At 48.7% G+C, this 57,671-nt stretch carries 50 protein-coding genes, 1 tRNA gene and 15 pseudogenes; 46 read left to right on the forward strand and 20 right to left on the reverse strand.

Annotated elements, in window-relative coordinates:
* The coding region (fliF, locus tag JZM30_RS21855) for a flagellar basal-body MS-ring/collar protein FliF (protein WP_252321311.1) at nucleotides 1–589 on the reverse strand (589 nt) is incomplete at its 3' end.
* 331 nt (nucleotides 590–920) lie between these two features.
* On the opposite strand from fliF, the gene fliE reads away from it, so the two are divergent.
* Nucleotides 921–1,235 (forward strand): flagellar hook-basal body complex protein FliE, encoded by a 315-nt coding sequence (fliE, locus tag JZM30_RS21860; RefSeq protein WP_252321312.1) that lies wholly within the window; start codon nucleotides 921–923, stop codon nucleotides 1,233–1,235.
* 104 nt (nucleotides 1,236–1,339) lie between these two features.
* Here the strand turns inward: fliE and fliT are convergent, their stop codons facing one another.
* The 3 genes and pseudogenes from fliT to fliD form a co-directional block, all read right to left on the reverse strand.
* Nucleotides 1,340–1,711, reverse strand: a complete 372-nt coding sequence (gene fliT / locus JZM30_RS21865; RefSeq protein WP_252321313.1) for a flagella biosynthesis regulatory protein FliT — start codon at nucleotides 1,709–1,711, stop codon at nucleotides 1,340–1,342.
* Nucleotides 1,712–2,125, reverse strand: a complete 414-nt coding sequence (fliS, locus tag JZM30_RS21870; RefSeq protein WP_252321314.1) for a flagellar export chaperone FliS — start codon at nucleotides 2,123–2,125, stop codon at nucleotides 1,712–1,714.
* 19 nt (nucleotides 2,126–2,144) lie between these two features.
* Nucleotides 2,145–3,565 (reverse strand): annotated as a pseudogene (fliD, locus tag JZM30_RS21875) (flagellar filament capping protein FliD).
* Nucleotides 3,566–3,830: 265 nt separating this feature from the next.
* Between fliD and JZM30_RS21880 the strand changes: the two are divergent.
* From JZM30_RS21880 to JZM30_RS24135, 26 genes and pseudogenes are all read left to right on the forward strand, one after another.
* A complete protein-coding gene (locus JZM30_RS21880; protein WP_252321315.1) occupies nucleotides 3,831–4,724 on the forward strand; it encodes a flagellin N-terminal helical domain-containing protein in 894 nt (297 codons plus the stop codon).
* Between the two features lie 175 nt (nucleotides 4,725–4,899).
* A complete protein-coding gene (locus JZM30_RS21885) occupies nucleotides 4,900–8,412 on the forward strand; it encodes an O-linked N-acetylglucosamine transferase family protein (RefSeq protein ID WP_252321316.1) in 3,513 nt (1,170 codons plus the stop codon).
* Between the two features lie 65 nt (nucleotides 8,413–8,477).
* Complete coding sequence (locus tag JZM30_RS21890; RefSeq protein WP_252321317.1) at nucleotides 8,478–9,479, forward strand: class I SAM-dependent methyltransferase; 1,002 nt, start codon at nucleotides 8,478–8,480, stop codon at nucleotides 9,477–9,479.
* 10 nt (nucleotides 9,480–9,489) lie between these two features.
* Nucleotides 9,490–10,596, forward strand: coding sequence for a tetratricopeptide repeat protein (locus tag JZM30_RS24130; RefSeq protein ID WP_252321318.1), 1,107 nt, complete (start codon nucleotides 9,490–9,492; stop codon nucleotides 10,594–10,596).
* Nucleotides 10,597–10,828: 232 nt separating this feature from the next.
* The gene (locus tag JZM30_RS21900) at nucleotides 10,829–11,329 is read left to right on the forward strand and encodes an O-linked N-acetylglucosamine transferase family protein (RefSeq protein ID WP_286673718.1); all 501 of its coding nucleotides are present in this window, start codon (nucleotides 10,829–10,831) and stop codon (nucleotides 11,327–11,329) included.
* Complete coding sequence (locus tag JZM30_RS21905; RefSeq protein ID WP_252321320.1) at nucleotides 11,326–11,676, forward strand: hypothetical protein; 351 nt, start codon at nucleotides 11,326–11,328, stop codon at nucleotides 11,674–11,676. The genes JZM30_RS21900 and JZM30_RS21905 overlap by 4 nt, the downstream gene beginning before the upstream one ends.
* Complete coding sequence (locus JZM30_RS21910) at nucleotides 11,670–11,957, forward strand: hypothetical protein (protein WP_252321321.1); 288 nt, start codon at nucleotides 11,670–11,672, stop codon at nucleotides 11,955–11,957. Before JZM30_RS21905 ends, JZM30_RS21910 begins: the two co-directional genes overlap by 7 nt.
* Nucleotides 11,958–12,180: 223 nt before the next feature.
* A complete protein-coding gene (locus JZM30_RS21915) occupies nucleotides 12,181–13,290 on the forward strand; it encodes a DegT/DnrJ/EryC1/StrS family aminotransferase (RefSeq protein WP_291831272.1) in 1,110 nt (369 codons plus the stop codon).
* Between the two features lie 44 nt (nucleotides 13,291–13,334).
* Nucleotides 13,335–13,871 carry an LbetaH domain-containing protein gene (locus tag JZM30_RS21920; protein WP_252321322.1) on the forward strand — a complete coding sequence of 179 codons (537 nt, stop codon included), beginning with the start codon at nucleotides 13,335–13,337 and terminating at the stop codon, nucleotides 13,869–13,871.
* Nucleotides 13,872–13,996: 125 nt separating this feature from the next.
* Entirely contained in the window at nucleotides 13,997–14,131 is a 135-nt protein-coding gene (locus JZM30_RS23725) for a hypothetical protein (protein ID WP_286673713.1), read from the forward strand.
* An 87-nt stretch (nucleotides 14,132–14,218) separates the two neighbouring features.
* Complete coding sequence (locus JZM30_RS21925; RefSeq protein WP_252321323.1) at nucleotides 14,219–14,959, forward strand: SDR family NAD(P)-dependent oxidoreductase; 741 nt, start codon at nucleotides 14,219–14,221, stop codon at nucleotides 14,957–14,959.
* A 61-nt stretch (nucleotides 14,960–15,020) separates the two neighbouring features.
* Nucleotides 15,021–15,587 (forward strand): beta-ketoacyl-[acyl-carrier-protein] synthase family protein, encoded by a 567-nt coding sequence (locus JZM30_RS21930; protein ID WP_252321324.1) that lies wholly within the window; start codon nucleotides 15,021–15,023, stop codon nucleotides 15,585–15,587.
* A gap of 37 nt (nucleotides 15,588–15,624) precedes the next feature.
* Nucleotides 15,625–15,969, forward strand: coding sequence for a 3-oxoacyl-[acyl-carrier-protein] synthase III C-terminal domain-containing protein (locus JZM30_RS21935; protein WP_252321411.1), 345 nt, complete (start codon nucleotides 15,625–15,627; stop codon nucleotides 15,967–15,969).
* Between the two features lie 148 nt (nucleotides 15,970–16,117).
* A complete protein-coding gene (locus JZM30_RS21940) occupies nucleotides 16,118–16,258 on the forward strand; it encodes a hypothetical protein (protein WP_252321325.1) in 141 nt (46 codons plus the stop codon).
* A 110-nt stretch (nucleotides 16,259–16,368) separates the two neighbouring features.
* Nucleotides 16,369–16,842, forward strand: coding sequence for a 3-hydroxyacyl-ACP dehydratase FabZ family protein (locus tag JZM30_RS21945; RefSeq protein ID WP_252321326.1), 474 nt, complete (start codon nucleotides 16,369–16,371; stop codon nucleotides 16,840–16,842).
* Between the two features lie 26 nt (nucleotides 16,843–16,868).
* A complete protein-coding gene (locus JZM30_RS21950; RefSeq protein WP_252321327.1) occupies nucleotides 16,869–17,396 on the forward strand; it encodes a thiamine pyrophosphate-binding protein in 528 nt (175 codons plus the stop codon).
* A gap of 69 nt (nucleotides 17,397–17,465) precedes the next feature.
* Complete coding sequence (locus tag JZM30_RS21955) at nucleotides 17,466–18,170, forward strand: hypothetical protein (RefSeq protein ID WP_286673720.1); 705 nt, start codon at nucleotides 17,466–17,468, stop codon at nucleotides 18,168–18,170.
* Nucleotides 18,104–18,646, forward strand: a complete 543-nt coding sequence (locus tag JZM30_RS21960; protein WP_252321329.1) for a thiamine pyrophosphate-dependent enzyme — start codon at nucleotides 18,104–18,106, stop codon at nucleotides 18,644–18,646. Before JZM30_RS21955 ends, JZM30_RS21960 begins: the two co-directional genes overlap by 67 nt.
* A 132-nt stretch (nucleotides 18,647–18,778) precedes the next feature.
* Nucleotides 18,779–19,462 (forward strand): annotated as a pseudogene (locus JZM30_RS21965) (N-acetylneuraminate synthase family protein); the annotation flags it as partial.
* Nucleotides 19,463–19,516: 54 nt separating this feature from the next.
* Entirely contained in the window at nucleotides 19,517–19,711 is a 195-nt protein-coding gene (locus JZM30_RS21970) for an SAF domain-containing protein (RefSeq protein ID WP_252321412.1), read from the forward strand.
* Between the two features lie 31 nt (nucleotides 19,712–19,742).
* The gene (locus tag JZM30_RS21975; RefSeq protein WP_252321330.1) at nucleotides 19,743–20,246 is read left to right on the forward strand and encodes an MBL fold metallo-hydrolase; all 504 of its coding nucleotides are present in this window, start codon (nucleotides 19,743–19,745) and stop codon (nucleotides 20,244–20,246) included.
* A gap of 482 nt (nucleotides 20,247–20,728) precedes the next feature.
* Nucleotides 20,729–21,799, forward strand: a complete 1,071-nt coding sequence (locus tag JZM30_RS21980; protein ID WP_252321331.1) for an AMP-binding protein — start codon at nucleotides 20,729–20,731, stop codon at nucleotides 21,797–21,799.
* Nucleotides 21,786–22,860 (forward strand): annotated as a pseudogene (locus tag JZM30_RS21990) (LuxE/PaaK family acyltransferase). The gene JZM30_RS21980 and the pseudogene JZM30_RS21990 overlap by 14 nt, the downstream one beginning before the upstream one ends.
* A 169-nt stretch (nucleotides 22,861–23,029) precedes the next feature.
* Entirely contained in the window at nucleotides 23,030–24,046 is a 1,017-nt protein-coding gene (locus JZM30_RS21995) for an acyl-CoA reductase (RefSeq protein WP_252321413.1), read from the forward strand.
* A gap of 435 nt (nucleotides 24,047–24,481) precedes the next feature.
* Nucleotides 24,482–25,204, forward strand: a pseudogene (locus tag JZM30_RS22000) (RNA polymerase sigma factor FliA).
* Nucleotides 25,205–25,342: 138 nt separating this feature from the next.
* Nucleotides 25,343–25,625: pseudogene (locus JZM30_RS24135) on the forward strand (flagella biosynthesis regulatory protein FliZ); the annotation flags it as partial.
* A 98-nt stretch (nucleotides 25,626–25,723) separates the two neighbouring features.
* Here the strand turns inward: JZM30_RS24135 and JZM30_RS22005 are convergent.
* The 4 genes from JZM30_RS22005 to JZM30_RS22020 all read right to left on the reverse strand — a co-directional run bounded on the left by JZM30_RS22005 (nucleotide 25,724) and on the right by JZM30_RS22020 (nucleotide 29,264).
* The gene (locus JZM30_RS22005; protein ID WP_252321333.1) at nucleotides 25,724–25,981 is read right to left on the reverse strand and encodes a hypothetical protein; all 258 of its coding nucleotides are present in this window, start codon (nucleotides 25,979–25,981) and stop codon (nucleotides 25,724–25,726) included.
* A 12-nt stretch (nucleotides 25,982–25,993) separates the two neighbouring features.
* Nucleotides 25,994–26,488 carry a hypothetical protein gene (locus JZM30_RS22010; protein ID WP_252321334.1) on the reverse strand — a complete coding sequence of 165 codons (495 nt, stop codon included), beginning with the start codon at nucleotides 26,486–26,488 and terminating at the stop codon, nucleotides 25,994–25,996.
* A gap of 655 nt (nucleotides 26,489–27,143) precedes the next feature.
* Nucleotides 27,144–27,335: a hypothetical protein gene (locus tag JZM30_RS22015; RefSeq protein WP_308167207.1), complete on the reverse strand. Its 192-nt coding sequence runs from the start codon at nucleotides 27,333–27,335 to the stop codon at nucleotides 27,144–27,146.
* A gap of 645 nt (nucleotides 27,336–27,980) precedes the next feature.
* Nucleotides 27,981–29,264 carry a phage/plasmid replication protein, II/X family gene (locus JZM30_RS22020; protein WP_252321335.1) on the reverse strand — a complete coding sequence of 428 codons (1,284 nt, stop codon included), beginning with the start codon at nucleotides 29,262–29,264 and terminating at the stop codon, nucleotides 27,981–27,983.
* 223 nt (nucleotides 29,265–29,487) lie between these two features.
* On the opposite strand from JZM30_RS22020, the gene JZM30_RS22025 reads away from it, so the two are divergent.
* Together JZM30_RS22025 and JZM30_RS22030 are read left to right on the forward strand one after the other, a co-directional pair.
* Nucleotides 29,488–29,661 (forward strand): hypothetical protein, encoded by a 174-nt coding sequence (locus JZM30_RS22025; protein ID WP_252321336.1) that lies wholly within the window; start codon nucleotides 29,488–29,490, stop codon nucleotides 29,659–29,661.
* Nucleotides 29,662–29,750: 89 nt separating this feature from the next.
* Nucleotides 29,751–30,113: a hypothetical protein gene (locus JZM30_RS22030; RefSeq protein WP_252321337.1), complete on the forward strand. Its 363-nt coding sequence runs from the start codon at nucleotides 29,751–29,753 to the stop codon at nucleotides 30,111–30,113.
* A gap of 698 nt (nucleotides 30,114–30,811) precedes the next feature.
* On the opposite strand, the gene JZM30_RS22035 is transcribed toward JZM30_RS22030, so the two are convergent.
* The 5 genes and pseudogenes from JZM30_RS22035 to JZM30_RS22055 form a co-directional block, all read right to left on the reverse strand.
* Nucleotides 30,812–31,822 carry an ankyrin repeat domain-containing protein gene (locus tag JZM30_RS22035; RefSeq protein ID WP_308167208.1) on the reverse strand — a complete coding sequence of 337 codons (1,011 nt, stop codon included), beginning with the start codon at nucleotides 31,820–31,822 and terminating at the stop codon, nucleotides 30,812–30,814.
* Between the two features lie 3 nt (nucleotides 31,823–31,825).
* Complete coding sequence (locus tag JZM30_RS22040) at nucleotides 31,826–32,281, reverse strand: hypothetical protein (RefSeq protein ID WP_252321338.1); 456 nt, start codon at nucleotides 32,279–32,281, stop codon at nucleotides 31,826–31,828.
* Nucleotides 32,265–32,915, reverse strand: coding sequence for a hypothetical protein (locus JZM30_RS22045; RefSeq protein WP_252321339.1), 651 nt, complete (start codon nucleotides 32,913–32,915; stop codon nucleotides 32,265–32,267). The genes JZM30_RS22040 and JZM30_RS22045 overlap by 17 nt, the downstream gene beginning before the upstream one ends.
* 39 nt (nucleotides 32,916–32,954) lie before the next feature.
* Nucleotides 32,955–34,019 carry a hypothetical protein gene (locus JZM30_RS22050; RefSeq protein ID WP_252321340.1) on the reverse strand — a complete coding sequence of 355 codons (1,065 nt, stop codon included), beginning with the start codon at nucleotides 34,017–34,019 and terminating at the stop codon, nucleotides 32,955–32,957.
* A gap of 72 nt (nucleotides 34,020–34,091) precedes the next feature.
* Nucleotides 34,092–35,107: pseudogene (locus tag JZM30_RS22055) on the reverse strand (LacI family DNA-binding transcriptional regulator).
* A gap of 226 nt (nucleotides 35,108–35,333) precedes the next feature.
* Here JZM30_RS22055 and ascF point away from each other — a divergent pair.
* From ascF to JZM30_RS22090, 7 genes and pseudogenes are all read left to right on the forward strand, one after another.
* Nucleotides 35,334–36,785, forward strand: a pseudogene (gene ascF, locus JZM30_RS22060) (PTS cellobiose/arbutin/salicin transporter subunit IIBC).
* Between the two features lie 29 nt (nucleotides 36,786–36,814).
* Nucleotides 36,815–38,244 (forward strand): annotated as a pseudogene (locus JZM30_RS22065) (6-phospho-beta-glucosidase).
* 245 nt (nucleotides 38,245–38,489) lie between these two features.
* Nucleotides 38,490–39,401: a VirK/YbjX family protein gene (locus tag JZM30_RS22070; RefSeq protein ID WP_252321341.1), complete on the forward strand. Its 912-nt coding sequence runs from the start codon at nucleotides 38,490–38,492 to the stop codon at nucleotides 39,399–39,401.
* 140 nt (nucleotides 39,402–39,541) lie between these two features.
* Entirely contained in the window at nucleotides 39,542–40,564 is a 1,023-nt protein-coding gene (locus JZM30_RS22075) for a cation diffusion facilitator family transporter (protein WP_438801538.1), read from the forward strand.
* On the forward strand, nucleotides 40,533–40,847 hold the full coding sequence (locus tag JZM30_RS22080; protein ID WP_308167206.1) for an ArsR/SmtB family transcription factor: 315 nt from the start codon (nucleotides 40,533–40,535) through the stop codon (nucleotides 40,845–40,847). The genes JZM30_RS22075 and JZM30_RS22080 overlap by 32 nt, the downstream gene beginning before the upstream one ends.
* Nucleotides 40,848–40,959: 112 nt before the next feature.
* Nucleotides 40,960–41,886 carry a D-2-hydroxyacid dehydrogenase gene (locus JZM30_RS22085; RefSeq protein WP_252321342.1) on the forward strand — a complete coding sequence of 309 codons (927 nt, stop codon included), beginning with the start codon at nucleotides 40,960–40,962 and terminating at the stop codon, nucleotides 41,884–41,886.
* A 171-nt stretch (nucleotides 41,887–42,057) separates the two neighbouring features.
* A tRNA-Gly gene (locus JZM30_RS22090) sits at nucleotides 42,058–42,133 on the forward strand.
* Nucleotides 42,134–42,251: 118 nt separating this feature from the next.
* Here the strand turns inward: JZM30_RS22090 and JZM30_RS22095 are convergent.
* From JZM30_RS22095 to JZM30_RS22105, 3 genes are all read right to left on the reverse strand, one after another.
* Nucleotides 42,252–42,641 carry a hypothetical protein gene (locus tag JZM30_RS22095; RefSeq protein WP_252321343.1) on the reverse strand — a complete coding sequence of 130 codons (390 nt, stop codon included), beginning with the start codon at nucleotides 42,639–42,641 and terminating at the stop codon, nucleotides 42,252–42,254.
* Nucleotides 42,642–42,663: 22 nt separating this feature from the next.
* Nucleotides 42,664–42,930: a hypothetical protein gene (locus JZM30_RS22100; protein ID WP_252321344.1), complete on the reverse strand. Its 267-nt coding sequence runs from the start codon at nucleotides 42,928–42,930 to the stop codon at nucleotides 42,664–42,666.
* A 187-nt stretch (nucleotides 42,931–43,117) separates the two neighbouring features.
* Nucleotides 43,118–43,432 carry a helix-turn-helix domain-containing protein gene (locus JZM30_RS22105; protein WP_252321345.1) on the reverse strand — a complete coding sequence of 105 codons (315 nt, stop codon included), beginning with the start codon at nucleotides 43,430–43,432 and terminating at the stop codon, nucleotides 43,118–43,120.
* A 64-nt stretch (nucleotides 43,433–43,496) separates the two neighbouring features.
* Here JZM30_RS22105 and JZM30_RS22110 point away from each other — a divergent pair.
* From JZM30_RS22110 to nhaA, 8 genes and pseudogenes are all read left to right on the forward strand, one after another.
* Nucleotides 43,497–43,687, forward strand: a pseudogene (locus JZM30_RS22110) (helix-turn-helix domain-containing protein).
* Nucleotides 43,688–43,800: 113 nt separating this feature from the next.
* Nucleotides 43,801–44,087 (forward strand): annotated as a pseudogene (locus JZM30_RS22115) (YciI family protein).
* 161 nt (nucleotides 44,088–44,248) lie between these two features.
* Nucleotides 44,249–44,338: a K(+)-transporting ATPase subunit F gene (gene kdpF / locus JZM30_RS22120; protein WP_196907966.1), complete on the forward strand. Its 90-nt coding sequence runs from the start codon at nucleotides 44,249–44,251 to the stop codon at nucleotides 44,336–44,338.
* Nucleotides 44,338–45,926 (forward strand): annotated as a pseudogene (kdpA, locus tag JZM30_RS22125) (potassium-transporting ATPase subunit KdpA). Before kdpF ends, kdpA begins: the two are co-directional and overlap by 1 nt.
* Nucleotides 45,927–45,941: 15 nt before the next feature.
* Nucleotides 45,942–47,986: pseudogene (gene kdpB, locus JZM30_RS22130) on the forward strand (potassium-transporting ATPase subunit KdpB).
* An 11-nt stretch (nucleotides 47,987–47,997) separates the two neighbouring features.
* Nucleotides 47,998–48,573 (forward strand): potassium-transporting ATPase subunit KdpC, encoded by a 576-nt coding sequence (gene kdpC / locus JZM30_RS22135; protein ID WP_252321346.1) that lies wholly within the window; start codon nucleotides 47,998–48,000, stop codon nucleotides 48,571–48,573.
* A 43-nt stretch (nucleotides 48,574–48,616) separates the two neighbouring features.
* Nucleotides 48,617–50,952: pseudogene (locus JZM30_RS22140) on the forward strand (DUF4118 domain-containing protein).
* 135 nt (nucleotides 50,953–51,087) lie between these two features.
* Entirely contained in the window at nucleotides 51,088–52,455 is a 1,368-nt protein-coding gene (nhaA, locus tag JZM30_RS22145) for a Na+/H+ antiporter NhaA (RefSeq protein WP_252321347.1), read from the forward strand.
* Here nhaA and JZM30_RS22150 read toward each other — a convergent pair.
* From JZM30_RS22150 to JZM30_RS22165, 4 genes and pseudogenes are all read right to left on the reverse strand, one after another.
* Nucleotides 52,452–53,443, reverse strand: a pseudogene (locus tag JZM30_RS22150) (UDP-glucose 6-dehydrogenase family protein). The gene nhaA and the pseudogene JZM30_RS22150 overlap by 4 nt on opposite strands.
* Nucleotides 53,444–53,676: 233 nt before the next feature.
* Nucleotides 53,677–54,192 carry a 1,2-dihydroxy-3-keto-5-methylthiopentene dioxygenase gene (locus JZM30_RS22155; protein ID WP_252321348.1) on the reverse strand — a complete coding sequence of 172 codons (516 nt, stop codon included), beginning with the start codon at nucleotides 54,190–54,192 and terminating at the stop codon, nucleotides 53,677–53,679.
* A 116-nt stretch (nucleotides 54,193–54,308) separates the two neighbouring features.
* Nucleotides 54,309–55,133, reverse strand: a complete 825-nt coding sequence (locus JZM30_RS22160; protein ID WP_252321349.1) for an MFS transporter — start codon at nucleotides 55,131–55,133, stop codon at nucleotides 54,309–54,311.
* Between the two features lie 15 nt (nucleotides 55,134–55,148).
* On the reverse strand, nucleotides 55,149–55,361 hold the full coding sequence (locus JZM30_RS22165; RefSeq protein WP_252321350.1) for an MFS transporter: 213 nt from the start codon (nucleotides 55,359–55,361) through the stop codon (nucleotides 55,149–55,151).
* 265 nt (nucleotides 55,362–55,626) lie between these two features.
* On the opposite strand from JZM30_RS22165, the gene JZM30_RS22170 reads away from it, so the two are divergent.
* Together JZM30_RS22170 and JZM30_RS22175 are read left to right on the forward strand one after the other, a co-directional pair.
* Nucleotides 55,627–56,097 carry a TetR/AcrR family transcriptional regulator gene (locus tag JZM30_RS22170; RefSeq protein ID WP_252321351.1) on the forward strand — a complete coding sequence of 157 codons (471 nt, stop codon included), beginning with the start codon at nucleotides 55,627–55,629 and terminating at the stop codon, nucleotides 56,095–56,097.
* A gap of 425 nt (nucleotides 56,098–56,522) precedes the next feature.
* Nucleotides 56,523–57,555: pseudogene (locus tag JZM30_RS22175) on the forward strand (isopenicillin N synthase family dioxygenase).
* The last annotated feature ends 116 nt before the right edge of the window (nucleotides 57,556–57,671 follow it).

The raw sequence follows: 57,671 nt of genomic DNA on the forward strand, positions 1-57,671 counted from the left end.
AGACGATGGAGTTGATTTGCCCTTCATCCAAGGCACGGCCAGGTTGCAAGTTCAACGTTACGGACGCAGAGGGTGCCCTCTGTTCGCGAACAAACAGTGAGGGCTTAGGTATCGCCAGATGCACTCGTGCTGTTTGCACGGGTCCGAGCGTTTCAATGGTCCGTGACAGTTCGCCTTCTAGCGCCCGCTGATAGTTGATCTGCTCGCTAAATTGGCTGATGCCAAACTTTTCCTGATCGAGCAATTCAAAACCAACCGCCCCGCCTTTGGGAAGTCCCAGTTGAGCCAGGCGTAAACGGGTTTCATACACGTTTTTTGAAGGGATCAGGATTGCACTGCCACCTTCAGCAAATCGGTAAGGGATATTTATTTTTGTCAGTTCGCTGACAATGGCTCCACCATCACGGTCATTGACGTTATTGTAGAGCACCCGGTAATCAGGGCCTTTTGCCCATAGTACCATAGCGACAACAATTGCAATTGCAGCGGCCGCCGCAACTAACAGGGGAATTTTAGGATTGGCGCGCAAGCGGTTGAGTATCTCGCCAAACCCTTTTCCACCGGACATAAAACCGGTTGCGGCGTTCATACTCGTCCTCTGCTTGGTTGTTGAGCGATAAAATTAACGTTGGTACGTAACAAAACAGCACTCCCTGATTGCGCAATCGTTAATACGTGCACCTACTTTTGTCAGCATAGTATTATTTTCCGTAACGGCAAAAACGATGCTCCGATAAGGTGGCATTTTCCCCGTCTTTTACGCCTTTTAGGATAAGACTGATATGGTAGTTTAGTGCACTGTGTTAATTGGGTGGTTTTTGTGCGATTAGGAAAAGTGGGGCAATAAGCCCCTTGTCGCAAAATCATTTGCGAAAGATGGTGCTGTTGTGGGGCATTCCTGTCGGAAAAGGTGAGAGACAATGTCAGTTCAAGGTATTGAGAGCGTAGTGCAGCAATTGCAGGCTACCGCGTTACAAGCGGGGAACAATCCTGGCGTTAAACCGACTATCGAACCTGGTTTTGCGAGTGAGCTAGAGTCTGCATTGGATAACATTAGTGGCACTCAACAAGCCGCACGTGAGCAAGCGCAAAAGTTCACCTTGGGTACACCTGGCGTTGAATTGAATGATGTGATGGTGGATTTACAGAAATCCTCAATCAATATGCAAATGGGTATCCAGGTACGTAACAAGCTGGTTGCTGCTTATCAGGAAATAATGAGTCTTTCCGTCTGAGCCGGTATCTGGCTAAATCGAGTTGGTAGGCTTCAGTGTAAAAAAACCATTCCGACGACGTCAGAATGGTTTTTTATTGCATGCGGCAAATTGCCCCGGCACCGTCACTCTTGAGGATTAATATTGCCAGGAATAACACCTTGGGGTGAGAATTCACCGTAGGCTGCATTGACACTATGCTGCTTAACTGACGTTTGCATTAATGAACTCAGCTCATCCATGCGTTTTTGCAGTAACTCTTTTATTTGCGCTTCACTTTCTACGATTTCTCGCAAAATTTTGCGAAATTGCAACCGCATCACACTGTCCAGATTATCGGGGATCGGCATCTTGCTCAGATTCTCCACCGACTGGATGTAGATAATCTCTTGTTCGACCACTTCATCCCATGCGCCGTTGTTAGCCAGAGCCAATATATGTCGGCTCAGTAGCTGAAGCTGCTGATAATCCTTTAGCAGTTGCGAAGGCGTTGTCATTTATGCTGCTCCGCTCTGTACCGCTTGCGGTGTAGGGCCAATCTGGCGCCAGGCATCAGAGATGCTGTTAAGCAATGTTTCAACTTCGTCGATAACTTTTGCATCATTATGCAAGTTGGCAATCATTAAACGTTGAACCATGTAATCATAAAGGGCTGCAAGATTCTCTGCCAACTCACCGCCTTTTTCTATGTCTAAGTCCGCTTTAAGGCCATTCGTGATGATATCGATAGCTTTGGATAAAGCGTAACCTTTACCAGCAATATCATTCTGCTGTAATAAAATCCGCGCACGGACCAACGCACTGCGCGCACCGTCAAAAAGCAGAACAATGAGCTGATGTGGGCTGGCGCTCATCACACTGCTTTCCAGGCCAACTTGGGCATAGGCCTGGCTGCCGTTTCTGCTGTACATCAGTGACTTTCTCCATTAACTACCTTTTGTTTAAGGCAGCGAGTTGTGTTGTCAGATAATCGCCGGTGCTATTCATTTTAGAAACCAACGTATCCAACTGGGCAAACTGTGCTTTATAGCGCGCAATAGTATCTTCGATACTTTGCTGAGTGAGATCGTAGGTTTTCTTAATGGTTTTCAGCGTCGCTGCAATACTGTCTTTCGCGGTTTGGATTGCCACTTTGCTGGAATCAAGAACGTTGTCTAAATAATTAGTGACTTGTGTAGCGTAGCCGGTGGTTTTTCCATCGCCAACGAAGAAATCTAATACCTGACTGGAATTATCTGTCAGTGCAGTTGTTAGCTTATCGCTATCAATCTCAAGCATGCCGGTTTTGGGGTTTTGTTTAACACCCATTTCGTTAAGCGTACTGATATCCATACCGCTCTGAGCGTAGGAGATTTGTGTTTTCAGTGAGGTCTGGATACCTCTGACAGTACTGTTACCAAGCAATACACCGTTACTGGTGCTTTGTGCATCAGAACCAGAATCTACCTCTGTGTATTTGGTCAAGGTACCAATTGTCGTCTGCAGTGCATTGTACGCATCGACGTAATTTTGAACGGCTGTCTTCATCGGTGCAATATCACTGGCGATTGATAATGTCTCTGATGAGTTCGTCGCTGTTTGGGGTTTCAAGATTAGTGTAACGCCGTCAATAGCGTCAGAAATGTGTTACTTTGACGCTCAATCGTCATGCCATTGAGCTTTATTGATGCATTTTGCGCGGCAGTCTGCTGCGTCATTGCACCACTGCCAGCACCTGTATCGGAGGTATAATTCAATTTGCCATTCAGCGTGCCATCACCGGTGACGCTGATAGTCATCTTGGCATCGGTGCCAGTGTCTTTGGCCGTGATAGACAAATAATAAGTATCGTCATCCACTTTGATGATACTCGCACCAACATTGCCATTAGCCTTATTAATTGCATCACGGATGCCCACTAATGATGTTTGGTCATCGGTCAGTTTGATTTCAAGTGGTTTATCCTGACCTGGCTGGCTGATAGTTAGGGTCCGGGTATTGTTTTTTGTCGCTGATCCCTGCTGTGCTGTATTGCTGGCAAATTCACCCGAGATCAAGGATTGCGCGGTAGCAAGTGTCTTCACTTCTACACTGTAATTGCCGTTAGTTGCTTTGCTATCCGTTGTTGCAGTGAAGGCGGTATTGGTGCTGCTGACACTGGTTTTATTGATACTGCTTGCTTTGGTCAATGCTTCTGCGGCAGTGTTCAGCTTTTCTAGTGCACTCTTAAGGGTGTCAAAGGCTTTATCTCGGTTTTCTTAAAGCGTTTGTTGTGCCTTTACCGGGGTTAAGCGAGTCTGTTCATTGGTTGTTAATTGCGAAAGAATATCGCTCATTTCGCTGGTGGAACCTGTGAAGCTGATGCTTGCCATGGTAATTCCTTATGAATAGGTTAATGCCTTCTAGAAGCTTATCGGCAAATAATGAACAAAGTTTAGTATAATCTTTCAGTAGAACTGAGATGGCACGATGGCATCCGCTACAGCGTATTTTAATCAGTAATCCACCTCGAAGGAAATTTTAAAAAATCATTAAAGCTTTTGAAAGGAGCGCCGATATCAGGTAGGACGGTGATGAAACCGTGGGCGGCAGACGCTGTCCCCCCTAACTGACTTGAATTGAGAAAGGAATACAACTATGGCAGTGATCAACACTAACAGCCTGTCTCTGGTAGCACAAAATAACCTGAATAAATCTCAGTCCGCACTGGGGACAGCTATTGAACGTCTGTCTTCAGGCTATCGCATCAACAACGCTAAAGATGATGCTGCTGGTCAGGCGATTGCTAACCGTTTCACCGCGAACATCAAAAGTCTGACTCAGGCTGCTCGTAACGCCAACGACGGTATCTCAATCGCGCAGACTGCTGAAGGTTCTCTGAACGAAATCAACAACAACCTGCAACGTATCCGTGAACTGTCTGTTCAGGCGCGGAATGGTACTAACTCTGCATCTGACATCGACTCCATCCAGTCTGAAGTTAACCAACGTTTGGAAGAAATTGACCGCGTTGCTTCTCAGACTCAGTTCAACGGTATCAAAGTGCTGTCCAAAACCAGTGCTGATACGTCTATTTCCATCCAGGTCGGTGCTAACGATAGAGAAACTATCAGCATCACCCTGAAAGGCAACTCTGGCTGGAACAAATTTTATTCCGCTGGTTCTGCCGCTGCTTCTGGTGGTCAGGTTACTGTTTCCGGTACCGGTACTGCTGCTGGTCAACGTCAAGTTGGCGCGAAAGGTGTTGACGTTCTGGATACTACCGTATTGGCTGATGTTGACGCTGCACTGAAAGCCGTTGATACGCAACGTAGTGATCTGGGTGCGATTCAGAACCGTTTTGAATCCACCATCAATAACCTGAACAACACCGTAACTAACCTGACTGCTGCACGTAGCCGTATTGAAGATGCTGATGTGGCGACCGAAGTGTCTAACATGAGCAAAAACCAGATTCTGCAACAGGCTGGTACTGCTGTATTGGCCCAAGCCAACCAGGTTCCGCAGACTGTTCTGTCTCTGCTGCGTTAATTGCTATACTCAGTTTTCAAAGCCAGTCTCCGGGCTGGCTTTTTTTGTTTAAAAGCACAAGTTTTTATTTTTTACGTTAGTGCCGGATAAACGGCTAGAAGAATAACGTCCTTGCTGGATTGTGCGTGTACCAAGGTTGATAGTCCACAGATTGGTTTAATTGGGAGTTGGTCAAATGGCGGCTTTAGACAGTAAGTTGGACAACAAGAACAATAGTGACGTAAAGAACACCACGGCTGAGGACATTGCTCCAACCCCAATGGAACGAGTCTATGGTTCGGTTGAACATATTCGGGCTGTTTCGTGGCTGTACGGCATCGACACTGTGCCTGCTGAATATTCGCGTACTTTAGTGCTTGGGTGTGAAGACGGATTAAACTTACTGCCTTTTGCCTCCGCTTACCCTTCTGCGCAGATCGTTGGGGTCGAATTAGCATCAGAGCCTCTCCCTGAAAAACAGAAAAATGCAGATATCCTGTTGCCGACCAACCTACATCTTTACAGTTTGTCTCTGGAGGCATTACTGGGCAACTCGTGGGAGAATTTTGATTACATCATTGTTCATGGGAGCTTTTCTCTGCTTGCCAATGAGGTGACCGATCTCTTGCTGGCGTTTTTTCAACAAAAGTTGAGTGCGAAAGGCATTATTGCTCTAGATTGGTTTTGCCAGCCCGGAGCTAAATCCATGGAGGCACTACGCGATGCGATCCAACTTCACAGTTGTCGGGGAGAAAATTTTACCGAGCAAGTCGAGCAGGGAAAAGCGATGTTGTCTTGGCTTAATCAGGTATCCCCGATGTCAACTGCTACCGAAAGCAGTCTTGGCTTACCTCTGAAGAAAGCGAATGCACTGTCAGACGATTTATTCATACACTATTTTCTGGAAAGCAAAAACGAATCCAGTTATTTAGTCGAATTTAATAACCGTATCGAAAATTGCGGTTTGGCCTACGTGGGTGATGTGAGGCCTGAAACAGAAACGCCCGATTTTTACAATAAAGCGTTAGATGAGCGGTGGCAGGATATCGCCTTTGGATGTGGAAAGGTGATGGGTCAGCAATATTTGGATATTGCAGTAAATCGTAGTCAGCGTTTTAGTTTATTGGTATCGCAGAGTAGGGCTCCAGAAGTATCTGAACAGATTGATTATTCCCGATTGGCGGATATGCGTTGGGCTGGAGGGTTCCGCCGTCAGACTTCCGATCTTCGTGTTATTCATAACTCGCTCGCCAGTCATGATAGTGTCGCTGTTTCTACAGACAATATTCTGGCGATGTGTATCCTTGACACCCTCGGAGATGCTTGGCCGTATAGTGTCAGCTTTGACCAACTCGTCTTTCATTATCGATTGCCAGATGATGATCCAGAATCGCCTTTTTCGGCCGATCTTGAGAAGAAAATAATCAATGCCCTGAAAGCATTGCTGAATAAAGGCATCTCAAGCCTCCATTTTCAGTTGGACAAAGATCGCCACAGTTTGTGCAATGAGCACCAAGTTGCAGCCAGCGAGAGTGTTAAGCTCCAGTTGCAGAGTGCGCCAGGATCGCTGTCTGTGATTAATCTGTGGCAAGAAGTGGTGGGGCTTACGGAAGAAGAACGGGAACAACTGTTACTTCCAAGCTTAACCCTTACAGCAACCAACCGAACGTTGGTTGACAGCCTTCACCATAAAGGCGTGTTAAATGCATCTGCACTGGGCTGGAAACGCTATTATCAGCAGGTCGCGCGCAATGCCGAATTGGTTGATCTTAATCGAGTACCTTGTGCGTTATTACTGTTCTCCAGCGATGTTTCGGCAGGGGGATTCTATACTCGCACCTTTGAACTCCTGGCCAATGAAACAGATACAAACGCTGCGAATCAGGATGAAGACTCGATAGATGGTAAGTTGGTTGTTGAAATCAATAGTCTTCTGATTAAAAGTAAAAATGAAAAAGCGATCGCGCTGGTAGAGCATGAACGAGAGCGACTTCTGAAAACTATAAATGGTTGTTATTATTTATCACGATTTTATCGGCGGGTTGCGGATGATGCATCAACTGCACTGATGCTAACGCGTATATTATCTTATAACTCAACGAGTTTATTTGTTTACTCAGGGTTGGCTATGGCGCTCTACCAACACCGAGTGTTTTGGACTGCTGGGCGGTTAGCCCGTGCAATTTTGCGCTGTAACCGGAAAAGCTCGCCAGATTGGTTTTTGCTTGGACTCTTACATAAAGAGAGTAAAACATTAGATCATGCCGAATACTGTGCACGACAGGCGATGGCATTAGTGCCAAATAGTCAGCAAATCGTTGGTCTATTGGGGGGATGCCTTTGCGAACAGGCAAAGACCGATGAGGGAATTGCGTTTCTACGTAAAACGATAAGAGATCCGATTTCTGATTACTATGTCTACAGCCAATTAGCATTTATTCTTTCTCACAGTAAAAATGCGACTGCCCAAGAGCTTATGGATTGTCATTTAGCCTATGCCAAAGGCGAAATGGCATGGGCAGCGCATCAGACGTTCGAAGGTTATCAACCTCTCGATAAATCTTTCGATAGGAAACTGCGTATCGGTTTTGTATCTGGTGACCTTAGAGATTGGCATCCTGCGGGCTTTTTCTTCACACCGATTTGGGATAAGTTAGATCGGGAACAGTTTGAATTATACTGCTACAACAACAGCCCCTCCTATTTGTGCAATGCGGGTACGGATCACTTCGAAGCAACCGCAGATGCCTGGCGAGATATTCAACATGTCAACCCAATTGAATTAGCCGAAATGATAAAGACGGATAAGATTGATATATTGATCGATCTTTCTGGGCATACCGGGTACAACCGGTTAAGTACCTTTGCGTTAAAACCTGCGCCGATACAAATTTCTTGGGTTGGCTATCATGCTACCACGGGATTGCCTGTAATGGATTATTACGCGACTATTTTCCCTGTGGCGAAAGATCCCTTAATTGAGGCGCAATTTACGGGAAAATTGATCTACCTTTCTCTGCCGAATAGTTTTGACAACAAGGAAGCCACGATCCCCGTCAACCCATTGCCCGCACTTAAGAACGGCTATTTCACCTTTGGCAGTTTCAACCGCCCGAATAAGGTCAATGATGATGTGTTAGATGCGTGGGCGGAGATATTAAAACGCGTTCCAACGTCAAGAATGCGTATTGGCAACATGCCGAGCGCTATTTGGGCTCACATACTTGAGAACTTGCACCGCCGAGGTATTGATATCAATCGAGTTAAGCTATTTGAAAACATGAGCTTAGCACATTACTTTCAGGCGCATAATGACGTCGATTTGTTGTTAGATACTTTCCCATTTACCGGCGGCACTGTCACAAATCATGCTGTATGGATGGGGGTACCAGCCATTTCACTGGCCGGTGAGACACTGGTATCACGTCAGGTGGCATCCATTATGCAGTCTTTCGGATTGTCGGCGTTTATTGGATACAGTAAAGACGAATTCATCGAAAAAGCTGTGCTTTGGTCGAGTAAAACTAACGAACTCAATGCCATTCGTCTTAGCTTGCGCGATCGTGTAAAAGCGGCTAGCGATGGTACTGGTAAGGTATCGATTTCAGACTGCGTGGGGCAGATGTGGCGTGAATGTTGGCGGCGTTATTGTTTAGGGCTGGAACCTGAGAGTTTTTCAGTCGGGCACCCTTACTCAGCGGATCAATAGTTACTATTGAGCAGCTATGCCACCGTAAAGCGATTGGACTAATGAATTAAGGATATCCACTTAATATGCAAGATAATTCTGTTGACCCTGTTAATGTTGCTGATGAGACAGTGCATCGCCCACAAATTGAAACGTCATATGCATCGCCAGTACATATCAAGGCGGCGGCCTATTTGTACAGTATCCATACGCCTGCAGTAGAAAAAGCCAGAGTACTTGAATTGGGCTGTGGTGCAGGGGATAACATACTGCCGTTTGTACTTGCTTATGAAAAGAGTCAGGCGGTTGGTATTGATCTGGATGATGCGCTGATTAGCCAAGGACAACATGCATTACGCACAATGTCAGTGCCAAATCTTCAGTTGGCGACCGCGGGAATTGATGAATTATTAAACAGTGATTTAGGGGAATTTGATTACATCATCATTCATGGTTATTTCTCTACGATCAATAATGCAATGCGCTCGGCTCTATTAGAGTGGGTTAAGCTGCATTTAACTCCCAAAGGGATAGCTTGCTTGGCGTGGAGTACTTATCCCGGTTATAAGGTTGCTGAAGTATTGCAGGATGCGCTGCAATTGCATAGCAGCCTGGCGCAAACGCCAGCAGAACAACTTGATAGTGCTTGTGCGATGCTAACTTTCATGTCTCTGGGACTGGCTGCAAAAAATACATTAAGTGAACCAATGCGTGAGCTGGTCAAACACGCTGAAACCAGCTCCGATTTAGCATTGAGTCTGAGGTATCTTCAGGGCTTGAATGAGCCATGCTATCTACTGGATTTTCATGTTATGGCTGTCGGTGCTGGATTTGCTTATGTAGGGGATCTTCTGCCTCATACCGAGATTGCGGGATATTATGGTGGTGACGTTGAGAAACTGCATAATGCAATATGCCCGGGTGATAACAAGTTGCTGGGCCAGCAATACCTGGATTTTGCTGTTGGACGTAGCCATCGTTTTAGTTTGCTAGTGCCTGAACGGCGCGCAACGGAAATTCTACCAACGCCTGATTTAGCGCGGTTGACTCATTTTCATTGGGTGGGGAGTTTTCAGCGATGTAACTAACGAAGGCCATGTGGCCAATGCGCATTATTCTGGCAGTGGTGTTGTTGTGCATATCAATCATGACTTATCGCTGAACATGATGGATGTGATCAGTGATGCCTGGCCCCACAGTGTCAATTTTGATCAATTGGTGTTTAATACCCGAGCACCAGAATATGATAAAGAAGATAAGCAGCATCAGCAGGATGTGTTGGATGCGCTTACAATGCTTTTTCGCAGTGGAATCGATGGATTGCACTTTAGCCAGGAACAAGGGCGTTATAATAGTAGCTCATCTACATCAGCACAGCTCCTACCTTGTGTTGCTGCCTTATTGCGGGATAACGTACCCGCGCATACCGCTATCGGTGTTTTCAATCTCTGGCATGACAAAATTACGTTTACCTTTACTCAGCAAGAACAAGATTACCTGAGGCTGCTGTTATGCCAGAAATCTGACCTGCCACTTGAAGCTGATTGCTACGAGTTCATGGAGCGTCTACGTATAGCTGGCGTGCTGTGGGGCAGCGTCCCTGCCTGGCAACATTATTTTCAGCAGCTGCTGCAAGCATGTTCATCAAAGAGCGAGCGCTATCTCGGGGCATTGATCATGTATTGCAGTGAAACTAGCGTCGGGGGATACATCAGCCCGGATTCAGAAAAAGTGAAGAAGTCTCACCACAGTAAACGTGTGGCTGATGCTATGCCAGTCGATAAAACGGTACAACAGCAAATTAGAGACCTCATCAATATTAATGATTATGCGGCGGCTCGGAGCAAGGCTAAAGCGCTGGTCGAAGAAATTCCATCGAACATGTATTGCTGGTATCTGCTCGGGCAAACAAACTTAAAGACGGGTGCATATGATGAGGGGCTGGCTGCCTTTATGAAAACATTGTCGATGCATGCTACGAGCTGGAGTGTATACCTGGATGCTGCTTATGCCTTTTGGTATAGCTACCGACACTACTATGCTGGGCGTTTGGTACGCAAAATATTGCTTTGCGATCGTCGTAATGCAGGGGCATGGAATATGCTCAGCACCTTGTATAAAGACAGCAATGAGATGGCCCAAGCTGAATTTTGCGTTCGGAAAGCAGAACAATATGCGCCAGAAGAACCTAACATATTAAACTAATCTGGCCAACCTGCTCAGTTCGCAAGGGCGGATGAGTGAAGCTGTAGACTGTTTTCGCCGCATGTGTACTATTGCTCCTGATGACTGTGATTTATATAGTAGCTATCTTTTCACACTGCTACACGATGTACGGGAAACGCCCGAGTCACTTTATGCAGAGCACTGAGGGTATGGTGTATTGGTCGAGCAACGGGCACAACAGTATCATCGGTAGTTCATCACGAAAGGGACACTGGAACCTGGGCGTAAATTACGCGTCGGTTTTGTTTCTGGAGATCTGTGGAATCACCAAGTGGCGAACTTCTTAAGGCCAATTTGGGAGAGTATCAATCGGGAGCACTTTGCGCTTTATGGCTTTGCGTCATCAAATAAGTACGACAATATTACTCAGTCCTTTGAGCAAACAGCTGACGGATGGCACGCTGTGTATCGCAAGAGCGGTATAGAGTTAGCTGAGCTAATCCATGAGGAACAGATTGATATTCTGTTTGACCTCTCTGGTCATACTGCGCATAATCGCTTGTCTATGTTTGCGTTTAAACCTGCTCCCATACAGATAAGTTGGATTGGTTGTCCTGGCACCGCAGGAATGTCAGCAATGGACTATTTCCTTATTTTTAATTTGGCTCCGGGAACGAAAAACTTCCAACAACAATTTGTGGAAAAGCTGGTTTATCTGCGTAGCGAACTTCAATTTAAAAGTGTGGACAATAGCTCTGAAGCTCTGAAGTGAACGAATTACCTGCTATAAAACGTGGGGGATTCACGTTTGCTAGCATGAATCGTATACAAAAACTTAATGATTATATTTGCGATGCATGGGCCCAAATACTCAAGTCGGTACCCGATAGTCGAATGATTATCGCAGGTCTTTCCGGTAAACAAGACATTGCCATTTTGCGCGCTAAATTTGATAGCTATGGAATAGCATCATCTCAACTTGTTTTTCATGAAAGGCTGTCGTTAAGTGAGTACCTGGCGTTACATCATGAAATTGATTTATTGCTTGATACTTACCTTACTCTGGAGGGACAACGACCAACTATGCGCTTTGGATGGGGGTGCCAACACTCATGTTGACGGGTGAAAACTACCATACATGGCAAGGTGTTGCTGCATTAAACGCACTGGGCTTAGACGGATTCGTCGCTTCTTCAAAGCAAGAATACATCGAGCAAGCCATTAGCTGGTCAACTCGGCTTGATGAACTGAATCAATGCCGGCAGGCCTTACGGCCTCGCTTCATGGCGATTGAAAAACAAGGCGGGTCGCCCTCACTGTACTTTGAGCAAATGATGCGAAGCGTCTGGATAAATTACTGTGATGGTAAACCTACGCAAGCATGTGCATTCGGGTATTGATAAGTAGAGTAATCACCGCTCAAAATGTTATTACGTGACAAAGACCTTTGAGTTGTGATGTATGCTGGCAATGACATCTCAATATGTAATTGATGGCTGTACTCGCCATCAATTACAGCACAAAAGGTAAGGGCCAGCAAAAGTGGTGTGGTTCTCTGGTAGCGTAAGGCCAGGGCGGTAGCGTGCCTAAAAAAGATAAGAAAGAATCGTGGAGAGCATTAGCGTGAAAAATATCTATGTCAATAGACCGCTGCTTCCTCCTTTGGAGGAGTTTGTCCCGTATCTAGAAAAAATCTGGGATAACAAATGGTTAACTAACAATGGTTCATTTCACCAGCAGTTCGAGCAGCAATTGGCTGACTATTTGGGTGTCAAATACATCAGCGTTTTTTCCAACGGTACCCTAGCGTTGCTGACTGCATTACAAGTTTTACGCATTACGGGTGAAGTGATAACAACACCCTTTTCTTTCGTTGCGACATCACACACGTTGTTGTGGAATGGTTTGACGCCTGTATTTGCTGATATCGACCCTAAAACGTGCAATATCAATCCAGAAAAAATTGAACAACTGATCACATCAGCGACGTCAGCAATTTTACCAGTGCATTGCTACGGGATACCCGCAGATGTTGAACGTATTCAACAAATCGCGGATATTTATGAGTTGAAGGTCATTTATGATGCAGCGCACGCTTTTGGTGTCAAAAGAGAGGGTGTCAGCATTCTTAATCATGGTGATTTATCAATACTGAGTTTTCATGCCACTAAGGTGTTTAACACCATTGAGGGTGGGGCAATTATTTGTCCTGATGAAAAAACAAAAAAACGAATTGATTACCTTAAGAATTTTGGTTTTACCGATGAAGTGACTGTTGTGGCACCTGGAATTAATGGCAAAATGAATGAAGTTCAGTCAGCGTTTGGATTGTTACAGTTACAATATATCGACAAAGCGCTTGAGTTGAGAAAATCCATTTCTGAAAGGTACTGCCATGCCTTACCTGATATAGAGGGTATCAGAATAGTTGATGTTCCTGACAATGTTGAATGGAACTATGCGTACTTTCCTATATTTATAGACAATCGCTACCCTTGTAGCAGAGACGCACTCTACAACAAAATGAAAGCTGCAGGTGTTTTTGCTCGCCGTTATTTCTACCCCCTGATCAGTGATTTTCCTATGTATAAGATGCATAAAAGGGGAGATCTCTCTGAGTCTGTCAGTATTGCCAATTCTGTACTGTGCATTCCTATCTATCCTGATTTAGAGATAGAGGAGCAGGAAAAAATCATCTCACTAATCAAAAATGCAACAGCTGGAGACGATTAGCGCTATATATTCGCTTTTTTGTCTTTTTGGTATGGAATGATTATATGAATCGTATTTTTATTGTTGGTGGTGATGGTCTGGCTCGCGAAGTCTATTCATATATAGATCGGATGATGCAAGCGGATGAAAAAATCCAATTTGGTGGTTTTCTCGGACATAATGGATACGGCAATCCTGAAAATTATAAAGAATACAAGGAGTTGTATGTTTGTGACGTAGATGGTTTTGTATTTGAGGAAAACGATTGTGCGGTGATCGGCGTAGCAAAGCCTGCTATAAGAAAAAGTATATATACTTATCTTAAGAACCGCTGCGTGAAAATGCCAAATATTATTGATCCGTCATGTATTTTATTTCCACACAGTGTGCTTGGTGATGGTAATATTTTAGCCATACGAACTTTGATATCAACCAATGTTCATATTGGAAACGGAAATTTATTTAATGGCGGTGTCGAAGTTGGGCATGATGCTATTATTGGTGATTTTAATTTTATATCGCCTAACGTCCGTGTCCTTGGAAATGTTAAGGTTGGAAGTGAAAATATTATTGCAACCTCTTCAGTTTTACTTCCTAAATAACGTATTGGAAACGAAAATACGATAGTTCCTATGTCTGTAGTTTATAAGGGCTGTGGTAATAACTGCTATATGTCCGGTAATCCGGCAGTTAAAGTAAATAATTGATGATAATTGGAGCGACAATCATGACTGAGAAAGAATTTTTAGCAGAAGTTCAGGAATTATTGCAGACGGATGAAGTTTTGAGCATGGACACTCATCTGCCAAGTCTTGCTGACTGGGATTCTGCTTTCTATCATGGCTATGATGGCATTTCTTGAGCGTAATTTCGGTGCCAAAACGACCATGGCCGATTATAAAAACATTAAAGACCTCAGCGAAATTGTAAAAATGGCAAATATCACGCTATGAGTGATTTTTTCAGCGGAAAGGTATTCCTTGTTACCGGAGCATCATCTGGCATCGGCGAATCAGTTACTTTGAAGTTGAACGCATTAGGTGCCAAGGTCATTGCTGTAGGAAGAAACCGGGAGCGATTAGAAAAAGTGCGAGAAAAGAGTCAATTCCCGCACCATATTTTCTCTGAAGTTAAAGAGTTGGCTGAAAATATTGAAACGATGTCGAGCTATGTTCAATCTTTGAAAGACCGCTATGGGAAAATGCAGGGCTTGGCGTGGTGTGCTGGCATCTCCGATATTGTGTCTTTACGAAGCCTTTCTTACGAAGGTATCAAGGATACGTTAACGATTAATTATTTCTCACCGCTGATGATGGCTAAAGCTTTCTCCGATCGCCGTGTTAATAATAATGCAGGAAGTTCTATGGTTTTCGTGTCCAGTGTCGCAGCACAGTTGTGTGACAGGGGACATACCGAGTACGCTGGAAGTAAGGCCGCGCTTTGTGCATCGATAAGGTGCATAGCCAAAGAGTTGGCCCCCTCTAGAATCAGAGCCAATTGTGTTTTACCGTCAACGATAGATACGCCTTTAACAACGGCAATGATAGAAAAATACAACACTGAGCATCAACATTATCCAATGGGGATCGGAGCAGTTGATGATGTATCCGAAATGATAATTTTTTTACTTTCTGATAAGTCAGCTTGGATCACAGCTCAAAATTATGTTGTAGATTGTGGAAGTTTTTAATCAGAGAGGTCATTGATATGTCATTGTCAACGTTCAAGCATGCCAAGGTTTCTGCTATTTTTTGTGTTTTGCCAGAAAATCAAAAAATATTGATGATGAAATTAAATTTTATGAAAATGATGCCGCCAAACTTAGCCGAAATAAAAAAATATTAGGTTTGGGTACGCGTCATGTTGTACCCGATGGCGTTACGGCTGCTGATTTATGTGAGGCGGCTGCGCGAGTGCTGATAGAAAAGATGGATGTTGATGTCAATGAGATTGATACTCTCATTATGGCATCTATCAACCATGATTATATCGGAAACTCAGATGCATGTATTATTCAGGGGAAGTTAGGGCTATCTGAGGAGTGTGCGTGTTTCGACACCAGTGGCCTGGGATGTACCGATGCTATCTATGCGCTGTGGTTGGCGCATTCTCTGGTTGAAAGCGGGGCATCAAAAAAATGTTTAGTACTTGAAAGTTCTTCAAGTAGTCTTATTACAAATGTAAGAAACAGAAACGCAAATATGTTGTTTGGCGATGCGGGAGCCACTATCTTAGTTGACCGCTCTGACAAAGAATATGAATCGTTTTTTTACCTAAAAAGTTTAGGCAAAAATTGTCACGCCAGCGGGGGGTTTTAGACTGCCTGTTCAACGTGATATTGTAGATTTGGAAATCATGGATCCTGTTGGAAACCCGTATCACTTGTCAGACTCGGTGATGCAAGGTGGTGATGTTTTTAAGTTTGCTATAGATAATGCACCTGACTCGATCAGTAAAGTTATTGAATATGCAAAAAGTAGCTACCAAGAAATTGATTTTTTTGCTATCCATCAGGTGAATGGACAAATTGTTAGAACTATTATTAACCATGCTGGGTTACCCAAAGATAAAGCTTCAGCTGAAACATTTTCTAAATATGGAAACTGTGGTGGCACATCTGTGCTGGTTAATTATTGCGACCAAATGTTTGGTAAAGTAAATAATAGTACGCTTTTCGTTTCTTTCGGTTGCGAGTTGTAAGCTGGATCTGTCCGATACGATAAACGGTGGTGTTACTTTATATAAAACACCTGACTGTATCCAATCAAGAGATGGGCTGATCTCTGAGTGGGTTAAATTTATAAAAAACGAAGATTGATTTTAAGTAAAGTACAATATAGAGGTTATCATGTCTAATTTTGAAAAATATAAATCTGCATTTGTTACAACGTTTGATATGGAGAATGAAAATGGCATTGAACAACTTAAGTATCAATCTATCGAAGCGTGGGATTCAGTCGGTCACATGGGGTTGGTTGCTGCATTATAAGACGACTTTGGCATTATGCTTGATACAGATGACATCGTTGATTTGAGTTCCTTCCAAAAAGGAATTGAAATACTTAAGAAGTATAATGTTGAAATTTAAGTGAGACAGCGATGAGTGACATCAGTATTCTGCGCGATCTTGGGCCTTTAGAGATCCAGAAATATCAACAAAATCGTTTTCCTTGTTTTTTTGTTGATGCTATTGAAGAAGCCATTCCTGGTAAAAGTGCTCGGGGATTTAAAAACTTTACTTACAATGAGTGGTTTTTCCCCGCTCATTTTGAGGACGAGCCTGTTGTTCCTGGTTTTATTCTTATCGAAACGCTGACACAAGTGTTTTTGATGACTTTCTTAACAAAACCAGAGAATAAAGGGAAGAAGACAGGTTTCTTGTCTGTTAAAAATGCAAATTTTAAACAGAAGGTTATTCCAGGAAAACGTTTGGATATTGTGGCTGAACTTGATTCTTATTCCAGAGGGATTGCGAAAGGGAAATCTACTGGGTTTATCAATGGTGAGGTTGTTTGTCAGGTTGAGTTGGTTGTTGCTGTGCCTGATACGCTAAACCTATACCTTCCAAAGTAGATTTTATTTCGTAGGAGTTTCTCATTATGCGCGTCTCTGATTATGTGATGCAACGGCTGCACCAATCGGGTGTGAACGATCTATTTATGGTGACCGGTAGAGGTGTCCTGTATTTATCTGATGCCGCAGCTAAGCATCAGGAACTTAACTGTGTTTGCGTTCACCATGAGCAGGCTGGTGCTTACGCCGCCATGGCCTATTCCCAAGTTAATGGGGTATTAGGGGCTTGTTTGGTATCAACCGGTTGTGCGGCGACGAATGCGATAACCCCTGTGCTATGTGCCTGGCAAGATGATATTCCCATGGTCATTATTTCCGGGCAGAATACTTTAAAAGAAACAGTTGGTTATACAGGATTACCCATACGAACCTATGGTCAGCAAGAAGCAGACATCATTAGTTTGGTAAAACCAATTACCAAATATGCGGTAATGATCGATGATCCAACCCAAATTGCAGTGGAAATGGATAAAGCGCTTTATATGGCCCAGCATGGACGCAAAGGACCTGTTTGGATTGATATCCCTTTAGATATTCAGAATATGCGCGTTTAGGAAGAGGAGCTTGAGCGTTATACACCCACTGAGGCTAAATTAAGTGCCTCACATGAAGATATTGATTGGCTGTGCGAAACGTTAGCTGGCGCTCAGCGGCCTGTTGTGGTCATTGGCAGCGGTGTTCGCTCAGCGGGAGCACAATCACTTTTCAGTGATTTCATCGAAAAAACGTCGATTCCTGTTTTATATTGCGCATCAGCCACAGATATTTATAAGTCCGAGCATCAATTATCCATTGGTTCTGTAGGAACAATGGCAACCAACCGGGCTGCAAATTTTGCTATGCAAAATTCTGATCTATTGGTCATCATTGGCGCTCGTATGACATCAATGACTACGGGATCTAATCCGGAAAAATTTGCTCGTGCGGCGCGTATTGTTGCTGTTGATATCGATGAAAACGAATTTCGCAAAGATAACCTGAAAGTTGAAAAGTTAATATTATCTGACGCGAGAGTTTTTTTAGAAAAAATCAATCAGAGAAACATTGTTGTTACCTGGAGTGATTGGGCTGAAAAATGCCTTCATTACAAAAAAATATTTCCCAAGTGCGAAGAAAAATATACAAAAAACGACAAGATCGATCTGTACTATTTAGCTGATGTACTTTCGGAACATTTGGCTGATGACGCAGTTTTTGTGACTGACTCAGGCTTGGAAGAGTTGATTTTACCGACAACGATCTCGTTCCAGAAACAACAAAAATGCTTACATCCTGCTTCTCAAGGGGCTATGGGCTACGCGTTGCCCGCGGCTATCGGTGCCTATTAAGCTCCCATAAGCAAGTGGTTACGGTGATTGGTGATGGCTCGATTATGATGAATTTGCAGGAGTTGCAAACAATAGCCCACCACCAGTTGCCTATTAAAATCATTGTAGCTAATAATAATTGTTACGCGGTAATCAGAAAACGGCAGGTCGATTTATTTAGAACGCGCACAATTGGCACCGATGCGGATAATGGGGTGTCATGTCCAGATTTTTCAAAAGTGGCTCTGTGTTTTGGTCTTCATTATGAAAAAGTGGAAACGTCTGTAGATCTTAATGAAGCAATAGAGCGTGTTCTGAGTCATGATGACCCCGTTATTTGTGAGGTCATGTGCCCTGAGGATCAAGAATATATTAATACATCGTATGTTCGCACCAGTAAAGGTTGTTTCGTCCAGCGTCCACTGGAAGATCAGGTTCCATTTCTTGATCGTACGTTGTTTTTATCAGAAATGATCATTGACCCTATCGATCAATAAAATTTAGCTAAGAGGTTTGCTATGCCGGATGTGTTGTTAAAAGATGGAAAGTGTATTGGTAGTGGGAACCGACCGTATTTTATTGCTGAAGTTAACTCAAGTCACAATGGTGATATTGAAATAGCGCGGAAAATGATTGATAGCGCTAAAATGGCTGGGTGTGACTGCGTAAAATTCCAGTCTTGGTCTGCTGATTCGCTCTATTCAAAGGACTATTATGACAGTAATCTGGTTGCAAAAAGAATCATTTCAAAATTCTCCCTTGCCGAAATTGAGTTATTAGAACTGGCAAAATACTGTCAGAGCGTAGGCATTGCGTTTGCCCCAACGCCTTATTCTCGACATGAAGTGGATTTTCTTGTAGATGAATGTGGAGTACCTTTTATCAAGGTAGCTTCGCAGGATGTGAATAACTATCCCTATCTTAAATACATCGCGAGTAAGCAAGTTCCTATTATTTTATCGACAGGGATGGCCGATATCGAAGAAGTGCGCAAGGCTGTCGACGCCATTACATCACAGAATAATCAACAAATTATTCTATTGCACTGTGTGTCAATTTATCCTGCCGCACCGGAAACGATTAATCTTAATAATATTGTAGGTCTAAAAGCACTTTTTAAAGATTATCTCGTCGGTTTTTCTGATCATACATTAGGTGTGGAGATTCCAACGGCATCGATTGCGTTATGAGCGACTGTCATTGAAAAGCATCTTACTCTGTATAAAACCAAAATGGGGATGGATAACAACATGGCCATTGAACCGGATGAGATGAAACAGTTGGTTGATCAATGTAATAATGTTTATCTGAGTATGGGAAGCGAAACTCGCGTCGTTTCTGCGTTAGAATTGGCTCAGCGTGAAAAGATGCGTCGTAGTGTGGTTTTTGTTCGAGATTTACCGGCCGGACATCAGCTGCAAATCGAAGATTTAGATGTTAAACGTCCCGGAACGGGTCTCGCCTCTGAGTGGATCGAGCAATTGGCGGGATACACTCTGAAGAAGGATGTTAAAGCAGACAATTTAGTCTCGGTTGAAGATATTGTTGAAAAATTAAATTAACATGTATACTTGTACGGTTAACGGCGTGACAGTGAGGCGTTTTGTCTATCTTTATATTAACGCCAATATGTATTTCATCGTAGATAATGGACGAGCCATTGTCATCGATCCGCACCAGAGTGATGAGCTACACGCTTTATTAACATCACAGGATATCATTGATATCCTGATTCTGTTGACGCATGAGCACCCTGACCATACATCAGGGGTTAATTGGGTTCGGACATTTGCCAATTCTACGGTGATCTGTCAGGATTTTCGTGCTAAGAGTATAGCAATAGAAAAGAATAATCGCCCAGTGTTATTATCCTTTATCCTTGCTGAACAAGATAGAATCAATAATACAAATACGGCTGATGAATTTAATAAAATCTTCCCTCAATATGTATGTGCAGCGGATATAACCTTTTCTCAAGAGTACATTCACCAATGGCAAGGAAGAACAATAAAGTTTTTATCTACGCCAGGTCACTCTAAAGGGAGTGCAGTGATTATTTTTGATGAAATGATGATTTTACCGGTGATTCGTTGTTGAAAAAAAACCCGCTATCACGCGTTTCCCCGGGGGAAGTACAAAAGACTATAATAATATTACCCTACCTTTTCTAAAGTCATTAGATGAGGATATGCTTTGTTTTCCTGGTCATGGAGATGAAGGCACGCTTAAGGAGATATTTCATGATTTTTGACTTTTCTAAATATTCTGACAATACTGCCGTCGTTACTGAGCAAGGTAATACAGTCTCTTATCGAGAGCTTGATGAATTTTGCTCCAGACTTGCTCAGAATGTAAAAAAAGATCATTGATATTTAACTTGAGTGCTAACTGTTTGGGGTCATTAATCGGATATTTGATGGCATTAAAATATGGCCATGTATCATTAATGCTCAGTGAGGATATTAACGAGGAACAACTTAATAATTATATATCAATTTATCAGCCTGAATATATATGTTCCTCAAGCTCTATCTGGCCGATTCTCCTATCCTGTCATTTATACAGCACATGAATATTCGTTGTTAAGCGTTTCCAAGAAACAAACAGGTATGCATGATGAATTGGCATTGCTGCTGACCACATCAGACTCGACGGGGAGTCCAAAATTAGTACGACAAAGTTATAATAATTTGGCAGCTAATACTGCATATATTGTTGAATATCTCAATATTGCAGCCTCTGAACGGGCTATTACGTCATTGCCCATGAATTATACATATGGGCTTTCGGTCATTAATTCTCATTTAAGTCGTGGGGCCAGTTTATTTCTTACGAAAGCGACTGTGATGCAGAGAGACTTTTGGGCTCAGATGACACAATATCGCATTACGTCTTTAGCTGGCGTCCCTTTCACTTATGAGATGTTGAAAAGACTCCGTTTCACATCATTAGCATTGCCTGATTTAAAAACGCTGACGCAAGCAGGGGGAAAATTGTCTCCTGATTTGCACCGTGTCTTCGCGCATTATGCTAAGGATAACAATAAATCTTTTGTTGTAATGTACGGTGCTGCTGAAGCAACGGCTCGTATGGCGTACCTACCCTCTGATAAAGCTATCGATAAATGTGGCAGTATAGGTAAAGCTATCCCCGGCGGAGAATTTGCACTCTGTGATGAACGAGGAAACCTTATTGCCCAGGAGGGCGAGGTTGGTGAGCTGATTTATTGGGGAGACAATGTTGTATTAGGTTATGCGGAATGCCGTGAGGATCTTCAAAAGGGAAATGAATTTCAAGGGCGCCTTTCTACCGGTGATATGGCTCGCTTTGACAGTGAAGGATACTATTATGTTGTTGGACGGAGAAAACGGTTCCTCAAAATTTTTGGCAATCTAGTCGGTTTAGATGAGGTTGAAGTACAACTTCGTGACGCTTTTCCTGATATTCACTGCGCGTGCGCGGGCATTGATGACAAAATGTATGTATTTATTACGGATGATAGCGTTAGCGCCCAAGTCAAGCGTTTCTTGGTTGAGCAGACCCAACTGAATCATATCGCCTTCAAGATTATCACGCTCTACAGCATTCCAAAAAATGGAGCCGGAAAAACGCTCTACTCACAACTGGAAGCATATTATAATGCAATATGATGATATTCTTCATTCCTTGCCTTACTCACTTAATAGAGAAGAAAAGCGCGCTTTGATTTTGCAGCGTTTATCCGATCTGACGGCGTATCATTATGCGCATTGTTTGGCTTATCATCGCATTTTGAATGGTTTGAACCTGGCACAGGTAAATTATCAGGCAGTTGAAGATATTCCTTTTATTCCTGTTTCTTTATTCAAAGAGATGGCGCTTTCCAGCGTTGCTTCGGACCAGATCGTAAAAACCATGACATCCTCAGGAACTACGCGTTTCCAAGATCTTTCTAAATAAAGCAACTGCTGCTAATCAACAAAAGACTTTAGTAAAGATTGTTAATGATTTTATTGGCCCATCGCGATTGCCATTGTTGATTATCGATTCTCCATCGGTCATGAAAGATCGTCGACTTTTTTCGGCTCGTGGCGCTGGTATCTTCGGTTTTTCGATTTTTGGTACTGATAGGACCTATGCGTTGGACGATAATATGGAGTTAGATTTTCCAACAATCCTTGCTTTTCTGGATAAGCATCGTGGTAAACCTATATTGCTGTTTGGTTTTACATTTATGGTATGGCAGCATTTCTATAAGCAGCTGCTTGCAAACGATAAAAAAATAGATCTCTCCTCTGGCATATTAATCCATGGTGGCGGTTGGAAAAAATTACAGTCTGAAGCAGTCTCTCCAGCTGGATTTGTTGCTGCATTGAATCAAGTTTGTGGCATACAACGCGTCCACGATTATTATGGGGTGGTTGAATAAACCGGCTGTATCTACATGCAATGTGAAGAAGGCCATCCGCATGCTAGTATTTTCTCCGATATTATTATTCGCAATCACAACGATTTTTCGGTATGTGCTGAGGGAGAGCCGGGCATTATTCAGGTGCTGTCTCTGATCCCCGAATCATATCCTGGACACTCTCTTCTCACCGAAGATCGGGGAGTCATATTTGGAGAAGACAATTGCCCCTGTGGTCGTAAGGGCAAATACTTCAAGATTCTTGGGCGTGTAAAAAATGCTGAACTGCGAGGATGTAGTGATACCTATGCAGCACAATTTTGAGAACACATCTTTTTTGGTGGGGAATATCACTGCACTCCAGCAGATGAATAGTTTGCGCGCGCTCCCTGTTTGATGAAGAAATCATCGATTTTTTGAACAGTCTGGCAAAACGCTTATTCCTTAATACATTAGCGAAAACCTATCCTGATGTGATTAGTTTTGCTTTTTGGTGCCGCAAGAGTTCTGTATTAAGCATGAAACAGGGATATCCGGATTTGTCGACCCGTTGTGGGCGTGGTGTCGCTTTCATATTGCCCCCTCGAACGTTGCCGTCAACTTAGCCTACTCGCTGGTTGCAGGGCTGTTGAGTGGCAATGCGAATGTGGTCAGGGTGCCATCGCGTGATTTTCAGCAGGTAGAGATCATTTGTCACGAAATAAAGATGACATTGCAAGAGCATCCGCAGATTTCACCTTATATTTGCCTGATACGTTACGAGCGTGATAAAGCAACTAATGATTGGCTTTCTGCACGTTGTCATAGCCGGTTGATCTGGGGAGGTGGCGCCACGATCATGGCGCTCCGCGAATCACCTATGCAAGCGCGAAGCATCGATATTGCCTTCGCAAATCGTTATTCTTTTGCATTGGTGGATGCGGCTCATTATTTGTCAGTACCGGATAAACGTGCTGCAGCTGAACATTTTTATAATGATACTTTCTTGACGGATCAAAATGCCTGCACTTCGCCAAGGTTAATTATCTGGTTAGGTCGCGATGATGAGGTGAACTCGGCACGTGCGACGTTTTGGGCTGAATTTGAAGCATTTTCTCAGGAGAGATATATCCTTCAGGAAGCTGTTGCTATCAAAAAATTGACTCAGTTTTGCCTGTTGAGTAGTGCACGTGAAGGGGTAACGAAAGTATCTGGGGATAGAAATCTGGTTTATCGTGTCCAATTGGACTCCCTGGATGAAGAAACGATGAGCTTAACTGGCGCTGGTGGCTATTTTATGGAGTATCTGGCGCATGATATAAGTGAAATATATCCTGTGTGTGATGAGCGCTGTCAGACAATCTCTGTGTTGGGAATAACCAATAACACACTTGCTACCTTTCTTTCTCAGTATCACCCCAAAGGTGCCGATCGTATTGTTCCTATGGGAAGAGGTATGGACTTCAGTTTACAATGGGATGGTTATGATCTGATTTACACGCTCTCACGGACCATCAATCTTACACTCTAAAACTTGATCTGTTGTTGCCGCTCAATTCATTGAGATAAATCAGGCAATAAATACACATATTCCCCTAAAAGTCCTGGCCTCAAGTCGGGACTTTTTTCTTTCAGAATCAGATGGATCGATGCAATCGGCGTTGGGTTTCACAACGGTTGCAGAGGTTAGTCAGTCAATCATATGTCGCTGCGTCAGGGTTTTTTGTTCACCGGTACGGAATATTGAGTAATAAAGCTAAACAGACTAGTCTGCATACCAGCCAAAGCGACTAACCCACTGACCAGACTGCTATTCATAACGCCATCTTCCTGAAGGACTGATAGTATGTCGATATTGTCACATACCCCAAATAGCCCCCTATTTACATCCCTATTCGCAGCATTGGACACTCTACGCAAACGCATAATAGTGTCGATAACACTATCATCGTAGGTATTTGTCACTGTGAGCGATCTGTATACCGCCGAAGGCACAATGGATAAGAATTCCCTCTGGCAGCTCTATGTTCCATTAGTACGCCATGAAGCCTTGCGTTTACAGGTTCGCCTTCCCGCGAGCGTTTAGCTGGACGATCTGCTGCAAGCAGGAGGCATTGGCCTGCTGAGTGCCGTTGAACGCTTCGACTCTTTGCAGGAAACCGCCTTTACCACCTACGCCGTGCAGCACATCCGAGGTGCGATGTTGGATGAGTTGCGCAGCCGGGATTGGGTGCCGCGCAGTGTGTGGCGTAATGCGCGGGAAGTGGCACAGGCGATGCAACAGGCGGAACAGCAACTCGGCCGCACGCCCACGGAGCAAGAAGTGGCGCAGTCGTTAAACATCACGCTGGAAGATTATCGTCAGATATTGCTGGATACCAATAATAGCCAGCTGTTCTCTTACGATGAATGGCGTGAAGAACACGGCGACAGTGCTGAGGCGCTTCTTGAAGGCAATGAAGAAGCGAATCCGCTACATCAGCTGATGGAAGGCAGTTTACGCCATCGCGTGATGGACGCTATCGAGAATTTACTAGAGCGTGAGAAATTGGTTTTGACGCTCTATTACCAGGAAGAACTCAACCTGAAAGAAATTGGGGCCGTTCTTGATGTTGGTGAATCTCGTGTCAGTCAGTTGCATAGCCAGGCGATAAAGCGACTGCGCGCGAAGCTTATGCAGGAACAGTAACCACTGCATGCAGGAATAGTGTTATCAAAGGATATCGGGCTTTACGCTCAAGCATGTCTTACAGCGTCATTGACATATAATGGCGCCGCTGCATAGTGGCCTGCGTAAAAATGATATCCACTCTCATAGAATAGATTCATGCTGTCTTCACCGCGAAAAAAACAGCTTCTTAGCCGCTATTTGAAAGACTTCAAACATAAGCAAACCCATTGCTCAAATTGCAGGAAACCCCTCGATCGCGTATCGCTGGTGTTTCGCAATCAGCTTATTAATAAAAAAAGTTTGGGTGATTTTGATCGCTTGATTGAAGAGGATGTATGGCTGTCGCTACAATATGAACTTATTCCGGTGTGTCGTTTTTGTAGCGAAGTTTTTTGTAACACACACCAGTTATTTCAAGATCAAGGATTTTACCCATTATGCGCACCCGTGCGCCAATAGCCCAATCTACGCCGTCATCGTCACCAAAGCCCCTGAACGGCATTGCTGGCACGTTCTTTGTCTTCGACCATCAGGCGCTTATAGCGCTTCTAAGGCCGCTAAAAGCCAAACCCGCCTTGCAGGACGCTGACGCGCATCACAAAAACACCCCCCGCGCAACACTTCTCTGGCCATCCGCGTAGCTGCCGCTTCTTGCGACGCCTGCTGAAGTTCTTCAACTGTCACCGGCGAAGGGGGTGAGAAAGGTACGCCCTGATAATCCGGTTGTGATGCAGAATGCATCATGACATTGTTGACGATATCTTTCATTGCCGGTAGCGGTAACGGCGCTGTCATTTTTTCAGCCTGTTATGATACCGCATCATCAGATGAAATACGGGAAACTATTTTTTCCTTGAGCTCTGATGTCAGTGATATATTACCTAACTGATGCGTCTTTTTACGCAGTCGACATTCAATATTATAAGAAACAGGATGCAGATAACTCTCTTTATAATCATAGGTGATTTGAACACGAGGCAATACAGGATACCCAGAAGCAAAAATCCCCTCACCGTCATACCCGGAAACAGAAAAAGAAACGATATCCGAATTTCCTTTTTCTTGTGAATGAAACACACAGGCAGACAAGGCCGTTAAATCGTTGCTAAACAATTTACCCTGCCCGTCCTCAGAGACAAACTTGTAGCCCTCACCGGTTTCAGACCAATCACCCATATAGACATCAGACGCACAGGAAAAGTTTTCCATTTGATAGACAGGCGACGGTTTAAAAACAAAAAGCTCAACCTTATCGGGCACGATAACAAAAACAGACTTTGATGGCACAGAATCAAAATTCACAACTCCACCACTATAATCAAAAACGGAAGAACCATCCGCCGTTTTTAAATAAAACCGGCCATTTTTTCAACCTCTCCAGATTTTGTTAGTTGAATATTTTTATTCTCTTCAAATGCATGCACCTCAATATCAGATGGCGTTATCAGCCCCATCTCGACGAGTTTATGTGCCCATACCTCGTTCTGCGAAAATGGTATCGCAGGCACATCCTGTGAACCGGCTTTATCATCGCTGAATAGGACATCGCCGCCTCTAAAGCCAACCCGACAGCCACAGTCTGAGGTGTTCCGCGCAACCCCTCCGCTAACGCCCGTTTGCTAAAAATACGCGACATCACCTTACCAAAACCGGATTGCTCTGCCGCATGGGTTACGGCCTTCGCCCGGGCAACCTTGGCAAATTCTGCATCATTGGCCGCTGACATGGCCCCCTGTTTGCTGCCGGCGGAAATGAAGGTGCAACAGACGGAGCAGGAACAGGTTTAGGTTCAGCCTGAGCAAAAGCCATCCCTGAAAAGCCTAATAACATCAAAGACAAAACTACCCGTTCAATCCCTGTATTACCGCCCATGCGCATAGTAACCCCCAGATAAACCCCAGCATATTCCAGTCAAGCATCGGCATAAAAAGGGGCGTTGCGGCCCCTCCCCCGTTTATTAAGCGCTTTTGACCATGCGCAATAAAAAGCGAACCCCGGCATAGGCTGCATACAGCGTCATTAACGTGGCGGCGATAGCAAGAATACCAGTGGAAACCGTACTAAAATTTACCGCATTGGTGAGAGGTGTTAAATCTACGCCCGTACTGCCTGCAGGAGGGTTAGCCCATGCAGGCATTCCCAATCCCATCGCAAAAAAGACCAGTAGCGCAGCAAAATACCCTTTTACTATTTGCATAAAAGACTCCTTTAAAAATAAATGCCGTTAACCGTGCTTAACCATATTCAATAAAACCCCAAGCCCTTTGGAAAATAAATACAGCGCACACACGGAGGTAAACGCAATACCCCAAAATTGTCCTGTTGTTGCCGGGTCAATCACAGAGGATTGCGGATATGGCAACTCGGATAATGTCAAGGTGACAGACTGGCAATGCTGAGAAGATGGCATATCGCAAATCTGTCCGTTAACCGTTATATTTTGAGATGCCATAGCGTATTACCTAATAGTAAAAAAAAGCTAACTTACAACATGCTCTAAGATTTGCCCGTAATTAGTTCCCTTCTCTTTTTGTTGATTTGCTTGTTCGTATACTCAAATGTGCGCTTATAACCTGAAACACGACAATGCAAATCCACAATTTCATCACCCACCCCACCAATGGTTTTCTTGGAGCGTATTTTTAAAAAAGAAGGAAAACTATAGGCATCAATAGCAGGTACAATAACAATATTATAATAAAAGCCGCCACTGTTAGTGACCCCAGTAATTTTTTCCTGAAACTGTTGTTTCTAAATTCGCTAATTCAATCATAATAGAACCTCTTTTTGTATATTAAGCGTTAATCACTCGTTTGAAATCATAAATATTCTCTGCTCTATCAAAAACACTGACAGGCTCAACATACCAATCAGTACGCTGATGACTAAAGTCAACATTGATAACTTTAAGCAACGGTACAATATTCGATTTATCTGCACTAAGATTTTGCAACTGAGCTTTACTTATTCCAATTGACATCAAATCGGTAACATGCCGCCAAAAAGAATTGCGCGCCATGGCTTGAGATACAGCATCATAACCTTCATTTACCAGTCGTCGATAAAATCCAAACAACCTTAACGCTTTAGAATAACTGATATCCCCTTTGGGAGTGATAGTATGAAAACTCATCTTTAACAATTCAAGGATTTCATCGTCGCAATAAATGTTCATAACATTACCTTCCAAGGCTTCCAATAAATCACGAAATGCAAAAGACCATAAATCCGCAATCAGTGACTTACCATCACAATCATATTTTATCTGATATTTAACCGCATCCCAGAACCGCATCGGGATACCAAAACTCCTAATAAACCGCTGCACTAAACGTGCTTCAAATCGCACCAAATTAGAAGAAAAATTTTGAAGTTCAGAATTTGATATTATCGCAAAACGACGCTTCACCGCATCATTATCAGGTTTTTTCTTAATTTCTCTACGCAACTCATCAACCTGCTTTAATAATTCAGGGTGTTTTAAATAAGCTACCAATATCCTGTGCCGACTACCTTCATTCCATGTAACCGTAGTTTCATGCTCCTGCGCCTTGGTTCTCTTGGTTTGTCCATTACTGACATTGCGTAAACAGTATATAACCTGTTTTGAAATAAATTCATTTTCAACTTTTGCTGAATAGGTGACATCCATGCGATCGATAAGAGTCTGCTCAATATAGAGCATGTCATACAATTCTGGCAGTGAGATTGCCAGATTATAAAAAAACTCAGCACCACACAAAGCCAAATCGGTGCTACCGAAAACATTATGACCTTGTAGCAGCTTTGCCGGAGATGCCTTAAGTTCCACGCACGGGAACCGATTGAAAGAACCCGCATAAACTTTCATCGCTAACCAGCTGTAATGTGTGGGCAAAGAATCAAACGGATGAGTCAGCCCTGTAACCGTCAAATCACCATTAATCTCAAATTCAACAGCACGTGCTGATAACCGAAGTCCTGAAATCTTGGCGACCTGCTCAAGATCGATGTAGGTACCTCCCCGCTTGTCAGCAGACTTAACAGTGATTAAATGCTCTGTTTTAAAAGGAATAGACAACTTAAGCAGGTCAATCATGAATAAGGCAGCCTTATGCGTAACTGTTGAAGTTACTATAAGAACCAATAAAGGTTACTGTCAACATAAAAGTTAAGTAAAGTTACATCAAGAGATAATAAGGAAAATTCACATGAAGACAAAGAAATGCGTTGGTTTGATAGTTACGTAGACGAACTTAAAAAAACTTAAATTACCAAGCGATTATGCTGTCGCCCAGTTCCTAGGGATACCAAGGCAGAGTATGACCAAAGTAAGAAATGGAGCAGTTTTAGGGCATGATAAATGCCTCAGGATAGCTACCGCCCTAAAAAAAGATCCTCTGGAGATCATAGCCACGGCTGAAGCCCAAAAGGAGAAAAACAAAGATCTAAAAGCTATATGGTTAAAGCTAGCAAAAGAAAGAGGGAATGAATAATACGTTCCAAATTGGAACAAGAGTCCACTATTGATAGTGGACTCTGTACGATTTTTAACCACCATATCCGCTAGGAAAGGTCTCACTGAATGCCTGACGAAAAATCACTCATCATTGCGTATGACTGCAAAGACAGTATCGATTTTGATGAAAAAGCAGATGATTTTCCGCTTAGAAGAATTAACAATCTGGCAACAATAAAAGGGCTTTTACTAAACACGTTTTTAAATTTAACAGACGAAGATGACGCACCAACCTACAGACCCTACAAAGAAACGCTCAAGCCAGAGGATCAAGAGAAAGAAATGGTTTTATGGCTACAAGAAATGAGTATGGATTTTTTCACATTCAAAAATGAAGACAACCTAACCTTAAATAAGAAGCTCAAGATATTGAATAATTTGTGTTTTTTCCCACCGATGTATTTATGGCTGGATGGCGAAGAAATCTAATATTCTTCCTAATGGCACAGGTGCGCATAATGGCGTTATGTATAAATCTGGTTCGGGCGCCCCATGCCGACGCAGTCGCGGGGCTGAACCCGATTCAACATAACGGCGTATCAAATTAGTGAACCTCATCCGTGAGGTTCACTGTGTAGGCTTAAATATACTATTCAACGGTTTTCCAGTAGAGAATGACGAGTCGCTCTATCATTGTGGCTTGTAGTTGAACCCTTTCGACCAATTCCACGCAAGTGCCATGGGGGAAATAGTTAACTGTAATATATCATTGACGTGTGTGGTTGAGATATCAGGAATTATTCCTTTTACACTTTTGCTTAACGCCATTAGATTTTCATGTAACTGTATGGATGGCGTTATTACTCTTTCATCAGCGATTGCATGCATAAAACCTCCGATTTTTTCATACGGCATGATTAAAGTATATATGACAAATTGCATATCACTGCAGTGATATGCAATCACCACTTTAAATTGATTTAATTTTCGTCAATCCCAGTTGGTTTTATTTTAGGTTTTATTTATGTATTGTTTTGCTTTTTGATTAGATGTTCGTTATTTTAAATGTAACTTTAATTGTAAATATATAATATTTCGATAGTAATTAAAATAATATTTCCACCGGCGATATCCGCGTTCATTAGCGCTGATATCGCCGTTATTTTATTATCTGCCAACCGTTGATGTCACGATAACCTCTGTGCAGCCGCACCGAACCCGTGGAGGGTTGCCGTCATCATGCTCATCAGCGAGAAGCAATCGGTCAGATTGCGGCGTGAAGCGATCATCAGCGGGGTTTCCCCGGCGGCATTGGCTCTATTTGGGTCAGCGCCAGCGGTGAGCAGGCTGGTGACCATCTGGATAACCTCATCCTCTTCAACCTCGTCTTCATCGAAAAATAACGCGGTATGCAGTGGCGTATTCTCACCGTCATCTGGTGCATTGACGTCAAACCCTTGCTCACAGCAGAGTATCACGATGGCCTGATGCCCGAGATAGCAGGCATAGTGCAGCGGTGTGATACGCCGATCGTTAGCCTGATAGGCAACCTCTCCGTGTAGCAGCGCCGTTCTGAACTGGGCTTCCGCCGCATCGCTATGACGCTGCAGGCAGATGGCGTGCAGCAGGTTGTCGCCGTTATTGGCGCACTGGTGGCGGATTTTTGATGTGGATTGGCGCGCCCACAGCAGGTCGAAATAAGGTGCGGCGCAATATTGTGCGGCCAGCATCAACGGCGTTCGACCAAGTTTATAAGGCTGTTGCGCGTCGGCGCCGCGCTCCAGCAGCAGGTGGACAATAGATTCCCGGTTGGCGCGTAGTGCAAAGATCAGCGGTGTATCGCCATCCTCATCCGCGGCATTGATATCCGCGCCATGATTGAGCAGACGTTTGACGATCTCGCCTTTTAGTTCCGGATCGAAGCTGTGCTCTGCCTCCGTCTCTTCGTCATCGTGGTAGGTGTCGTAACTGTAAGCGCGTGCTATCGCCTCATGCAGAGCGGTGCGCCCTTGTGCATTCGCCTGACGCGTGTCAACGCCGTGTGCCAACAGTGCCTCTAGCCCGGCCAGACTCCCGTACCAGGCAGCGCACATCAAGGGATAGTCTCCATCGGGATCGATCCAGTGACAGTCGGCACCGGCCGCTAACAGCAGTTCTACGGTTTCGCGGCGCGAGACTTTATTGACCCACCCCCCAATTGCTCAGGGCGCGGTGCAAGGCGGCGGAGTTATCGAACCCGCCGACGGCGTTTGGCATTTGGACACCGCCATCAACAGCAGCGTCGCCTCGGTGCCGCTTCTCGCTTCAAGGTCCAACAGCCCGCGCCGTTCCAGCTCATCAAGGTACGGGGTCACGGTCGATTCCGGTCTGCCGCTCAGACGGGTGCAGGCAAAATGGACAAACTGCTCTTGTTTGATACAGGTGCGGTGAGCCGGAGCGGCACCGTGATCCAGCAGCAGGGTAAAGATGTCGAAGTACTCCCGCATGATGGCCCATTCAAGCGCGCTGTTTTCCAACCGTGTCACCCCGTTGCGATGATCGAACTCCGGCTTGAAGCGGCGCGTCGAGGTGCAGTTGGGATCGGCCCCCGCGCTCAACAGCATGTTGCACATGGCATACGCATACTCTGGCGTAATTTTATCACGGTCCCCACTCACACGATCCATGGTGTAGAATCAGCAGCGGTTGTTCAACATAGACGATGCTATCGCCTTTGATCTTCCTGCCAATAATCCGATTCGGATCGTTACCGACGATCAGACGTTGGACGGTTTCCAGCGACACGCGGGAACCGATGGCGCGCTGTAGCGGATCGCCATAGATCTCACTGGTAACATCGAGGGGTTCCGGCAGGGTATCGAGCAGCGGGCTGATATCCTCACCGGCTTTTGCGTAGTCCAGGTAATAGGCGATCATGTTGCCGTTGAAATGTTCGTCTTTAATCTCGGCATTCAGCGGCCAACCGATATCCAGCAGGGTGCGAGCCAATGGAATAAAATACTCTGCATCGTACAGCGCAATGCACGCCGCAAGCGTATGGGTGGTGCTCAGTGGCGCATAGTCATGCTGGTTATAATGGAACGGCTCTGCGAGCGGTAATGACAGCCCCTTGCTGCGGTAGATCCCATGTAAACGGCGCAGCACAGCGGATATCTTGCTCAGGCGCATCCGTTCTCCGTGGGGGTTCTGAGTGAAAAGGTAAGAGAACACCGTACCCTGTTTACAATCGATCCAGGTGAGATTGGCACCGCGCTCCAGCAACCAGGTCAGCAGAGCCTGACTATGTTCCACGTCGTCGGGCCAACCGACGACGATGTGTAGGGCGCTGATCTAGAAATGGGACCAGGCACCCGACGTATTAATGTCAGCGCCTTTGTCCAGCAGGGTGCCCAACAGGGAGAGTTTTTCATCCCGGCGAAGACCAGTTGCGGTGGCGATATTGATAAACAGGGTATTGATATTGGGGGCATCGTGCGGCAATTCGTCAATGATCTGCCGGATGGTACGCGAATCATGGATCAGGATACTGATGGGAAGCTCATGCCCTTGGCTCTGGTTCAACTCGAAAATCAGTTTTACCTGCTTGTGCCGGAAGTTTTTGCTGGTGAGATAATCGATGATTTCCCCTTTCTCATCAGCAGGAATGCTGATCCCGGCTTGCAGCAGCCGGATAAAACCGGCGAAGTGCCCGCGTTTGAGCGCTTCCAGCCCGATACTGGCATAATGGCAACTGTCCAAATCCAGATCGTGTTGCAGCCCGCCTTTTTCCAACTCATCCAGTACGCTGGTGAAGGTGGTAATACTGAGTTTGTCCTGGGTGTTGTACAGCGTACCGTTGGTCAGCGCTGAATAGAGCGGTGTTGCCCACGGCTGTTCTGCCCGGTTGACGTCAGCGCCCAGGCGGATAAGCCAACGCAGACGCAGGGTATCAATGGTGATGTGTTCCTGGCTCAGGTAGTAGGCAAGCATCGTTTTACCGCTGGCTCGGGTATCGATCGCGTTCAGATCCAAGCCCTGCTGCAGAAAGAACGCGACGTGTTTCTCTTTCAGATCCTTACGTCGCACCACATGGTGCAGCAGCGGTAAGCCATCGATATATTCCGGCAGGAAGATACCGGAATCGAGAAACGCTTCAATCAGCGGCAAACAGAGTGAATTGACGACCTCGTTTATCGCGGGGAGGTGTCTGCCCTGTTCACCGATCAGCGGCTCGCTCCCCTGCGACGGCAGGTAGCGTGCAATCTTCGCTTCGCGGTAGATGACGGCATAGCGCAGCGGCGCGTAGCCGTGCTCATCAGGTTGATTGCAGTTGGCAGCATCGATGCGCTGCTGGATTTTTCTGAGGCGACCTGATTTGATCAGGTCGCCTAGGGTCTTGGGGCGGCTGAAAAACATCGATTTGATTTCGCGTATCCTTACGTAACCGCATGATATCACGACATCGTTGACACCGCATCGGTGAAAAAACTAGCGATAAAACGGTCCCGTCGTCACCGAATCGCGCAGGATCAATGATGCCGGATAGGCCTTGCGTTGACTCAACGTCCCATAATCCAGCATGGACAGCAGTCGGTTGATGATCTCTTGAATCATCTCGCCCAACGGCATTTTCACGCTAGAGAGCGAAGGGATGGTAAACGCCGCCGTGGGCAAGTCATCAAAACCAATTACCGATACCTGCTCGGGCACACCAACGCCGCGCGTATAGAGCTGTTTGAGCGCACAATGGCCATGTCATCATTGCTGGCGACCAACGCGGAGAAACTGACCTGATTGTCGAGCAGGGTGTTGACGGCCTCAACACCATTAGTGAGTGCACACTTACCGAGAATGATACGGCGTTCATCCACGGGAATCGTGTGCTCTTCCAATGCGGCTTTGTAGCCTGCGAGGCGTTCCATGCCGGTGGGCGAATCCAGTGCGCCGGTGATAAAGGCAATTTCACGATGCCCTTGCTCGATAAGGTGGTTGACGGCATTGCGGCTGGATTCATGCTGATCGGAGTAAATGCAGTAGCTGTCATTCACCCGTAACCGGCGGTTCAGTACCATGATGGGCTGTTTATGTTGGCTGATGATCTGATCCATCTCATCAATGGTAAGAAAACGCGGATAGATGATGATGGCATCGCAGCGTAAATCGATCAGGAATTGAATCGCGGCGCGCTCTTCTTCAGCGCTGTGTTTGCCATCCACCAGCAGCAGTTGGCGGCCGTGCGCCTCGGTCATTTTTGCCGCTTGAAACAGCAGCTCACTGAAGTAAGTACCGTGATATAGGGTATTGGTGATCACCAGCCAAATGGTTTGTGATTTTTGCGCAGCGAGGTTACGCGCCAGCAGATTGGGGCGATAGCCGCTCCCTGCTATCGCTTTGAATACACGATCTTTTGTTTCCTGGCTGACGTAACCGTTACCTGACAACACTCGCGATACCGTCGATTTGGCGACCCCGGTCTTCTTTGCCACCTCAAGAATGGTTGTCATGTACTGTTACCCGCTAAATAGTCATCTTGCGACAGTCTACCCATTTTGCCGTTGCTTTTCAGTAGCTTCGTTGAAGCGGTCATGTTAACGACAGGTGATCGTTATCACGAAAAGGAAAATTAATGGTTTTCCTCTCTTGTTTGGCGCTGTGAAACGTTTCATGATTTTGTGGAACCGGTTCCCTATGGCGATTTTTTCCGCACCGACACCAAGAGATAACCCACTTATGTCCAAGAATTATGAAACTGTCTCTCGCGCTATTGTGGATGCGCTGGGAGGACTGGAAAACACTGAAGCGGTGACGCACTGCATGACGCGTTTGCGCTTCGTGGTAAAAGATAAAACGCAGGTAGACAACCCGACGCTCAAAGCCATCAGCGGCGTGATGGGCGTGGTAAACACGGAAACGCAGTGTCAGGTGATTATTGGCAACAACGTTGCGAAAGCCTATCAGGAAGTGTTGAAGCTCGGCCCGGCGGGTGCTGCGGGCACGCTGCCCGATGCCAAACGAAAAATCACCTTAAAAAGCATTGGCGCAGGTATTCTGGACGCACTGATTGGCGCCATGTCGCCGCTGATCCCGGCGATTATCGGCGGCTCGATGGTGAAACTGCTGGCTATGATCCTCGACATGTTCGGCCTGTTCGAGAAGGGCTCCTCTACGCTGGTGATCCTGAATGTGATCGGCGACGGCGCGTTCTTCTTCCTGCCTATCATGGTGGCGGCCTCGGCGGCACTTAAATTCAAAACCAATATGTCGCTGGCTATTGCCATTGCGGGCGTGTTGGTGCATCCCAACTTTATCGACCTGATGGCAAAAGCGGCACAAGGGCAGGTGGTCGAGCTGGCGTTTATTCCGGTCACGGCGGTGAAATATACCTATACGGTTATTCCGGCGCTGTGCATGACCTGGATTCTGTCGTACATCGAAAAAGGCATCGATCGCATTACGCCGGCAGTGACGAAAAACTTCCTGAAACCGATGCTTATCGTGCTGGTCTCTGCACCGATCGCCATTGTGATTATCGGCCCGTTGGGCATCTGGATCGGTAGCGGCATCTCTTCCATCGTTTAAACCATCCATGGCTATCTTGGCTGGTTATCGGTGGCGATCATGGGGGCGCTGTGGCCGCTGTTGGTAATGACCGGTATGCACCGCGTATTTACCCCGACCATCATTCAAACCATTGCGGAAACCGGTAAAGAGGGCATGGTGATGCCTTCAGAAATCGGTGCCAACCTGTCGCTCGGCGGCTCCTCGCTAGCGGTGGCGTTCCGTACCAAAAACCGCGAGCTGCGTCAGACTGCGTTGGCGGCAGCGGCATCCGCCATTGTGGCCGGGATCTCCGAACCTGCGCTGTACGGCGTGGCGGTGCGGCTGAAACGTCCGCTGATTGCCAGCCTGATCAACGGTTTTATTTGCGGCGCGGTAGCCGGAATTGGCGGCCTTGCCAGCCACTCCATGGCGTCGCCCGGGCTGTTTACCAGCGTGCAGTTTTTCGATCCGGCCAACCCGATGAGCATTGTCTGGGTGGTGGCAGTGATGATTTTGGCGGTGTTGTTGTCGTTTGTACTGACACTTATTCTCGGCTTTGAGGATATTCCTGAAACCGAAGAGGAATCGCAGCCAACCAAAACCAAAACAAGTGAACCCGTGCAGGCCACCAGCGTTAGTTAATTGATATTGGTACAAAGAGAAGGTGATTCATGTCAGCAGCGACATTTCCAGACGGATTTTTATGGGGGGCGCCCTGGCGGCAAACCAGTCAGAAGGCGCTTATCGGGAAGGTGGCAAAGGGCTGACCACCGTGGATATGATCCCGCACGGTCCCGCCCGTTTGCCGGTAAAGCTGGGGCAGGAGAAGCGTTTTACACTGCGTGACGACGAGTTCTATCCCAGCCATCAGGCGATCGATTTCTATCATCGCTACAAGGAAGATATCGCGCTGATGGCCGAGATGGGGTTTACCGTGTTCCGCACCTCTATCGCCTGGAGCCGTCTCTACCCGAAGGGTGACGAACTGATGCCGAATCCGGAAGGTATCGCCTTTTATCATGCGGTGTTCAGTGAATGCCGCAAATACGGTATCGAACCGCTGGTCACGCTGTGCCATTTCGATGTGCCGATGCATCTGGTCACCGAGTATGGCTCATGGCGCAACCGCAAGATGGTGGAATTTTTCACCCGCTATGCGCGCACCTGCTTCGAAGCATTCGACGGCCTGGTGAAATACTGGCTGACATTCAACGAGATCAATATCCTGCTGCACAGCCCGTTCTCTGGTGCTGGCCTGGTGTTCGAACCGGGTGAAAATCAGGATCAGGTGAAGTATCAGGCTACGCACCATGAGCTGATCGCCAGTGCGCTGGCGACCCGGATCGCGCACGAGATCAATCCTGAAAATCAGGTGGGCTGCATGCTGGCGGGAGGAAACTTTTATCCTTGGTCTTGTAAGCCAGAAGATGTGTGGGCGGCACTGGAAAAAGATCGGGAAAACCTGTTCTTTATCGATGTGCAGGCGCGCGGCGCTTACCCGTCCTATTCCGCGCGGGTGTTCCGTGAGAAAGGTGTTCATATCGAGATGCAGGATGGCGATGCTGACATTCTGAAAAACACCGTCGATTTTGTCTCTTTCAGCTACTACGCCTCACGCGGTGCCTCGGCGGAGATTAATGAGCACAACAGCAGTGCATCCAATATCGTTAAATCTCTTACCAATCCGCATATTACCCGCAGTGAATGGGGCTGGGGCATCGATCCACTCGGCTTGCGTATCACCATGAACATGATGTACGACCGTTACCAGAAGCCGCTGTTTCTGGCGGAAAACGGTCTGGGGGCACGCGATGAGATCAATGCCAACGGCGAGATCGAAGACGATTACCGCATCAGCTATTTGCGTGAACACATCCGCGCCATGGGCGATGCGATCGATGACGGTATCCCAGTCATCGGCTACACCACCTGGGGCTGCATCGATTTGGTCGCGGCGTCGACCGGGGAAATGAGCAAACGCTACGGTTTTGTGTATGTCGATCGTGACGATCTTGGTAACGGTACGCTGGAACGACGCAAGAAAAAATCCTTTGCCTGGTATCAGAAAGTGATCGCCAGCAACGGTCAGGATCTGGATTAACCGAGAAACGCTATCATTGGTGTATCGCATCAGATTCTGTAAAAAGGCCGATCCCGACGTTAACCATTTCGGAATTGGCTTTTTAATAAACCAACCATAAACAAATCTGTGGTTGGGTTGCTTCCTGAAATATGATTACATAACGGTTTAGTTAACGACTGATATTAGATAGGGGTTTATTTCCGAAACTCAACACTATTATATCTCTTATGGCACTTGCAACTTTTGATGAAATATCATCCCCGATGAGCCGCTGGCAGTTACTGAGCCATTTGCTTCGCGGGGATATTCACCCTGATGAGAAGAGCATTTGGCTAAAGCCCGCCTACCGCCTTAAATTTCTGGCGCGCTCGCTCCTTCACCCTGTTTTGACGCTGAACTGGCTCCACTACATTGCCAGTCATCCGCAGCGGGCGCAGATGCTGTATGCCCAAATGGCGCTGCCCGATAAACTTCAACGACCATACCTCTCTAGCCGTTTTTCTGCCCGCAACGCTTTGGCCGCGCTTTGTTATCACTATGATGCCGTGGCCTGCGCCAATCCAAGGTTACGTCGCCTAATGCTGGCGCCTGGCGGTGTACCGATCGTCAATTTTCAGGGTAAAAGCGGTGCTGCTTACGCGTTGCTATTGGGTTCCCACTCCTCACTGGATAAAGAGGGAGAGATAACGCTTCAGTTGTGTACTGAAGGGATGCCGCTGGCGCGCATGACCATGACCGTGGTGCAGTTCGAAGGACAGAGAGCGTTATTTATCGGCGGATTACAAGGGCCGACGCGGCACTTGCAACAACAGAAGGCGCGCATTTTGCAGGTAACGCGTGATTGCCATGGATTGTTCCCTAAACGGCTGGTGCTAGAAGCGGCCTGCGTACTGGGCGAGCTGTTAGGGATTGAGTGCATGATAGCGGTGGGAAATCATACTCATGTTTATCAGAATTGGCGCTACTGGCGTAAAAAGAAAACCAGTTTTCATGCCGATTATGAGAGCTTTTGGCTCTCCGTGGGGGGGCAATTGCGACCCGATGGCGTGTGTCAGTTGCCGCTGCGTATTGCGCGCAAAAGTCTCGACGACGTTGCCAGTAAAAAACGGGCAGAGTATCAGCGCGCCAACGGCGTGTTGGCGGAGATCCATCATCAGCTGCATGCCTTGAAATGAGATCTTGATGCCTGTCTGATATGATAATAATGCGGATGAGCACGGCGATCGTTGCGGCCGGTAAACTGTTTGCATTGCTTGACTTTTAATATATGAGTAGCAATTCATATATTAAATCATCTAAAGGCAGGAGAGGTACAATGTCCCATTCTCACCACGACCATGCGCCGACGGTAACGCGGTCAAATGAACGTAAGGTACTGATCGCTTTTGTGATTACTTTTACCTTTATGTTGGTAGAAGTCGTGGGCGGTGTGCTTTCCGGTTCGTTGGCGTTGCTGGCGGATGCGGGACATATGCTGACGGATGCCCCGGCACTGGCGTTGTCCTATGCCGCCTTTCGTTTTGGTCGTTGTAATGCAGACACCAAGCGCTCCTTTGGCTATTTGCGTTTCGAAGTCATTGCCGGGTTTATCAATGCGCTGACGCTGTTTGCTATCGTCATCTGGATAGCCTACGAAGCGTGGCTGCGTTTTCGCCAGCCGCATGAGGTGCTGGCAGGGCCGATGCTGGTCGTAGCGGCGATCGGGCTGCTGGTGAATGTTGTGGTGTTCTGGATATTGACGCGCGGCGACAGCGAGCATGTCAATATCAAAGGTGCTGCACTGCATGTGATGGGCGATCTACTGGGTTCCATCGGTGCTATCGCGGCGGCCATTGTGGTCTATTTTACCGGCTGGACCCCCATCGACCCTATCCTGTCGTTGGTAGTGTCCGTGCTGATCTTGCGCAGCGCATGGGCGTTATTGAAAAAATCGCTGCACATACTCTTGGAAGGGGCACCCGCCAATGCCATGCCGCAAGAGATCGAACGCTACCTTAAAGAGAGCGTAACGGGAGTGGCAGATATTCACCATGTGCACGTGTGGATGATCACGTCGGGGCGCACCCTGGCCGCATTGCATGTACGCGCCAAAGAGGGGGCGGACGTGCGTCAGGTGGTTCGGCAGGTAGAGCGAGAGCTTTATGACTGTTTTCACGTAGAACCGCAACGGTTGCCATTGACTGGGGTGATGAATATGAGGCGACCTGTAGGTGCAGCCTGTCACCCATTAAGGAAATACATCAACATCATGACGATCATTCCCATCATCATGATACGGACATATATGTTACGCGAGGGCACGCACATTGAGTCGTCATGCCATGCTTTCTCTGCATGAAACTACCATCCTGTCAGAAACGTTTCGTCTGATGGGCGATCCTACCCGTTTGCGCATTTTGCATTTCAGCCTGACGGGGCCACATGCTGTCGGTGACATTGCGCAAAACCTTGCGCTTTCACCGTCACTGGTGAGTCACCATTTACGCCTGCTACGCGGCGCACGTTTGGTGAAGCGGGAACGCCGGTCACGCCAGATTTTTTATACCGTGGCGGATCACCATGTCACCACTATGTTGCTAGACATGGTGAACCACATTGGCGAATCACAAGAAGAAGAGTGACGTCTGTCAGAAAACGGGCCTGCATGCTGAAAGGGTTGCCACAGGCTTCTCGCTACGAGTAGGGTAGTTGTGGTTTTTTTTACGGCTACCGTTGATAACGCGAGGGGGAGAAATGGGGGCGATTCTTTTATTGGAATCTCGGACGGAGGAACTGCGTGCGCTGTTAAGCACGAAAGCATCGGGGTTGGACTATTGCCTTCCTGATGACGGAGAAGACGCCGTCGCGCGCTGTGGCATTTGGCTTGGTGAGCCGGACCGGGCGGTATCGCTGCTGACCGCTGGGCATCGCCCTGCATGGCTGCAATCTACCTGGGCTGGCTTCAAGCCGTTGCTTGCAGCGGGTCTCCCGCAAGATTACCGTTTGAGTCGCGCCGTAGGGGTGTTTGGGCAGCCGATTGCACAATACATCCTGGCGCATTTGTTGGCGCACGAGCAGCGTTTGTTCGCATTGCAAGAACAGCAGCAACGTCAGGAGTGGGATCGCCACCTGTCCGGGCTGTTGACGGGCAAAACCTTATTGATCGTTGGCGCGGGTGATATTGGCGCTGAGGTGGCCGCCATGTTGCGGTCATTTGGCGTAACGCTACACGGGATTGTTAATACACCGCGGGCGTTGCCCGGTTTTGCGTGCGTGTCGGGGATTGATGCGCTGGCGCACGATGTGGCGCAGGCCGACTATGTGGTGAACTTGTTGCCGGATACGCCGAAAACGCAGAATCTGTACAACGCAGATTTGTTCGCATGCATGAAACCCTCCACGGTATTTATCAACGTGGGGCGCGGCACGTCCGTGGTGGATGACGATCTGTTGGCGGCGCTGCGAGCAGGAAAATTGGCGAGAGCGGTTCTGGATGTTTTTCGTCAGGAGCCGCGGCCGCCAGAACACCCTTTCTGGCTAACGCCTCGGTTGACCTTGACGCCGCATATTGCCGGTCCGATGGTGCCAGCGCTGATTGCGGACCTGTTCCTGGACAACTTGCAACGTTACTCCCAGGGTGCGGCGCTGCGCGGCGAGGTTGATTTTTCACGCGAGTATTGAGTTTGCAGGTATTGAGCACCAGCGCGCAGGGAATGACCACTTGCGCGCATTTTCACTGAAAATGGCTTGCCAGCCTGAAATGATTGGTGCATAATGCTCACTGCTAACACAAAGTGTTGAATAAATTTAGCATATTCAATATGTTACCGTTAGCCGAATTACACTTCCTAAGCGGGAATAGCTCAGTTGGTAGAGCACGACCTTGCCAAGGTCGGGGTCGCGAGTTCGAGTCTCGTTTCCCGCTCCAATGTGATGTATTGAATGCTCAATGATTCTGCAACGCATTAAAAAATAGACCGGAAGGTCTTTTTCTTTGCCCGCGATCCTGGCATCAGCCATCCACTACCATGATGTCATTATCCACGCTACTCCCTCTCCACTTTTTCGCACCCTAAACGTTTACGCATTTGTGCTTTGAGCGGTTCTGCCACTTCCAGGCGCAAGTGTGCGTGTATCTTTTCCACGTTTTCACAGCCTTTAGGCTGAGGTGGGGGCAGCGGTTCCGTTCTCGTTAGCACACCCCACAGGACATAGAGAAGAAAACCGACGAGTACGGGAAGCCCACACCAGAAACCAATGAGGGCGATGCGTACTTCGAACGGTACGGTACGTGGTGATGCATTGGAGATTGTCGGCGGGGCGGATATATCACTGTCCAGCGCTGAGCACTGGCTTGCATACAGGACGAAGTATTTTGATACTGATTCAGTACCGAACTGCTGTTCGACGTATTGCCATGCGCTGACGGGCATCATAAAAAAGACAGTGTGTCGCTCATCAGGCTTTCGGTGTGCACGCGCAAGGCATATACTCCAGCCAGTAGCAGGCGTTCAATGCGCGCCTGCTCCGCAGCATACTCCTCTGATCCCAGCGAATAATGATGAAAAACATGCTGAACGCAGCAACGTTGATCGTAGCGGTTTCAACGTCGCTGTCGTAGTCAAATTCAGTAGAAAAAACCGCATCTCCCAGACAGTGCGAGATTCCCTCCAACAGGCTGAAAATCCCCTCCCGCCAGTCGATATGGATGCCGTAGACGCTCATAAAGGTGGACTGATAGTCATCTCGTGAGGACGCCGTTTGCTCGGTCCATTCATGGTATTTGAAAAATGCATGACGTCTGGCGCAGGCCCGTTCATCACCCTCAGCAGCAAAAAATCAGAAAACGCATCCCTGTCAGGCAATTACACTGTGGTTCCTTCCTCTGTTTAGCGCGTTTTTTTACGCTGTCCTATGCATTCTTTTTTTGCTGTATGCGGTCACTTTCATACAACAGCAAAATGCGTTCTGCGAAGTCGTCATCGATGGTATAAAAATAGCTTTCCGGTACGCCTAGTACGCTGGCAAAGGCGCACATCATCTCGAGTGTGGGGCGATAGGTGCCGCTTTCATACTGTGAGACACGCGAACGCACGGTCGCTTCTTCAATACTCGCGAGCACTCCCAGTTTTTCCTGAGTCGACTTGGCATGCAGGCGGGCGGATTTAAGGCGAGCAGGTAGCATCATGGCACCATCGATAATCGATATTGACTTAGTGTTTAGCATTACTTAACATCGCCGTTGTTTAGATATGCTGAACATTCGCACATAATAACATCGGGGGATGGTAATGGGCGGTAAGGACTGGCACCCGGCAGATATCGTAGCGGGTTTGAAAAAGCGTGGCACAACGCTGTCAGTGCTTTCCCGAGAAGCGGGATTGGCGTCACAAACGCGTTGTGACGCTGGCCCAAAGGCGAACGGCTGATTGCTAACGCGTTGAATAAACGCCCTGAAGAGATTTGGCCTTCGCGCTATTAACCTACGTCTAGAAAATGGCATATGCCTTAGATTCTCTAACAAAAAAGCGCTTCATGCCCCCCCTGTCGAGGAGTAACCTTAAACTATCCCTTACGTAATACATGGAAATTACAATAAGTGTGGTTTATGTGGTGGTGCTGACGTATGTACAGCCGCTTGAGGCGATTGATGAACAGATTCCTGCCCATGTCGAATGGTTAACTATGCCGACGGTGTTTTTCTCGCATCAGGCCGCCGCATTCAGCGCACTGGCGACGTCATTTTGGCGAAAAGCAACAGCCTCGAGCAGTTGCAGGTGCGCCTTAGTCAGGATCCGTTTCAGAAACTGGGGCTGGCCCATGCAGACATCATTCCATTTGATGCCAGTATGACGGCGCCTGCGCTGCAAGGCCTGCTGTGATCCCTTCGTGTTAACACGGCCAGCTCATTGATGCTGATTGAGCTGGTTATGCCCTCGGCATTTTTATACCTTTCTTACATCCCCGCCTGCGATATTGACGACATTTTTACGCCCTGATTCTTACACTCGAGCCACATTCAATAAACGCGGGGAGATAAACCGTGAATGTGGGACTGATGACCGGCATCGTGCTGGTATTTCTGTTACTGGGCTATCTGTTTTACGCCCTGTTTCGGGCGGAGGAATTCTGATGGCGGCCAATGCGTTCTTACTTCTGGCCAGTTTTCTGGCCGTATTATTGGTGCTGGCCCAACCGCTGGGTCGGTTGATGACAGGGATGGTGCTCGACGCGCTTTACCAGGCGTGGCGGCGTTTGAACAGGGGATTTGGCGTGTGTGCGGTGTGTCAGACCGCGAGATGAACTGGCGTCAGTATCTGTGCGCCATTCTGCTGTTTAACGCCCTTGGGTTGTGCTTTCTGGTGGTAGTGTTGATGGCGCAGGGGAGCTTGCCCTATAACCCGCAGTAGTTGCCAGGTTTGTCCTGGCATTTGGCGCTGAACACCGCCATCAGCTTTGTCAGTAACACCAACTGGCAATCCTACGCCGGGGAATCCACCCTGAGCTATTTCAGTCAGATGGTGGGACTTGCGGTACAGAATTTCTTATCGGCAGCTACCGGGATTGCGGTACTGTTTGCGTTGATGCGTGGCTTTTCCCGTCAGAGCACCGACGAACTCGGCAATGTGTGGCGCGATCTGACGCTCACCACGCTTGAAGGCGCACAGCAGACGCTGCCGATGGGGCCAGTGGCGTCGCAGGAAGCGATCAAAATGCTCGGCACCAACGGCGGCGGCTTTTTCAATGCCAACTCCGCCCAACCGTTCGAAAACCCCACCGCGTTAACCAATTTTGTGCAGATGCTGGCGATTTTCCTGATTCCGGCCGCGCTGTGTTTCACCTTTGGTGAAACGGTGCGCAACCGGGCGCAGGGACGAACCCTGTTGTGGGCCATGACGTTGATGTTTGTGGTGGCGGCGGTGTTGGTCATGATGGCGGAAGTGAAGGGTAACCTGAATTTGACACTGCTTGGCGCGGACAGCGCAATGAACTGGGAAGGGGAGGAGAGCCGCTTCGGTATTCTCAATTCCAGCCTGTTTGCCGTGATCACCACGGCGGCATCGTGCGGTGCGGTCAACGCCATGCATGACTCCTTTACCGCGCTGGGGGGAATGATTCCGCTGTGGTTGATGCAACTGGGCGAAGTGGTGTTTGGCGGTGTTGGCTCGGGGTTGTACGACATGTTGATGAACGTGCTGCTGGCGGTGTTTATTGCCGGATTGATGATTGGCCGCACGCCGGAATATCTGGGAAAGAAAATCGGTGTACCGGAAATGAAGATGGCGGCGATTTATATCCTGATCACCCCGTCACTGGTGCTGTTGGGTACGGCACTAGCGATGATGACCGATGCCGGGCGCGCCGGAATTTTCAACCCGGGGCCGCACGGTTTTAGCGAAGTGCTCTATGCGCTCTCTTCTGCGGCCAACAACAATGGCAGCGCCTTTGCCGGGCTCTCTGCCAATACGCCGTTCTGGAACCTGCTGCTGGGTGCGGCGATGTTGATTGGACGCTTTGCGCCTTTTATCCCGCTGCTGGCCATTGCCGGTTCACTGGCGGCTCGCAAAATCCAGCCCGCCAGCCCCGGCACGTTGCCGACGCACGGCGCACTGTTTGTCGCGCTGATTATCGGCACCGTGTTGCTGATTGGTGCACTGATGTTTATCCCTGCGTTGGCACTGGGGCCTGTTATCGAACATTTGCAGTTGCTGGCACGCTAATCGCCGGAGAATTCTATGACACATCAAATCGCGTCTTCACAGCGCGGCACACTGTGGCGTGCTGCGCTGACTGAATCATTGACCAAGCTTAGCCCCCGCGTGCAATACCGTAACCCGGTGATGTTTGTAGTGTATCTGGGCAGCATCCTCACCACGTTGTTGGCCGTGGGCATGGCGCTGGGGTGGAGTGAGGGACAACTGGGTTTCACGGCGGCCATTAGCCTGTGGCTGTGGTTCACCGTACTGTTTGCTAATTTTGCCGAAGCGCTGGCGGAAGGACGCAGTAAGGCTCAGGCCGAGAGTTTAAAAGGCATTACGCGCACCAATTGGGCGAAAAAGCTCTCTGGTCCGGAGCCTGAATCTGCCCAGCAGAAGGTTGCCGCAGACAGCCTGCGCAAAGGAGATTATGTGCGAGTGGATGCGGGTGACATTATCCCGTGTGACGGTGAAGTACTGGCCGGGGCGCTTCCGTGGATGAAAGCGCGATTACCGGTGAGTCTGCACCAGTGATTCGCGAGGCCGGCGGTGATTTCGCATCGGTAACCGGGGGTACGCGCATTCTCTCGGACTGGCTGGCGATTCGGTGCAGCGTCAATCCCGGTGAAACCTTTCTGGATCGCATGATCGCCATGGTAGAAGGGGCCAAACGGCGTAAAACGCCGAATGAAATGGCACTGACCATTCTGCTGATTTCACTCACGATTGTGTTTCTGTTGGCGACAGCGACGCTGTATCCGTTTTCTGCCTGGGGCGGTACACCTGTCAGTATTATGGTGCTGGTGGCTCTGTTGGTCTGTTTGATCCCTACCACCATTGGCGCATTGCTCTCGGCGATTGGTATTGCGGGCATGAGTCGTATGCTGGGTGCGAATGTGATCGCCACCAGTGGACGCGCTGTGGAAGCTGCTGGCGACGTGGATGTGCTGCTGGATAAAACCGGCACCATCACACTGTGTAACCGACAGGCCAGCGCTTTCCTGCCTGCCAGCGGCATCAGTGAATCCGCGTTGGCAAACGCTGCGCAATTGGCCTCACTGGCCGATGAAACGCCGGAAGGGCGCAGTATCGTGGTGTTGGCTAAGCAAAAATTCAATCTGCGCGAGCGTGATTTGCAGAGCCTGAGCGCCACCTTTATCCCTTTTTCGGCGCAAACGCGCATGAGTGGCGTCAATGTCGGGCAAAAAATGTTGCGTAAAGGCGTGGCGGACGCGATTCGTCGGCACGTTGAAAGCAACGGCGGGCGTTTCCCTGCGGATGTGGTAGCTCTGGTGGAATCGGTGGCGCGCAAAGGCGGAACACCGCTGGTGGTGGCGGAAGATAATACTGTCATGGGCGTGGTCGCGCTCAAGGATATCGTCAAAGGCGGTATTAAAGAACGCTTTGCTGAACTGCGCCGCATGGGGATCAAGGCGGTGATGGTCACGGGCGATAACCCACTGACCGCTGCCGCCATCGCTGCTGAAGCGAGTGTCGATGACTTTTTATCGGAGGCCACACCCGAAGCCAAGCTGGCGCTGATTCGTCAATATCAGGCAGAAGGACGCATGGTGGCGATGACAGGGGATAGCACCAACGACGCCCCCGCGCTGGCGCAGGCGGATGTCGCGGTGGCAATGAATTCCGGTACGCAAGCGGCGAAAGAGGCAGGCAACATGGTGGATCTGGACTCCAACCCGACCAAGCTACTCGAAGTGGCGCATATCGGTAAGCAGATGCTGATGACACGTGGCTCGTTAACCACGTTCAGTATCGCCAACGATGTCGCTAAATATTTTGCCATTATTCCCGCAGCCTTTGCGGTGACCTATCCACCGCTGAATGCCCTTAACGTGATGGGGCTGCATTCGCCAGCTTCGGCCATTTTGTCGGCCGTGATTTTTAATGCCTTGATTATCGTACTGCTGATTCCACTGGCATTGACAGGGGTGAGCTACCGCCCGATGCCAACGGCCGCGCTATTGCGTCGCAACCTATGGATTTATGGCGTGGGGGGGCTGGTAGTGCCTTTTATTGGCATCAAAGCGATTGACCTGATACTGACCGCGTTGGGTTGGGTTTAAGGAGAATATCAATGAACCTGTTACGTCCTGCAATTTCGCTTTTTATCCTGCTGACACTGGTTGTCGGGGCGGGCTATCCGTTGCTGACAACCGGGTTAGCACAGTGGTGGTTTCCCGTGCAAGCTAACGGCTCGCTGGTGATGCCGGAAGGCAAGGTGCGCGGTTCGGCACTGATCGGTCAGTCTTTTACCCGCCCGGATTATTTTCAGGGGCGGCCCTCGGCAAAGGCTGACTCACCCTATAATGTGTTGGCCTCTTCTGGCAGTAACCTGGCACCTAGCAATCCGGCATTGGATGAGGCCATAATGCAGCGCGTTGCCGAATGGCGTAAGGCGAATCCCCAGGCCAATGCGTTCGTCCCGGTGGAACTGGTGACGACCTCCGCCAGCGGATTGGATCCGCACATTTTTCCTGCTGCGGCGGCGTGGCAAATTCCGCGTGTGGCACAAGCGCGCCATTTGCCAGAAGCAGCGTTGCGCCAACTGGTGCTGGAGAACACGCGACGTCCGCTGTTGCCCTTTATCGGAGAGCCGGTGGTTAATGTACTGGCGTTAAACATGGCGCTGGATGCCGTGCCGAAACCGTGAGGCTTCGCTATCCTGAACAGAGGATGACTTGAAAGGTATTGTGATGACGGAAGAACCCCTGCGTCCCGATTCGGATGCGCTGCTGGCTCAGTCTGACCGCGAAGGGCGCGGCAAACTGAAAATCTACTTTGGTGCCTGCGCGGGTGTCGGGAAAACTTGGGCTATGCTGCAAGAGGCACGACGATTGCGTGCGCAGGGGTTGGATGTGCTGGTGGGCGTGGTGGAAACCCATGGCCGACAGGAGACCGCTGCGCTGCTGGAAGGATTGGAAACCCTTGCCCGACGTGCAACGGGACGACATCGTCATCTGGAGTTCGATCTGGATGCCGCTCTGGCGCGGCGTCCTGCCGTGATTCTGATGGATGAGCTGGCGCTGCGCCGCACGGCGGATCGCGTTGACGATCAGATGCGCGCCTGGCGTGATGACAGCGGGCGAGAGGAACGTGTCTGGCACACCCGCGATGCGATCCTGCTGTGCATTGGCGCTAACACCGGCAGTGAAAAGCTGGTGCGCATTGCCGCCCGGCTGGCCGCCAAACTCGGTAGCGAATGGCATGCAGTAACGGTGGAGACGCCCACGCTGCATCGGCAGGGCGAAGCGCGTCGGCGTGGAATTCTGCGCACCTTGCAGCTGGCACAGAAGCTGGGTGCCGTTACCGCCACCTTGTCTGAGCCCGATGAAGCGAAAGCGGTATTGCGCTACGCACGTGAGCATAACCTCGGCAAAATCATTGTGGGAAGGCCGCCGCAGCGCCGTTGGGCGTTGCCTAATCGTTTTGCGCGGCGGCTAAGCCGCCTTGGGCCGGATCTCGACTTGATGATTGTAGCTTTGGATGATGTGCCTGACGTGCATGCGGCACCGCGCATAGACACACACCTCAGCCCGGATAAGTTGCGCCAGAAAGCGCGCGGCTGTTTGGCTGCAACCGCGCTATGCGCGTTGATTACGCTGGTGAGTAAATGGATTTTGCCCGACTTTTCGCCGATCAATCTGGTGATGGTCTATTTATTGGGCGTGGTGCTGATTGCCATTGGTTTTGGCCGTTTGCCCTCGGTGGTGGCGGCAATACTCAATATCGTGGCGTTCGATCTGTTTTTTGTCGCGCCGGAAGGCACCTTTGCCGTCAGCGATGCGCAGTATTTGGTGACTTTTGCGGTGATGCTGACCGTGGGCGCGATCACCGGCAACCTGACGGCGGGGGTGTGCTATCAGGCGCGGGTTGCCCGACATCGGGAGCAGCGCGCGCGTTACCTGTACGAAATGGCCGACGGGTTGAGCCGGGTGCGAGCGCCGAACGATATTGCGCCGATTTGCCAGCGGGTGATGGGCAGCGCACTGTTTGCCCGCTGTGAAATCTGGCTGCCAGACGCGCAGGGAAAACCCATCACGCCAGCCGAGCGTTTGCTGCATACCATTCCCGATCCCGCCATCGTCAAATGGAGCTTTGAGAAAGGGCATGTGGCGTGCGCAGGAACGGATACGCTGCCCGGCGTGCCTTAAAAGTGCTGCCGTTAATCTCTTCCGAGGACACGTTAGGGTTGCTGATTATTGAGCCAAGCAACGTGCGTCACCTGTTGATACCCGAACAGCAGCGGCTGCTGGAGGCGTTTGTAATGCTGATTTCCGGTGCGTTGCTGCGTCTTGCTTTGACGAGGCGCGAGCAACAGTTACGTCTGGTGGCGGAGCGGGAAGAGCTGCGTAATTCTTTGCTGGCTGCGCTGTCTCACGATCTGCGCACACCGCTGACGGTGCTGTTTGGTCAGGCGGAGATCCTGCTGCTCGATCTTTCCACGGAAGGATCGCCGCACGCGGGTGCACTTCGCCTGCAAACGTTGAGTATAATTCGCCTGGTGAACGACATGCTGGATATGGCACGTATTGAAGGGGAAGGCTTCCGCCTGCAAACCGACTGGGTCGCGCTGGATGAGGTCATTGGCGGCGCGCTGAAATCCCTCGAGGCGCTTCTGCCCGCCGATGCGGTGCAATTGGATCTACCGCAGTAGATGGTGTTGCTTCAGGCCGATGGCGCGCTGCTGGAGCGTGTATTTGCGAACTTGCTGGAAAACGCATTGAAATATGCGGGCAGCGCGCGGGCGATAGGCATTCGGGCTCGAGTGTTGCCGGGGAAAATCAGGATCGAGGTATGGGACGACGGCCCAGGAATCACCTCGGGCAGCGAACAGCATATTTTTGAGAAATTCACCCGTGGTAATGAGGAGTCTTTCATTCCGGGTGTCGGGATGGGATTAGCGATTTGTCGGGCGATCGTGATGCTTCACCACGGGGAGATCAGTGCAGCCAATCGGCCAGAAGGGGGAGCCTGTTTTACGGTACAACTCCCTCTGTCGCCAGTGCCGGAAATGCTGGAATCATCTTAATAAATAGCTTTAAATCAATGTAAAATACTTGAACTCATCCAACATTGTCGGTAAAAAGATGACGGGTGTTAGCCACATGTTGTGGTGAGACAGGTTTGTGCGTTGGTCGGGCCGCCACGCGGAGTGATAACAACCATGAATCGACACCTGTCCCCGCAGGGCATTCCTCGTGCTCAGCGTTTGGCGGAACGCGCTTTCGCCACCCTTGAACGTTTTCTCCATATTGAAACGGTAAGCGGCATTGTGCTGCTTGTGGCTGCTGCTGCGGCATTGGTTTGGGCCAATTCGCCGTGGGCGGAAAGCTACCATGCGCTCTGGCATCTACCGATCTCTTTTAGCATTGGCAACACGGAAATCTCGCATTCACTGCATTTCTGGATCAACGACGCCTTTATGACACTGTTCTTCTTAGTGGTCGGTATGGCGGTCCGTCGTGAAATTCATGAAGGTGCGCTGAGCAGCCTGCGGCAAGCTATGCTTCCGATCGCTGCCGCCGTGGGCGGCGTGATAGTACCTGCGTTGATTTATCTGAGTGTGAACAGCACGCCGTTGCAGCAACAAGGCTGGGCGGTGCCGACGGCAACGGATATCGCGTTTGCCGTGGTGGTGCTGGCACTGTTGGGCAAAGGCATTCCCGGCAATGTACGGGTGTTTTTGCTGGCGTTAGCCATTATCGATGACATTATCGCCGTCTTGATCATCGCGTTCTTCTACTCCGGTGGGCTTGAATACCACGGCTTGATCCCTGTGCTGGTGGGCGTATTGATGGTGTTTGGGCTTCAGAAGATTGGCATCAGGTCGGCCTGGGCCTATGTCATTCCCGGTATCATCGTGTGGTTGGGTTTTCTGCTCACGGGAGCGCACCCGACATTAGCGGGGGTAGTCTTAGGACTCATCACCCCGGTGGCCTCCGTGCGGGTGATGAAGGAGCATCCATTGGAGCGCCTTTCTTACATTGTGCGCGATCTGATGCACAAGCAGGATACACAGGCTGCGGAGCAGTTAGTCACACCGCTTAAGCAGTTACGCCGTGCTCAGCGTGAAGTGTTGCCGCCTGTCACTCGCGTGCAGATGGCGCTGCACCCTTGGGTGGCTTATGGCGTGATGCCGTTGTTTGCTCTGGCGAACGCAGGGGTAAGCATGAATGGCATTGATTTGTCGGGCGCGGGGCCACTCGGCGTGATGATGGGCGTTACGCTGGCACTGGTAGCCGGTAAGTTGCTGGGCGTAGTCGGTGTTAGCTGGCTAATGGTACGATTTGGTGTGTGCCAGTTACCGCCAGAGGTATCCTGGCGCGGTGTGTTTTTGATTGGGCTGCTCGCCGGTATCGGTTTTACCATGTCGATCTTTATCGCCATGTTAGCCTTTGACGATCCGCAACTGCTGGGCGCGGCCAAGCTAGGGGTGCTGTTGGGCTCGCTGATTGCGGCCACGCTGGGCCTGCTGTGGGGCCGGTATTATGCGCGTCGCCGCCGTGTGCAGCAGGCCGGTCAACCGGTTTAATCCAAACCAAACAGGTCGCGGGTATAGACTTTATCCGCGACATCCTCTAACTCCGGCGCCATGCGGTTTGGGATGATCAAATCAGCCTTGTGTTTGAACGTTGCCAGATCGTTTATCACCGGAGAGCGGAAAAATGTCTCTTCCGTCAGCACTGGTTCATAGACCACGACGCCAATACCTTTGGCTTTGATCCGTTTCATGATGCCTTGAATTGCTGAAGCGCGGTAGTTATCGGAGCCTGTTTTCATCACCAGACGATAACACCTACCACGCTGGGATTATGTTTGAGAATATCATCGGCAATGAAATCTTTACGCGTGCGATTTGCCTCGACGATGGCACAAATCAGCCGGTTAGGGACGCTGGCATAATTGGCTAGCAATTGCTTGGTGTCTTTGGGCAAACAATAGCCGCCATAACCAAATGACGGGTTGTTGTAATGCGAGCCGATACGCGGATCTAACCCGACTCCCTCAATAATCTGTCTGCTATCCAGCGTATGCATCTGTGCATAGCTATCGAGTTCGTTGAAATAGGCGACGCGCATGGCGAGATAGGTATTGGCGAACAGCTTGATGGCCTCAGCTTCCGTGGCAAAGGTGCACCGCAGTTGTTGGGTGTATCCCACGGGAACCGTTGATTTTATGACGATAAGCGCATCGTGGTTGATGGATAACACATCCTGCACCACGGATTCAATCGACTGGGTATCGAACGCATTGGTGATGGGATCGTAGTTGGTTGGCGTGGCGATAATCACGATATCCGCGTCCTGATAGGCCAACTGTTTATCCGTTGTAGCCACCAGATTGAGCGGTTTTTCCTTGAGATAATGGTCAATATCTTTATCAACAATCGGCGACACGTTCTGGTTTAAAAGTGCCACCCTGTGTTCGACAACGTCGAGAGCCACCACCTGATTGTGCTGGGCCAATAGCACTGCGTTCGACAACCCGACGTAACCGGTGCCCGCGATAGTACATTTCATCATGTTAAATCCGCCTGAAAAATCCGGAGACAGTATAGAGAGCGTACGTGCATGAATTTTAAACATTGCCAAAACGATGCTGTGCTCGTTGCGTCATTTCAGATTCGCCTGAAGGGGTTTTGTTAGCAATAAGGTAAATGGCGGGGTGTTGCTATCAGAAAACGCCACGCTTGATTGTCGTGTGGCGTTGACGTTTCTCACCAGCTGAAAGGTCTTCTGTTGCTCGGCGCAGACTAATAGAAAGTTTCCTGGCCGGTGAAATGCCCTACCAATCCTGCCGGATTGGTGAAAATACGGATGGCGGTGAAATCCGGCTGTGCGCCGCAGTCAAACCAGTGGCGGGTGTTGGCCGGAACACGCAACAGGTCACCCGCTTCGCAGGTTAAACGAAACACCTTGTTGCCCAGCGGAACGAAGAACGTGCCGCTTCCCGTGACAAAAAAACGTACCTCATCTTCACTGTGGGTATGTAAAAACTTCTCACGCAGCGCCTGTTTGTCGGGGTGATCCGGCGTAATGCGTATCACATCGGCGGCGGTGTAACCCTCTTGCCGTTTAAGGCGCTCGATATCCTGCTGAAAATGACTGAGCAGGGTGTCACTGTCCGCCGTTGCGGACAGTGAGCCAATCTCCCAACGCTCGAGCTGGATTCCTGCACCCGCGAGCAACTCGGCGATATCGTCAAAGGCGGCCAGTTGCTCCGCGGGTTGTGCCGTGTGCGGTAGTTGGAATATGGATAATGTGGTCATGGATATTCTCCGCAAAAGAGGTAGACCATAACCATTCGCTTTGCAGGGATAAATCGTAAGACGAATTCTTTATATCTTATGCTGCCAGGTTGTTTAGTATTATGATTTTGTTAATTTTATTTTTCTTTTGTTAACCGCGGGATGAATGTTAGCACGATGGCCAACGTCGCCAGCGTAAGGATTACGCCACCGTATATGTACGTGGTGTCGATCAACCCCAAATGCTGCGTCAGATAGCCTGCGATGATGGCGGGCACGCTGTTTGCCAAGTAGCTTTCGATGTAGAACACGGCAGTGAGGCCTGCTCGTTCGTGCGGCTTTGCCAACGGAAGTACGCTACGTAGCGCGCCGAGGAATGCCATGCCAAACCCCAGCCCGGTAATGCATGCCCCCGCCAGCAGCCAACCGGTGCTGGCGCGATGGACGGCGAACAACATCAGCGTCATGCCTACAATCAAGCAGAGTGCGCCCGCGCGCAGTGTCGGTGTCGCGGCAGTGCGCCGTGCCAGAAGAATCGCCACGGCACCGCTTAGCGTCAGGGCTGCGACGGATATTCTGCTTAGCCAGGGGGAAACCGCTGGCGTATTTTGCGCCAGCAACGAGGGCATCAGCGAGAGATAGAAACCGCCCACCATCCACACCGCAACGTTGCCCGGCATCACACGCCAAAATGCCGTTCTGGCCTGCGGTGGTACGGCAACGCTGGGACGCAGGCTGGCCCAGGCACCGTTGCGGAGCAGTCCGGTTTCCGGCGTCCACGCCAGACCGATCAACAGCAGCACAAATACACCGAGCAGCAGATAACCGCTGTGAAGTGGTGCCAGTTGATACGCCAGCAGGGCACAGCTCAACATCGCACCAGCGGCCATACCGGTTAGCGGCGCAATGCTATTGACCAGCGAACCGCGTTCGGGATGCACATCCAGCAGAGCGGCACCCACCGCAGCGGTTGCCAGTCAGGTCGCAAAGCCCTGCACGATGCGCGCAATGACAAGCCCATAAGGATGCGATGCAAAGAGAAAACAGAACATGGCGACTATGTTAAGCAGTAGCGCCGCAGCAATCACCGGACGTCGCCCCACGTGATCGGAAAGTCGACCGGCGATCAGCAGGGCAAAGGCATAGGCAGCGAAGATAAATAGTAAGCAGCGTCGCGGAAAATCCCCCAATCGTGCTGATACAGCCGATAGAGCGGTGTCGGCACGCTAGAGGCCACCATAAAGGCTATCAGCGTGAGGCTATGTAGTGCGAGTGTGAATGCATTGCGCCGGGGTGTGGCGCATATCACGGTATTGCTGATAACCGTCATGGCGTGTCCTGTGGTATAAAAGCTAAGATTATGCGTTAACAACGCTACAGCGATTTCACCACTAAAGCAAATATTTTGCTTTAGTGGTGTCAGTAAACGTTTTTTGTTCGACCATGGAGTATCAGATGGCGATCACACAGGGTGTGCGGCCGGGGGGACGCAGCGCGCGAGTGCAGGCGGCGATTCACCGGGCGGTCCGCGAATTGGAACAGAAGATGGGGCGCCAGGCGCTCACCATTCCCGCCATTGCGACACGCGCGGGGGTGACACCGTCTACGCTTTACCGGCGCTGGGGGGATCTGCCCCAACTGCTGGCTGATGTAGCGGTGGGAAAACTGCGTCCGGATGCCGAGCCGCAGGACACCGGTTCTTTCACCGGCGATCTTGAGATCTGGCTGAATACTTACATCGAAGAGATGGCCTCGGAGTCGGGCCGGGCGATGCTGCGCGATGTGTTGGGCACGCCGGGGCATGAAAGTTCGGGCAAGTGTGCCGGTTTCACCACGCAGCAGTTGGAGGTGATTCGTGAGCGCGCCCTGGCGCGACAGGAAGCACCTGCCAGCGCGCAACAGATCATTGGGCGCATTGCCCCCTGATGTACCGCATTTTATTTACCCGTGAGACACCCACGCCGCAGGATATCCAGCGATTGTTGGTGGCGCTGGCTACGTCGTCAGAACACGTGTAGTCCTATACGATCGGGCGTTATCTCCCCATAGCGCCCGGTCACATGTGGTTATCCCCTTCGTCACAACGACAAAGTTGGTCGCATAGCTAAAGCGCTGCTTAACTTTGCCACTCTTTGTATTTTACCCGTCGCTGTAATTCAGGATTAATAGCATCAGATGTCGAAAAACATCGGTTTCTTTACTTTGTGCTGATAGGGGTTTTGCGCTGATAAAGGTGAACGCTCTGAAACCACTCCGCTTCCTGATGAGGTGAACCATGACGGGCTATCGTTGTTGTTGCGGCTCCTGCATTTATTTTCCGTTTTAGCATGGAATAATTGATGGAGTACGCAATGAGTACCATAAACAGACTACCTCTCCTTGATTTATCACACCTGCACGGTAACCTCGAGCAGCGGCGGGCGTTTTTAACCTCGCTCAATGAAGCCGCCCGCGATGTCGGTTTCTTTTACCTCACCCACCACGGTATTCCCGAAACGCTACAGCAGCAGTTGCAGCAGCAGGCTCGCGCTTTCTTTGCCTTGCCTGATGAGGAAAAACAGCGCGTTGCCATGATCCATTCTCCTCACTTTCGCGGCTACAACCGTGCCGGGGCCGAGTTGACGCGCAACCAACCCGACTGGCGTGAGCAGTTTGACATTGGCGCTGAACGCACCGCCCTGCAATTGACACCGCAGTCCCCCCCGTTGGTGGCAGTTACAAGGTCCTAATTTGTGGCCGGAAGCGCAGCCTGCACTGAAAACCACGCTGCTGACCTTGCAACAAGCGATGACCGCCATGGCCCAGCAACTGTTGCGTGCTTTTGCGGAGGCGCTGGCGTTAGCGCCACACACCTTTGATGCGCTGTACGGTGAGAAGCCTAACGAACATATCAAGCTGATTCGTTATCCGGGGCAATCGGCGCAGAGTAGCCAGCAAGGCGTGGGGGCGCACAAAGATTCAGGTTTCCTGAGCTTCCTGTTGCAGGATGAGCAGGCTGGTTTACAGGTCGAGGTGGCACCCGATCGCTGGATTGATGCGCCGCCGCTGCCGGGCTCCTTTGTCGTGAATATCGGTGAACTACTGGAACTGGCGACCAATGGCTATTTACGTGCCACGGTGCACCGTGTGGTCTCACCGCCTGCCGGGCAGGAGCGCCTCTCCATCGCCTTTTTCCTCGGTGCACAGTTGGATGCGGTGGTGCCGGTGTATCAACTGCCTCCACAGGTGGCGCGTCTGGCGCAGGGGCCTACCAGCGATCCGCACAATCCCTTGTTGCGTGATGTGGGTTGGAACTACCTGAAAGGGCGACTGCGCTCGCATCCTGATGTTGCACAGCGTTATTACGCCGATGTGGTAGCGAAAGCGGAACACGCCGCTCACTGACGCTTTTCTGTCTCTGCCTTTGTGGCAGGCATAAACCCCAATACCTAAAACGAAGCAATAAAAGGAAGCCTGTATGAAGTAAGCGTGTCGCATTTTTTGTCAGCAGTGTTGCATTA

Source organism: Candidatus Symbiopectobacterium endolongispinus (assembly GCF_018777385.1).
GTDB classification, from domain to species: Bacteria; Pseudomonadota; Gammaproteobacteria; order Enterobacterales; family Enterobacteriaceae; genus Symbiopectobacterium; species Symbiopectobacterium endolongispinus.

Bases quoted from the DNA above. Each gene is read 5' to 3' on its own strand.
- JZM30_RS22050 (WP_252321340.1), bottom strand. From the start codon at position 34,019: ATGTTTTTCAGCCGCCCCAAGACCCTAGGCGACCTGATCAAATCAGGT.
- fliE (WP_252321312.1), top strand. From the start codon at position 921: ATGTCAGTTCAAGGTATTGAGAGCGTAGTGCAGCAATTGCAGGCTACC.
- JZM30_RS22025 (WP_252321336.1), top strand. From the start codon at position 29,488: ATGACCAAAGTAAGAAATGGAGCAGTTTTAGGGCATGATAAATGCCTC.
- JZM30_RS22020 (WP_252321335.1), bottom strand. From the start codon at position 29,264: ATGATTGACCTGCTTAAGTTGTCTATTCCTTTTAAAACAGAGCATTTA.
- nhaA (WP_252321347.1), top strand. From the start codon at position 51,088: ATGAATCGACACCTGTCCCCGCAGGGCATTCCTCGTGCTCAGCGTTTG.
- JZM30_RS22005 (WP_252321333.1), bottom strand. From the start codon at position 25,981: ATGACAGCGCCGTTACCGCTACCGGCAATGAAAGATATCGTCAACAAT.
- JZM30_RS21945 (WP_252321326.1), top strand. From the start codon at position 16,369: ATGAGTGACATCAGTATTCTGCGCGATCTTGGGCCTTTAGAGATCCAG.
- JZM30_RS22100 (WP_252321344.1), bottom strand. From the start codon at position 42,930: ATGAGCGTCTACGGCATCCATATCGACTGGCGGGAGGGGATTTTCAGC.
- fliT (WP_252321313.1), bottom strand. From the start codon at position 1,711: ATGACAACGCCTTCGCAACTGCTAAAGGATTATCAGCAGCTTCAGCTA.
- JZM30_RS23725 (WP_286673713.1), top strand. From the start codon at position 13,997: ATGACTGAGAAAGAATTTTTAGCAGAAGTTCAGGAATTATTGCAGACG.
- JZM30_RS22030 (WP_252321337.1), top strand. From the start codon at position 29,751: ATGCCTGACGAAAAATCACTCATCATTGCGTATGACTGCAAAGACAGT.
- JZM30_RS22170 (WP_252321351.1), top strand. From the start codon at position 55,627: ATGGCGATCACACAGGGTGTGCGGCCGGGGGGACGCAGCGCGCGAGTG.
- JZM30_RS22015 (WP_308167207.1), bottom strand. From the start codon at position 27,335: ATGGGATTGGGAATGCCTGCATGGGCTAACCCTCCTGCAGGCAGTACG.
- JZM30_RS21970 (WP_252321412.1), top strand. From the start codon at position 19,517: ATGCGTCGTAGTGTGGTTTTTGTTCGAGATTTACCGGCCGGACATCAG.
- JZM30_RS21935 (WP_252321411.1), top strand. From the start codon at position 15,625: ATGGATCCTGTTGGAAACCCGTATCACTTGTCAGACTCGGTGATGCAA.
- JZM30_RS21920 (WP_252321322.1), top strand. From the start codon at position 13,335: ATGAATCGTATTTTTATTGTTGGTGGTGATGGTCTGGCTCGCGAAGTC.
- fliS (WP_252321314.1), bottom strand. From the start codon at position 2,125: ATGTACAGCAGAAACGGCAGCCAGGCCTATGCCCAAGTTGGCCTGGAA.
- JZM30_RS22155 (WP_252321348.1), bottom strand. From the start codon at position 54,192: ATGACCACATTATCCATATTCCAACTACCGCACACGGCACAACCCGCG.
- JZM30_RS21880 (WP_252321315.1), top strand. From the start codon at position 3,831: ATGGCAGTGATCAACACTAACAGCCTGTCTCTGGTAGCACAAAATAAC.
- JZM30_RS21890 (WP_252321317.1), top strand. From the start codon at position 8,478: ATGCAAGATAATTCTGTTGACCCTGTTAATGTTGCTGATGAGACAGTG.
- JZM30_RS21960 (WP_252321329.1), top strand. From the start codon at position 18,104: ATGCTTACATCCTGCTTCTCAAGGGGCTATGGGCTACGCGTTGCCCGC.
- JZM30_RS21910 (WP_252321321.1), top strand. From the start codon at position 11,670: ATGTTGACGGGTGAAAACTACCATACATGGCAAGGTGTTGCTGCATTA.
- JZM30_RS22105 (WP_252321345.1), bottom strand. From the start codon at position 43,432: ATGCTAAACACTAAGTCAATATCGATTATCGATGGTGCCATGATGCTA.
- JZM30_RS22075 (WP_438801538.1), top strand. From the start codon at position 39,542: ATGTCCCATTCTCACCACGACCATGCGCCGACGGTAACGCGGTCAAAT.
- JZM30_RS22095 (WP_252321343.1), bottom strand. From the start codon at position 42,641: ATGATGCCCGTCAGCGCATGGCAATACGTCGAACAGCAGTTCGGTACT.
- JZM30_RS21950 (WP_252321327.1), top strand. From the start codon at position 16,869: ATGCGCGTCTCTGATTATGTGATGCAACGGCTGCACCAATCGGGTGTG.
- JZM30_RS22085 (WP_252321342.1), top strand. From the start codon at position 40,960: ATGGGGGCGATTCTTTTATTGGAATCTCGGACGGAGGAACTGCGTGCG.
- JZM30_RS22070 (WP_252321341.1), top strand. From the start codon at position 38,490: ATGAGCCGCTGGCAGTTACTGAGCCATTTGCTTCGCGGGGATATTCAC.
- JZM30_RS21925 (WP_252321323.1), top strand. From the start codon at position 14,219: ATGAGTGATTTTTTCAGCGGAAAGGTATTCCTTGTTACCGGAGCATCA.
- JZM30_RS21885 (WP_252321316.1), top strand. From the start codon at position 4,900: ATGGCGGCTTTAGACAGTAAGTTGGACAACAAGAACAATAGTGACGTA.
- JZM30_RS21940 (WP_252321325.1), top strand. From the start codon at position 16,118: ATGTCTAATTTTGAAAAATATAAATCTGCATTTGTTACAACGTTTGAT.
- kdpC (WP_252321346.1), top strand. From the start codon at position 47,998: ATGAACCTGTTACGTCCTGCAATTTCGCTTTTTATCCTGCTGACACTG.